Origin of the sequence: Microbacterium sp. LWH13-1.2 (genome assembly GCF_038397735.1) — a bacterium.
In the GTDB taxonomy this organism is placed as follows: Bacteria; Actinomycetota; Actinomycetes; order Actinomycetales; family Microbacteriaceae; genus Microbacterium.
Genome location: NZ_CP151635.1, coordinates 343,817 through 397,758 on the forward strand (window position 1 = coordinate 343,817; position 53,942 = coordinate 397,758).

Below are 53,942 nucleotides of genomic sequence, written 5' to 3' on the forward strand. Positions count from 1 at the left end.
CCCGCAGCGCACGACCGAGATGGCCGACGACGAGCACGAGCTCCGCGCCTTCATCGAGGCCAAGGCGCTGCGCTGAACCGACTCCGCGACGGCGACCACCGAGACCCCTTCTGCCGATCGCGGCAGAGGGGGTCTCGCGTTCACCGGATCAGGTTCCGGCCGGGTCGAGTCCTGATCATTCCGGGTCGCCGTGCAGCATCCACGGCACGCCGAAGCGGTCGACGAGCATCCCGAACGTGCCGCCCCACGGAGGGGTGTCGAGAGGCATCGTGATGGCCGCGCCGTCGGCCAGTGCATCCCAGACGGCTTGTGTGCGCTCCTGCGAGTTGCCGCTGAGCGACACCGAGAAGCCCTGCGGCGGTTCGAACGGGATTCCGTCCGGTGTGTCCGACGCCATGAGCACGAGCCCGTCGGCGGTCGTGAGCTGCGCGTGCATCACGAGGTCCTTCTGTTCGGGGTTCTGGACCATATCGGGGAACTCGCCGAAGACGTTGATGTCGAGGTCACCGCCGAGCACGCTCTGATAGAACTCCATCGCCTGCCGCGCCTCGGTGCGGAACGAGAGATACGGGTTGAGATTCGCCACGGTGCTGCCCCCAGTCATGTGATGCGGAGTCGACGTCGACCTCGCTGCACGCTCATTCTTCGCCGGGGGTCCGACATTCGCAACAGCGTGCCCGGAGGCTCAGGACGGAAGTGCCTTCACGGCAGCAGTCAGCACCTGGGGCACGGTCGGCACGCCTTCGGCACGGAACACCTCGGTGCCGGCCGCGTCGCGGATGATGACGGTCGGGGTGAAGCGGATGTCGAGCGCTTCGGCGGCGTCAGGCTCGCGCGCGACGTCGATCTCGGTGATCGTGGCATCGGGCAGGAATCGTGCGGCATCGGTCAGAACCGAACGGGTGCGCGAGCAGGCTCCGCAGAACGCGGATGTGACGAGCGTCAGTTCCATCGGGCTCCCTCTCACTCCTCAGGGTGCAACCGGCGGAGTGCTCGGGATGTTCCCCGTGCCTGTTCAGAAATCGGTGCGCTTCACCAACCCGCGATTCGTGCGGATGTGCTCGTAGTCCCACTGGATCAGGCGCGATTCGGCGAGCCAGCCGGCGAGGGCATGGGTGTCCACATCGGCGGCGTCGAGATACCTCGCCTCGGCCGCCTGGAACGTCCCGGACGGGGTGAGGCCGCCGCTCGCGAACGACTGGCCGCTCCAGAACATCAGGCGCACGGCATCCTTCAGCCGGTGGTATCCGACGATCGGATTGCCGTCGAGGAACCACACCGGATGCGCGTGCCACACCTTGCCCGCAGCCTCCGGGAGTCCGCGCTCGATCTCGGAGATGAGAAGGTCGCAGATCTCGCGGTCCTCCGGAGCGAGGCCGCGGTGATAGTCGTCGATCTCGGGTGCGCGGCTCATGGTGCGAGTATGGCCTGCGCGCAGGTCGGCGTCGAGAGTCAGTCGGTCTTCGCGGCGGCCCGCGGGTGGAGCAGTCCGGATGCGGCGCCGAGGGCGGCCCCGACGACGGTGTCCACGATGCGCTCGAAGGCGACGTCCATCGATCCGATGTCCCCGGTCGCTGCGCCGGTCAGCAGGAGCACCAGCGGGGTGATGAAGACGAGCGCCAGGGCGTAGTGACGCACCACGACGAGCTCGATCGTGAACTGCAGCGCGCCCAGCAGCAGCGCCAGCCACAGGCCGGACGGATGCAGCAGCGCGAGCAGCGCGTACACGCCGGCGCCGACGACGGTGCCGAGCATCCGGTGCAGTCCGCGCTGCACGGCGGCACGACGCGCGGCGGCGACACCGATCACGGCGACGGCCGATCTCACTATCCAGTACGTCCGCGTCGGATCGATCACCAGGCCCAGCAGCACTCCGATCACGGCGACGATGGCGACCCGCACGAGGAGCATGCGCGAATCGGACGTGAAGGCCGGGCCGGGAAGCAGCTCTCGCAGGGGTCGCGCCGTGATCGTGCGCGAACGTGGGAGGAGCAGGGGAGCCATCGCGACCAGATACGAGAACAGGCAACCCGCCGCGAGGGCTGCGATGTAGACGAGCGGCGCGATCGGCGAACTGGCGATGACGTGGGCGGAGAGCCCGAAGACCAGCACGAAGAACAGGGGCCCTGGAGGACCGAGGCGGAATCCGAACGACAGAGCCGCGCTGACGATCGCGACGACGACGACGCCGATGCTCACGAGCCAGGCGTTCGCCGAGACGATCACACCGAGGGCTGCGCTCACGATCAGGCCCGCGGCGACGAAGGGCAGGATCCTCGCCCGGTCGATGACCGGCGCGGTGCCGGCGAACAGGACGGTGAAGGCTCCGGATGCCGCGATGTAGCCGAGCGACGGTTCGCCGAGGAGGGTCATGACGGCGATCGGGACGGCGATTCCGAGAGCCGCCTGCGTCGCCAGGTGCCAGCGCGGACCGCGCTTGGGGGCCAGGGCGAACAGACTCATCCGTCAATTGTCTCGCGCCCCGAGAGCTCCCGAAGACAGGGAGGCCCGGCGATACGATGGCCGACGTGACCGCACCTCGCCCGGGAATCGCCGAACGCCTCGCGCAGATGATCCAGTTGCCGACAGTCTCGGCCGAGCTCGAGGAGCGTGGATCCGGGCCGTTCGAGGACTTCGTCACGCTGATCGCCGACCTCTATCCGTTGGTCCACGAGAGGCTGACGCTCGAGCGGCACACCGACTTCGGACTGCTCTTCCGCTGGGCGGGCACTGGACCTCTCTCCGAGGAGCCCGTTGTGCTGATGGCACACTACGACGTGGTGCCGGTCGACGAGAGCGATGCCTGGACGCATCCGCCGTTCGCCGGTGTCATCGCCGACGGCATCGTCTACGGACGCGGAGCCCTCGATGACAAGGGTCCGCTGATCGTCGTGCTCGAAGCCGTCGAGAACCTGCTCGCCGACGGTTTCGCGCCCGCCCGCGACATCTACCTCTCCTTCGGCGGAAACGAGGAGACCTACGGCCGGGCGGCGGAGGAGATCGCACGTGTGCTCCGCGAGCGCGGCATCGTCCCGTGGCTGGTCGTCGATGAGGGAGGCGCGGTGGTCGACACACCACTGCCGTTCGTGCCCGGACGCGCGGCCATGATCGGCGTGGGGGAGAAGGGCGTCATGACGCTCACCCTGTCGGCGCGCGGTGAGGGCGGTCATGCCTCGGCGCCCCCGGCGCTCACCGCCGTGCGCCGAGTGGCGCGGGCCGTCGACCGACTCGGCCCCACCACGTTCCGCCCTCGGCCCTCGAAGGCCATCGGACGGATGCTGTCTCAGCTCGGCGCTCAGACCCCCGGACCCGCTCGGCATCTTCTCCGTCTGCTCGGATCCGCGCCGTTCCTCATCGGCCGGCTCTTCGCGGCGCTCGGCGGTGAGCCGGCCGCACTCGTGCGCACGACGGTGGCGCCCACGATGCAGTCGGGTGGAACGGCCGCGAACGTTCTGCCTTCTCAGGCCTCCGCGACCGTGAACCTGCGAATCGCGCTGGGCGAGACGACGCAGCAGGCCGTCCTCCGGGTGCGTCGGCGCATCCGCGATCCGCTGGTGGTGGTGAAGGTCGAGGAGGCGAGCGAGCCGTCGCCCGAGTCGGCGACCGACAACGCCCAGTTCGCACTGCTGGCCGACGCTCTCTCGGTGTCTCACCCGGGCGTTCCGGCCGTGCCGTACGTGATGATGGCGGCGACGGATTCGCGTCATTTCCACCGGTTCGCGCCCGCCGTCTACCGCTTCGCACCGCTCGACATGTCCAACGCGCAGCGGGCGTCGATCCACGGCGTCGACGAGAACGTCGAGATCGCTGCGCTCGAGCGGGGGGAGCGGTTCCATCGCGCTCTCATCGAGCGGCTAGTGTGATCTCACCCCTTCGAGGGCGTCTCGACGCCCGACTCAGCCCCTTCACCGAGGAGTCGCGATGACGCGCAGTCGGACTCTGGGAACCCTCGCCACCGTCGTCGGTTTCCTGGCCTTCGTCGAATTCACCAGCGGCGTCCTGCAGGGCTACTACACGCCCATGCTCACCGACATAGCGCGGCACCTCGGCATCCACGACGCCGATGTCAATTGGCTCGAGGGAACACAGCTCATGCTCTCGGCGCTCGTCGTGCCGGCTTTCGCGAAGCTCGGCGACATGGTCGGCCACAAGCGGATGCTGTTGATCTCGACCGCGCTGACCGCCGCGGCGGCGCTCGTCCTGCCGTTCACCGACTCGTTCCCCGTGTTCCTGATCGGCTGGACGCTGATGGGGTTCTACGTCGTATGGCTGCCACTCGAGATCGCCCTGATCTGGTCGCGCTCCCGTCGCATGGAGGGGCGCTCGTCGATCACCGCCAAGGCCGCAGGGCTTCTCGTCGCGGCACTCGAGGGTGGCGCGATCATCGGTGCGCTCGTCGGCGGAGCGCTCATCGACGTGCTGCCTCTGACGGTCGTGCTCCTGATTCCCGCCGTCCTGATCGTCGTCTGCTTCTTCGTGATCCTGTTCGGGGTGAAGGAGTCGCCAGACCCGACCGGCGGCGTGTTCGACACGGTCGGTGTGGTGCTGATCTCGATGGCGCTCATCTGCTTCACCGGTGGACTGAGCCTGCTGCGTCTCGAGGGCGGGCTGGTCAACCCGTGGTCGTGGGCCGTCGTCGTCCTCGGTCTCCTGCTCGTGATCCCGTTCGTGCTCTGGGAGCTCCGCTGCGACGACCCGGTCATCGATGTGCGCATGTTCCGCTCCCCGGCGCTCGGCCCGGTGTTCCTGACCGCCGGCCTTTTCGGTGTGAGCGTCTTGGGTGCCCAGGCACCGCTGTCGACCTTCGCTCGCACCGACCCCGGCGTGTACGGCTACGGACTCGGAACCACCGGTTTCGCGACCTCCCTGATCATCGGCCTGTACCTGATCGCGATGATCGCCGGTGCCCTTCTGTTCCCCGTGATCGCACGGCTCCTCACCCCGCGGATCACGCTCATGGGCGCATCCCTGCTCGTGGGCATCGGGTTCCTGCTGTTCCTGCCGTTCCACGACTCGTACCTGCAGGTCGTGACGAACATGGTCGTCGTCGGACTCGGATCCGGGGCGCTCGTCGCTGCGCTTCCGGCGGCAGCGGCCTCCGCCGCTCCCGCCACGCAGACGGGTGTCGCGACGGGACTGACGAACTCGGTCAAGACCGTGGGTGGGGCGATCGCCTCGTGCATCTTCGGCATCGCGCTGCTGAACGGCGTGAGCGGCGCGGTCGAGGGCACCGCCGGATCGTTCGCCGGGTACATCACCGTCTGGGTGGTCTGCGGTGTCACCGCACTCGTGGCGGCCGCGATCCTCGTGTTCGTCCCGAAAGAGGCCTTCACCGATCGGACGGATGCCGAGGCGGTCGCCGCCCCCGTGGTCTGACGTCAGTCGCGGTCGAGGCCGAACGAGCGCTTGACCACGGCCTGCATGTCGCGGTCGAGCCCGTCGATGCGGGCGTTCACGGTGTCGAAGCGGGCGTTCATCTCGTTGCGGAGTCCGCCGATCTGGGCATTCATCTCCCCGCGGAGCCCGCCGATCTCGCCGCGGAGTCCGCCGATCTCGGCGCGGACGACACGGATGAACAGGGTCGATACGACCGTCAGCAACCCGAGCATGAGCGCAGTGAACGAACCGATCATCGTCCAGATCTGAGCGTCGTTCATGAGGTGCACCGTGTCATCCTGGCATCGTTCCAGACGCGCATCGAGATCGACGTCGCTGTATACCGTCATCCCGTGGCACGGGGATATTTCGCGTTATGCGCCTGGTGTGCAGAAGGCATCCGACAGGCGAACCATCAGGAGGCGCGAGGCAGGTTGTGCATGAACTCGACGCGGACGCCGCTCGCGTCCTCGACGAACGAGGCGTAGTAGTTCTCGCTGAACCGCTCGAAGATCCTGGGTTCGCGCACCACAGTCCACCCCGCGGCGACGGCGACCGCGTGCAGACGGTCGACCTCGTCGCGGGAGTCGACCGCGAACGCGAGGTGCTGCCATCCGACGCGTCCGTGCACGTGCGGGCCGGTGTCCTCGTCCCGCGGGGCGAAGATGATGATTTCGGTCTCGTCGCCGTGGTGCCAGGAGATCCCGCCCTCGGCCTCGCTCCCGAACTCGTACCCGAGCGCCGTCAGTACCGGGTCGAACTGCGCCCGCCCTTGCTCGAGGTCGCCGACGGTGATACCCAGGTGATCGACAAGTGCCATGCGCCGAGTCTCGCAGATCGACCCCCGACGGCTCAGAGGACTCGGTGCGTCGCCATGGTGCTCGTGCAGGACACCGGGTTCGTCCTGCTCGACGAGCCCCTCGACGACCTCGACATGGAGCACGCGGTGCAGATGGTCGAGGGCCCTCCGGCCCACTGATCGTGTACTGCTGAGGTCGCTCAGAGCTCGATGCCGTGGTCCTCGTCGTTGACGCCTTCGTTGCGGCCCCGGCGGGATTCGTAGCCGATGAACCAGCCCAGCCAGACGATGGCCGCCAGGAGGATGCCGAGCCAGACGTTCTGGAAGATCAGGCCGATCACGACCCCGAGGATGAGGAGCCCGGCGGTGACGGAGAAGCGGAGCGCGGTGCGGGACATGGGTTCAGCCTAGAGGCGATCCTCGTCCGACGCGCGGGTCAGCGACCGCGGTGGTCTTCGGGGGACAGCCGGGGTCCGCGGCGGGGTTCGCTCACCCGGCTCGCGAAGATCAGTCGGATCACCCGTTGGCGGTGCCCGGCCCACGGTTCGAGGAGCTCGAGCATCCCGTCGTCGTCGGTGCGATGGCCGGTGAGCGCGTAGCCGACCTCGTGGGCGAGGTGGTAGTCGCCGACGCTCACCGCATCCGGGTCGCCGAGCGCGCGGATGCGGGTCTCCGCCGACGTCCACGGGCCGATCCCGGGGAAGCTCGTCAGCACGCGGTCGCGATCATCGCCGGTGGAGGCCGCCAGGAGGGCGCGGGAGATGCTCTCTGCACGCTCGGCCACTCGCACGATCGTCTTCGACTGCGGCGGCTGCACGGCGACGCGGTGCCAGTCCCAGGAGGGTATGCGACGCCACTGCTCCGCAGTCGGAGCGGTGTACATCGGTCTCGGCGTCGGCCCTGGTGCGCGCTCGCCGAATTTCGTGACGAGCAGACGCCAGGCGCGGAACGCCTCGAGCCCGGTGACCTTCTGCTCGATGATGGCGCAGGCGAGAGCATCGAAGACGACACCTGTGCGGGCCAGGCGCAATCCGCGCGTGCGGCGGGCCACCTCGGCGATGAACGGATGAGGGGACGGGTCGAAACCCGAAGGATCGTCGTCGGCGCCGCAGAGCGACGGCACGGTGTCGAGCGCGGGATCCGCTCCGGTGCCCCACGCGGTCGCCCTGATCTCGTCGCCGTGCACTCGGAGGGCGAGTGTCGCAGGCCCCAGCGGTGTGCGCAGTGTGCGCCAGATCACCGGGCCGTCGAAGACCATGGTCGGGTCGCCGGGGCCACGGCGAAGCATACCCACCGTGGCGCGCAGATCGACAGGCACGGCCGGACGGTACACAGTCGTCCGCGGCGGGCTCTGCGGTGCTGCGTCAGCGGCTCCGGCATCCGCGGTCAGGGTCATGCGCCCACCATACGTGGCGGGCCTGACACTCGGATCAGAAGCGGTCGGGTGAAGGGGTTCCGTGGCCGTAGCGGATGACGACGTCGGCGTGACGGTCGAAGCGGTAGCCGATTCCGCGGACAGTGCGGACGATGTCCTCGTAGCGGCCGAGCTTGGCGCGCAGTCGTCGCACGTGCACGTCGATGGTGCGCTCACCCGGGGTCTCGTCGTCCTGTGACTGCCACAGTGCGGAGACGAGCTCGCTCCGCTCGATCGTGCGTCCCTCGCGGAGCACCAGGTACTGCAGCAGCTCGAACTCCTTGTAGGTGAAGGCAGCGGACTCACCATCGATCAGCACCCGCTTGCGCGAGATGTCGACGACGACGCCGCCCTCTTCGTCGGTGGTCTCCTCCTCGGCCGCGGCCTTGGTGCGAGCGATCGCGCCGGGCTCGTGCAGCGCCAGACGGACGACATCGAGGTCGCGGCCGCCCGATCCGTGCGGGGCGAGGGCGACGGTGGCGTGCGTCTCGGCGCCGGGCGCGAGCTCGGCGAGGGTGCGGCGCAGGGCGTCGACGAGTAGCGGGAGGCTGACCCCTGCTTCGGCCGCCTTGATCTCGTCGAGACCGACGTAGAGGGCGAAACCGCGGGGCGAGCGGACTGCGGGAAGATCTGCGTCGAGCGGACCGGTCGTGGGCGCCGACGGAGCGGTGCGGACAGCGGCGGAGGCGGCGGGACGCTCGAGAAGTGCGATGTTCGACATGATGATGAAGTCCTCAGGACGTGAGCCGGGAGACGGGCTCTGATGCGTTGCATGAATGACCGGGCGAGCCGGAAGAGCGAGCAAAGGGTGGATGCTCGAAGACCTGTACCTCGCAGATCGCGAGAAGTCAGGTCAGACGGAGTGGCTGTTCGTTCAGCGACACATTCGGCAACACATGCCAACGCGACCGGGCATCATCATCCCGGCAGTCCTGTTCGCCTCCTGGGCGGACAAAGGGCTTGCGTTGGTAGTCATGGGGGGATTATGTCGGAAGAAGTCCGTGCGTGTCAAAACGGCCGTCGGTGGGGGAGTCGGGCGTAACGTGGTCGGGTGACCACCTCGACCCTCGCATCCGGCTTCATCCTCACCGACGAGAAGGACGCATCGCGGTACACGCTGATGCGCGACGGGCAGCTGGTGAGCGTGCTCGACTACCGAGACGACGGACACACGATCGCCCTCACGAGAGCGTTCACCATCCCGACTTTCCGCGGGAAGGGCTATGCGGGCACGGTCGTCGAGGGTGCCGTCGCCGACATCGAATCGCGGGGCGATCGCAAGGTCGACGCCGTGTGCTGGTACGTCTCCGACTGGTTCTCCGCGCACCCCGAGCACGCCTCTCTGCTGCGGTCGCGTTGAGGCCGGGCCGTGTGACGCTCTGTTACACGTCACGTCCCGACAGGATGAAGGAATGAAACTCGCAGAGGCCCTCACCGCCCGCGCCGATCTGCAGCGTCGCATCGAGCAGCTTCGCGCGCGCATCACGGCGAATGCCAGGTATCAGGAGGGGGAGGAGCCGGCAGAGGACGCAGCGGCCCTCCTTGTCGAGGCCGATGCCGCACTCGCGCAGCTGCGCGATCTGATCCGGCGGATCAACGCGACCAACTCCCGGCTCGACCTGGGTGCGGACGGAACGATGACGGATGCGCTCGCCGCCCGCGACGTGCTCCGTCTGCAGCACTCGCTGCTGGCGGATGCCGCCGCCGCGGCATCCGGGGCGAACGACCAGTTCCTCCGACAGATGAGATCTGAGCTGCGGCAGATCTCCGCGCTCCCCGTGGCTGCCCTGCGCTCGCGCGCGGACGCCGTCGCGCAGGACCTGCGCGAACTCGACAATCGGATCCAGCAGGCGAACTGGCTGCACGACCTGAAGGAGTAGCGAGCGGAAGTCGGTAGTCACGACGAGGCGGGCACACCCCCAGCCGGAGGGGCAATTCCGGCACATGTCGGGCGGAGGGCAGCCCAGATTCGCATCGCGCAGCCCCGCACCCCGCACATGTGACCGCGCATCGCGCATGTCGCATCACCACGTGCCGATCATCGTGACGAGGGTGGGTCAGGGGACCTTCCGCACTCGCATGACCCCACGTCGGGTAATATGGATCCTCTGCTCAGCCCCGTCGGCTGAGGTGGTCAGACGCTCTGAGCGCGCTGGTCCGAGGCTCGAAACCTCCGGCATCGTCCCCGACACCGGAGGTTCTTCCATGTCATCGTCCTTGCGCGCCCGCCCCCAGACCAAGTGGTGGGCGCTCGCCGTCATCTCTCTCACCCAGCTGATCGTCGTCCTCGACGGCACCATCGTCAGCATCGCCCTCCCGCGAGCCCAGGCCGATCTCGGCCTCAGCGACGGCCAGCGCCAGTGGGTCGTCACCGCCTACGCCCTCGCGTTCGGCGCGCTGCTGCTGCTCGGCGGTCGCATCGCCGACTATCTCGGCCGCAAGCGCACCTTCATGATCGGCATGGTCGGGTTCGGCGCGGCATCCCTCTTCGGCGGACTTGCACAGCAGGGATGGGAGCTCGTCCTCGCGCGCGGTCTGCAGGGCGTCTTCGCGGCACTCCTCGCCCCGGCGGCGCTCGCTCTGCTGACCGTCACCTTCCCGTCCGGACGCGAGCGCAACAAGGCGTTCGCGGTCTTCGGAACGGTCGCCGGAACCGGAGCTGCGATCGGCCTCCTGCTGGGCGGATTCCTCACCGAGTTCACCGACTGGCGCTGGTGTCTGCTGGTCAACCTCTTCTTCGTCGTCGTCGGTCTCGTCGGCGGCGCGCTCTTCCTCACCGAGAGCCGCGCCGAGGGCGACAACCGGTACGACGTCTGGGGTGCGATCACCGTGACCCTGGGTCTCGGAGCTCTCGTCTACGGATTCAGCCTCGCGGAGAACGGCTGGGGCGACCCTCTGACGATCACGTTCCTCGCGCTCGGAGTGGTGCTGCTCGGCGTGTTCGTGTGGATCGAGAGTCGGGTCGCGCAGCCGCTGCTGCCGCTGCGTGTGGTGGCGGACCGCGTGCGCGGCGGTGCGTTCCTGATCCAGGGAGTCGCAGGAGCGATCATGATCGGCGCGACGCTCTATCTGACCTTCCACCTCCAGTTCGTGCTCGGCATGGGTGCGCTCCCGGCGGGGGCCGCGACGCTTCCGCTCCCGATCGCCACGATGATCATCGCCCCCATCGCGACGAAGCTCCTCACCGTGATCGGCCCGCGTCCGATGCTCATCGTGGGTCCGTTGATCGCTGCGGCCGGCCTCTTCCTGCTGTCGGGAATCACCCCGGACGGGGCGTACATCGTGCAGATCGCCCCGGCGCTCGTGCTCCTCGGAGTCGGAATGGGCTTCGTCTTCATCCCGCTGCAGAACCTCGCGCTGACGGGGGTCGCCCCGCACGATGCGGGCGTCGCATCGGCCGTCGCCAACTCCTCGATGCAGATCGGCGGGTCGATCGGCCTGTCGGTGTTCACCGCGGTGTACGCGGCATCCGTCGGCGGCCGCCCGCAGGCGGAGCTCTCTGACTGGCAGCTCACCGACGCGTACGGCTGGATCTTCATCGTCGCGTCGATCCTCATGGTCGCAGCCGCCGTGATCGCCGCCGTCATGGTGCGCGGCACGAAGGACGAGCTGATGCCGACGCATCCGGGAATGGCGGTCGGCGCCCATTGATGCGCGCGGCGTCCGTTCCCCGCCGGATCCGATGAGATCGACGGTCAGGAACGGACGCCGCGGCACGCCTCGGACCGAATGTCGGTGGCTCTTCGTACCGTGTGAGTATGCGAATCCTGCACACCTCCGACTGGCACATCGGCCGCACCTTCCATGGCAACTCGACCATGGACGCGCTGGCCGAGGTGCTCGGAGCGCTGACTGTGCAGGTTCGGGAGAACGCAGTCGACGTCGTCATCGTCGCGGGTGACGTCTTCGATTCCGCGACTCCGGCGGGCGCCGCATACACACTGCTCGGCGATGCTCTGGTCGCGCTGCATGAGACGGGCGCCCGGGTGATCGTCACGAGCGGCAACCACGACTCCGCCGCTCGCCTCGGATTCCAAGCACGTCTGCTGCGCGACGGAATCCACGTTCTTACCGATCCCCTCGCGATCGGCACCCCGGTGACGCTCAAGGATGCGGACGGTCCGGTGCAGTTCTACGGCATCCCGTACCTCGAGCCGGCGATCGTCCGTCAACACTGGAGCGGCGTCGACCTGCGCACGCAGGCGCAGACCCTCGCTCACGCGATGGATCTGGTCCGCGCGGGCATGGCCGAGCACCCCGGTCGGTCGGTCGCGATCGCCCACTGCTTCTCGGCCGGAGTCGACGCCACGATCGGACTCGAACGCGAGGTTCGCCAGGGCGGTCTCGACGTCGTGCCGCTCTCCGTCTTCGACGGTCCCGACTACGTCGCGCTCGGCCACATCCACGGGCGCCAGCAGATCAGCGAGCGCGTGCGCTATTCGGGTGCTCCGCTGCACTACAGCTTCGGCGAGCAGAACAAGCCTCGAGGGTCGTGGTTGGTCGAACTCGATGCGACAGGGCTCGCATCGGTCGACTGGCTCGAGCTGCCGGTGCCGCGCCGCCTCGTCACGCTGACCGGCACCCTCGACGAGATCCTGTCAGCCGAGAACGTCGCCGCGCACGCCGACGACTGGGTGTGCGCTGTGTACACCGATGCGCTCGCTCAGACCGAGCCCATGCGCAGGCTACGCGAGCGGTACCCGCACTGCGCGATGGTGCAGCACCAGCCCTCCGAGACGTCCGAGGTGCTCGAGCGCTCGTACGTCGAGAGACTGCGCGGTGCCGTCACCGACCCCGAGCGCATCGAGGCCTTCCTCGAGCACGTGCGTTCGGGCCATGGCCCGACGGAGCGTGAGGGCGAGCTGATCCGCGAAGTCCTCGACGACCGTGTCCGCGCCGAAGCGCTCATCTAGTCTCTTGACGACTCGATCCCGCCCCGCGATGACTCGATCTCATCCGGTGTCGCGTCAACTCGACCATGCTCCGACAGCGAAGAAGGGGCTCTGATGCAGCTGCACCGACTCGAGGTCGAAGGATTCGGCCCGTTCCGCGAGCGGCAGACCGTCGACTTCGACGCGTTCGCCGACGACGGGATCTTCCTGATCGCCGGGCGCACGGGTGCGGGCAAGTCGAGCATCCTCGACGCCGTCTGCTTCGGTCTCTACGGCGGGGTCCCGCGGTACGAGGGCGGTGAGAAGCGGCTGCGCAGCGATCACTGCGAGCCCGACGACGTCACCGAGGTCGTGGTCGAGTTCAGTACGCCGGCCGGTCGATACCGCGTCAGACGGTCGCCCGATTACGAGCGCCCCAAGAAGCGTGGCGGCGGTATGACGATACAGTCGGCGGCTGTCCAGCTCGACACGATGGTCGGCGGCGAATGGATCGGTCTCGCTGCGAAGGAACGCGAGGCGGCGCACGAGCTCGACGAGATCCTGCAGCTCAGTCGCGAGCAGTTCCTGCAGGTCATCCTGCTCGCGCAGAACCGATTCTCGGAGTTCCTGCTCGCGGGCAGCAGAGAGCGGCAGGCGCTGTTGAGGCGGCTGTTCGGCACCGAGCGATTCGAAGACGTGCAGGCGCGGTTCGACGAGCGACGCAGGGCGGCGGAGCAGTCGCTGGGAGCGCGACTCGCCACGGTGTCGGCTCGCCTCGACGAAGCGCAGAGGCTGGTCGACAGCGCCGACCTCGGCCACGACAGCGAGGCCCAGACAGGCGAGAGGAGTGAGGCCGAAGATCAGCCCCTCGCGGCGACCACCGACGAACGCCTCGAGGGTCTGCGCCGTGCGAAGGCTCGTGCCGATTACCAGGCCGAGCGTCGTGCAGCGGAGCGGGCCGAGGCGGAGAAGCAGTCGGATGCCGCAGATGCCGCGCTCACGATCGTGCGCGATGAACAGCGGGCGCAGATCGAGCGGGATCGGGCGCGAGCGGCGCTCGATCGTCTCGAGGCCGAAGAACCCCTGATCGTGGACGCGCGCAGGGAACTGCGCGATGCCAGGGCGGCAGAGCTGCTGCGAGCTCCGATCGCCACCGCGGCGACCGCGGCCTCGGCCCTCGACGTGGCGACCGACGCCGAGACGCGAGCACGCGCGGCGTGGGCGGCGCGCGACATCGTCGTGGACGACCTTGCAGACTGGGTCGCCGAGCGCACCAGGCAGACCGGGGCGTGGCAGCGAGCGGCAGAGCTGGAACGGACAGCCTCGACGCTCGATGCCGAGCTCGCAACGGCCTCCGATGCCGTGGCAACGGTCGCAGAGCGCATCGAGGCGGCAGAGGCCGATAGGCGTGAGCTCCCCGCCCAGCTCGACCAGCTCACCGTCGCGCGTGACGCGGCCAGGCAGCTCGCTGATCGCGTGCAGGACCTCGCCGCCGCTCGAGACGCAGCCTCCGTGCGGCACGCGGCGGCGCTCGAGGCAGTGCGCCTCGGGGCAGCCCACGCCGACGCTGCCCGCGCACTCGCGGAGGCGAGCACGGCACTCGCCGGTGCACAGACCGCCCTCGCACAGCTCAGGCAGCGGCGACTCGACGGATTCGCGGGCGAGCTGGCGCGGTCGTTGAACGATGGCGAGGCATGTCCGGTGTGCGGATCGCACGAGCATCCGGCTCCTGCTGTGCACGCTGACCCGGTCTCGGCGGATGACGTCGACGAGGCCGAAGCCGCCCGCGATGTCCTCGCGCGACGTGAGCGGGAAGCTGCAGAGTCGGCTTCTTCGCTTCGCGCCGACCTTGCCGCTGCGACAACCCGCGCCGACGGTCGAGATGTCGATGCGGCCGTCGCAGAGCTGACCGACGCGACCACCGCGCACGCGCAGAGCACGGAGGCGTCAGAGCGACAGGCGGCGATCGAACAGCAGCGTGACGCCCTGATCGAACGAATTCGGCGTCTCGACGGCGACCGCGAACGCGATGCAGCCGCGCTGGCCGCGGCGCGAGAAGAGCACGCGCTCGTGTCTCAGCGGATCGACGAGACACGAAAGACGATCGCCGAAGCGCGAGGGCCATACGGCTCTGTGTCCGACCGGCTCACGGCGGTTCTCGCCGAGGTGCAGGATGCTCAGGCGCTGATCGAGGCGGCCTCCGAACGAGCGCGCAGAAGCGAGGCGGCGGCAGCTGCGCAGACCGAGCTGGATGCGGCGCTCGAAGCATCCGAATTCGACGGAGTCGCGGCGGTCGAGCTGGCGCTCCGCTCTGCAGCCGCGCAGACGGCGCTCGAGATCCGCGTCACGGAGCACACGGTCCAGAAGGAGAAGGAGCGCGCGATCCTCCTGCCGCTCGAACTGCGCACGCTTCCGGAAGAGACGATCGATCTCGGCCCCGCGGAGCTGGCGTCGCTCACCGCCCGGCAGCGCTGGTCCGCCGCGGTCGATGAGGCAGGGCGTGCGACCGGTGTGGCCGAGCAACTGAGTGCGATCATCGAGGCCGCGGCCGCAGAGCATGCGCGCACCGCAGCCGAAGCGGCCGACTACGAGGTGCTCCGCAGCCTCGCCGACACCATCGCCGGGCGAGGGGCGAACACTCGCAAGATGACGCTCGAGACGTTCGTCCTGGCCGCCGAGCTCGAAGAGATCGTCGATGCGGCCAATCGCCGGCTCGGCGACATGTCGACGGGGCGCTACCAACTGCGCCACTCCGACGCACTCGCCGCCCGCGGAGCAGCATCGGGCCTGGGAATCGTCGTGTTCGACGCCTTCACCGGACAGACTCGCCCTGCGCAGTCGCTGTCAGGAGGAGAGACGTTCCTGAGCTCGCTCGCCCTCGCGCTCGGCCTCGCCGAGGTCGTCACTGCGCGCGCGGGCGGCATCCGCCTCGACACCCTGTTCATCGATGAGGGATTCGGATCCCTCGATGCAGACACCCTCGACGTGGCCATGCGCACGCTCGACGAGCTCAGACAGGGCGGGCGCACCGTGGGTGTGATCAGCCATGTAGAGGCGATGCAGGAGCAGATTCCTGCTCAGCTCCGCGTGCGCGCGACTCCGGAAGGGCCGAGCGTCATCGAAGCTCGCTGAGACTCCCGCCGTATGTTCGCCGCTCCGCCGACGACAGAGTGCGTGGGAATGACAGAGTGCGTTGGCACGACAGCGCCCCGGAGGCCGTTCTCAGACGCCGTACTCCCGACGGATCACGTCGCGCAGCTGCACGCTGCACCGTGCGATCGCCTCGCGGAAGTCGACGAGCGCGCCGTCCTCGGCCCGGTCCGAGATCGCGCGGAACGCGCGGATCGGCACTCCGAACTGCTGCGCGACCCAGATGTACGCGTAGGTCTCCATGTCGACCAGACCGGCACCCGAGGGGCGGATGACGGCGGTGATGCCGGCATCTCCGACGAAGCTGTCGCCGGTCGCGATCAGCACGCCCTCGCGGCCGGTGGACACGCGCGCGGGGAGCGACACGTGCTGCCCTGCGACGCCGTCGAGGTCGAACACATCGTGCTGCAGCGCGCTGCCGATCTCGTGCACGGTCGCGTCGAGGTCAGGGTCGATGCCGCCGGCGGTCCCGACGACCACCACCTCGGAGTACTCCTTGGCGTCGAGCGCGCGGGTGAGGGCGAACACCGCCTGCATCTTGCCCTCGCCGGTGACGAGCTGGTCGAATCCCTCGAGCTCGTCCGGGAACGCTGCGAGTTCGGATGCCATGGCTGCGACGAGAAGTTTCACCCCGCCATCCTGCCAGGTGGATCCATCGCCGCGAAGCCGAGCGCGTGCGACCGACGTCATCTCGATGTAACACTGGGGGAGGATACTGGCGTCGGGTAGACCGGAGGAAGACATGACACTGCAACAGCAGATCTCTGAAGCGCTCGGTGTGAAGCCCGAGATCGACCCAGAGGTCGAGGTGGAGCGCCGCGTGGGCTTCCTCGTCGACTACCTGCGCGTCACCGGTGCGAAGGGCTTCGTGCTCGGCATCTCGGGCGGCCAGGACTCGACCCTCGCCGGCCGTCTGGCGCAGCTCGCGGTCGAGCGCGTGCGCGCCGAAGGCGGAGAAGCGAAGTTCCTTGCGGTTCGCCTGCCGTATCGCGTGCAGAAGGACGCCGCCGACGCCGAAGCGGCGCTCGAGTTCATCGCACCGGACTCCTCGGTCGAGGTGAACATCCAGAACGGCGTCGACGGAGTCGAGGAGGACATCGAGTTCGCCGTCACGAGCGACATCAGCGATTTCAACCGCGGCAACATCAAGGCACGCGTGCGCATGGTGACGCAGTACGCGCTGGCGGGGCACGACGGTCTGCTCGTGATCGGCACCGACCATGCGGCTGAGGCCGTGACGGGCTTCTACACGAAGTTCGGCGACGGCGCCGCAGACATCCTTCCGCTGTCGGGTCTCAGCAAACGGCAGGGGCGGTCGCTGCTCCTGCTGCTCGGCGCGCCCGATCGGCTCGCCTACAAGGTGCCTACCGCCGACCTGCTCGACGGTCAGCCGGGGCGTGCCGACGAAGACGAGCTCGGCCTGACATACGAGCAGATCGACGACTTCCTCGAAGGGCGCGAGGTCGATCCCGACGTCGCGGGGCGCATCGAATCGCGCTACCTCGCCACACAGCACAAGCGGAACCTCCCGGTCACCCCCGGCGACACCTGGTGGCGCTGACACGAGCCCATCGTGATCCCGTGTCGGATGCCGCGGCTAGTGTCGAAGCATCCGAGAGAACGGGAGCAACGTGCGGATCGACACTCAGGCGCAGCGCGTCATCTGGAGCGCGAGCGACCTCAAGGCGGCCGCCGAATGCGAGTTCGCGTGGTGTCGGGCGATCGACGCCAAACTCGGCCGTGTGCCCGCTGTCGAAGAGCCTGAAGACGCGACCCTCGCGCGCGCCGCGCTGTTGGGCGACGTCCATGAGCAGAACGTCCTCCAGCACTACATCGATGATCTCGGCGACGATCGCGTGCACCGCGTCGAGAAGGTGTCGTCGGTCGATGCCGAGGCTCTCGCGGCAGCCGTCGACGAGACGGTGCAGGCACTCGGGTCCGACGCCGTGGTCGTGTTCCAGGCGGCGTTCGCGACCCCGGAGTTCGTCGGGTTCGCCGATTTCCTGAAGCGTGACGACGACGGGCGTTGGCGGGTGCAGGATTCCAAGCTCGCCCGGAAGGCCAGGGTCACGGCTCTCATGCAGCTCGCGGCATACGTCGATCAGCTCGACCGCCTCGGCATTCCGCGGTCCGATGAGGTCGACCTCCTCCTCGGCGACGGATCGACGAGCACCCATGCGGTCGATGACCTTCTCCCGCTTTTTCAGGTGAGGAGGGCCCGGTTGCGTGCGCTGATCGCCGACCGGAGGATCGGCGACCCGTCCTCCGACGCGGCGCTCGCGTGGGGCGACGACCGCGGCGACCTCGAGATCGTGGCGTGCGGTCGATGCGCGACCTGCGAAGAGCAGGTGATCGCGAATCGCGATCTGCTCATGGTCGCGCGCATGCGGCCGGTGCAGCGCGCGCGGCTGCGCATGGCAGGCATCGAGACGATCGACGCGCTGGCGGCGGCGACCGATGTTCCGGAAGGTATGAACACCGACACCTTCGAGACTCTGCGCGCGCAGGCTCAGCTGCAGCTGAGGGCGGATGCCGAGGGCGCACCGACCTATGAAGTGCACTACGCGGCGGCGATCCACACGCTGCCCGTGCCGAGCCACGGTGATATCTTCTTCGACTTCGAGGGTGACCCCCTCTACACCGAACCCGCACCGGACGGCCAGGCGCACTGGGGCATCGACTACCTCTTCGGTTGGGTCGACAACACCGACCAGTACACCGCGCTCTGGGCGCATGACTTCGCCGCTGAGCGCGAGGCGCTCGAGCGATTCCTCGACTTCGTGAAGGTGCGCCGCGCCGCGCATCCCGGCATGCACATCTATCACTACGCCCCGTACGAGACGGCACACCTCGTTGCTATGGCGGCGCGACACGGCGTGCGCGAGGGCGAGGTCGATCGGCTGCTGCGCGAGGGGGTATTCGTCGACCTCTATCCACTGGTGCTGCGCACCGTGCGTGTGGGATCGCGGTCGTACTCGATCAAGAAGCTCGAGCCTCTGTACATGGGCGACGACGTGCGCACGAGCGACGTCCAGAAGGGCGACGATTCCATCGTCCAATATGTCGCGGCGCGTGAGCTGGCCGCCGCGGGGGAGCAGGATGACGCCGAGGCGGTGTTCGCCGATCTCGCCGACTACAACCGCTATGACTGCGTGTCGACCAGGCGCCTGCGCAATTGGCTGATCGAGATCGCGAAGAAAGAGGGGGTGAATCCCGCGCCGCCCGACGAGGCCGATGAGGTGATCTACGAACCGTCTCCGCGGTCGGTGGCTCTGCTCGCCGACGCTGAGCGCGCGGTCGATGCGGGTGAAGACGGGCAGGTGCATCGCATCGCGGCCGCCGCGATCGACTATTTCCCCCGCGAGGCGAAGAGCTTCTGGGTGTCGCACTTCCAGCGACTCCGCGAGCCGGTCACCATGTGGGACGGCACGCGCGACGTGGTGAGGGTCGACCGCACTTCGTCGGCGGTCCGGCGTGAGTGGAGTGTCGCCGAGGGGCGTCGAGTGATGTCGCGTGACCTCGAGATCCGCGGAGAGGTCTCGCCGGGCACCACGCTCGGTGTCGGATCCCAGCCGTTCGCGCTCTACCCCGTTCCGGCGCCGTTCGACACCGAGGTGCCGTCTCGGGCCGTGCACGTGCCGCACACGGTCACGGTCGCCGAGGTGCTCGACGACGGATACCTGATCACGGAGACGGCGGTCCAGGGGCAGACGTGGGATGAGCTGCCGCTTGCTCTGACCCCGGCGGCGCCGCCGCGTGTCGTCTCGCTGCAGGGCGCGATCGACGAGTGGGCCGATACCGTGCACGCTGCCGCGCCGGGTTTCCCGCACGACGCGGCGACCGACATCCTGCGTCGCGTACCGCCGCGCACGATCTCGGGCGGCCCGCTGCCGGAGAAGGGCGACGACACGATCGACGCGATCGTGCGCGGGATCCTCGACCTCGACCGCAGCTATCTCGCCGTACAGGGCCCTCCGGGCACGGGCAAGACCTACACGGGCTCTCAGGTGATCGCGCGCCTTGTCAACGACCACGGCTTCACCATCGGCGTGGTGGCGCAGTCGCATGCGATCATCGAGAACCTGCTCGAGCGCGTGGTCGCCGACGGCGTCCCCGCGGCGCAGGTCGCGAAAGCGCCGAAGGAACCCTCGGCCGATCCGTCGTACACCGTGATCCCGAAGAACGGAATGGCATCGTTCCTGGGCGAGCACGCGCAGCACGGGGCGGTCGTCGGAGGCACGGCCTGGGACTTCAGCAACACGTCGCGCGTGGAGAGAGGGGGCCTCGACCTGCTCGTGGTCGACGAGGCGGGCCAGTTCTCCCTCGCCTCGACGATCGCGGTGGCCGCAGGTGCTCAGCGGCTGCTGCTGCTCGGCGACCCTCAGCAGCTTCCGCAGGTGAGCCAGGGAGCACACCCCGAGCCCGTCGACACCTCCGCGCTCGGGTGGGTCATGGGGGGCGATCCGGTCGTCAGACCCGACTACGGCTACTTCCTGGCGCGGTCCTGGCGGATGCACCCGCACGTCGCCGCCCCGGTATCGAAGCTCGCATACGCCGGCCAGCTGGCATCAGCCCCTGGCACCGAGCTGAGGTCGATCGAGGGGATCGACCCAGGCTTGCACATCGTCCCGCTCCGACACCGCGGCAACGCCACGCAGTCGCCCGAAGAGGCGGCAGAGGTCGTGGCGCTGGTGCGAGATCTCGTCGGTCGTCTTTTCACTGACAACGACACGGATTCCACGGTGCGGCCTCTCGCGCAGAGCGACATCATCGTGGTCGCGCCTTATAACGCGCAGCGGCAGCTCGTTCTCAACACACTCGCAGCGGCCGGCTTCCCGGATGTGCCCGTCGGCACCGTCGACAACTTCCAGGGCAAGGAGGCTGTGGTCTCGATCACGTCGCTCGCCGCATCCAGCGGGCGCGACGCTCCGCGTGGCCCGGAGTTCCTGCTGCTCCAGAATCGACTCAATGTGGCGATCTCGAGAGCCCAGGTCGCGGCGTACCTGGTCCACTCGCCGGCGCTGCTCGACGATCTTCCCCGCACGCCCGAAGGCGTGGCGCGTCTGAGCGCTTTCGCCCGACTGGTCGGCGCGGCGGGCTGACGCCCCGGCATGGGAGACATCACGATGCACACGACGGACGAGATCCTGCGAGCCTCCGCCGCATGGGTGTGGTTTCCTCGCGACAGCGAGCACGAGAAGACCGATCTGCAACTGGTGCGGTATCCGGCGCGATTCGGCGGCGGCGTGCGAGCATCGCAGGTCGACTCCGACTCCGATGCGGCGGCGGTGCTCGATCGCGCCCTCGACCGCACCAGAGCCTGGGGCGAGCGCGAGCTCCGGTTCTGGACCAACGAATCCGATCGCCCCGACCTCGAAGACGAGATCCGCCGCCGCGGAGCCGAGCGCATCGACACGGTCGCGGTGTTCGCCGCGAGATCGACGGCGCTGCCATCGCCGTTCCACCGCAGTCCGCAGCAGAGATCGTGCGCACGATCGACCAGGTGCGCGAGGTCGACGCGATCAACGTGCCCGTCTGGCGGCAGCAGCCACTCGACGAAGAAGGGCTCAGGACCGAACTCGACGACGTGGTCTCGGGGCTCGAGGCCGGAACCCACGTCCGAGTGCTCGCGCGCCTCGATGGCCGGGCAGTGAGCACCGGCGGCTGCACGATCGTCGACGGGTTCGCTCGTCTGTGGGGCGCCGCCACCCTCGAGGAGGCTCGCGGTCGGGGCGCCTATCGGGCGGTCCTTGCCGAGCGCCTGCGCGTGAGCGCATCACTCGGGGCGACCACCGCGCTCGTCAAGGGTCGCACAGCGACGTCCGCGCCGATCCTCGCGAGAGCCGGGTTCACGCACTACGGAGACGAACGCGCCTACCTGCTGAGGGTGTGAGCCTGGCTGAGGGGAGCGGTGGCCCGACGGGCGGGGTGGGCCGAGTGGCGGCGCGTGTCAGACCGTGCCGTACAGACGGTCGCCGGCGTCGCCGAGACCGGGAACGATGTAGCCCTTCTCGTTCAGGCGCTCATCGAGAGCTCCGAGAACGAGTGTGACGTCGCGGTCGCCGACGAGTGCCTCGATGGCGGCGACGCCTTCAGGCGTGCCCAGCAGGCAGATCGCCGTGACGTCTTTGGCGCCGCGGTCGAACAGGAACTGGATCGCGGCCGCCAGCGAGCCGCCGGTGGCCAGCATCGGGTCGATCGCGAAGCACTGGCGGTCGCTCAGGTCGTCGGGAAGACGCTCGGCGTAGGTCGTCGGCTCGAATGTCGTCTCGTCACGGACCATGCCGAGGAAACCGACCTCTGCGGTCGGCAGCAGCTTGACGAGGCCCTCGAGCATCCCGAGCCCTGCGCGGAGGATGGGTACGACGATCGGACGCGGCTCGGAGATCTTCACGCCCATCGTCGTCGTCACCGGAGTGGTGATCTCGATCGGGCTGACCTTCACGTTGCGCGTCGCCTCGTAGGCGAGGAGGGTCACGAGCTCCTCGGTCAGCTGGCGGAAGACGGGTGACGGTGTGCGGTGGTCGCGCAGGACCGACAGCTTGTGGGTGACGAGAGGGTGGTCGGCGACGTGGACACGCATGGATACAGGCTAATGCGCCGGACGCCCCCGCACGACATCGGATGCCGTGGGAGGCTCGATCGTCTGCCGTAGGCTCGACGCATGACCGCCGCCGACCAGATCGCGATGGGCCGCGCACTCGAGCTCGCGGCCGAAGCCGCGGCGGCGTCCGAGATCCCCGTCGGCGCCGTGGTGCTCGACGCTGAGGGTCGCATCGTCGCCGAGGGCCGCAACAACCGCGAGGCGACGCACGATCCGACCGGGCACGCCGAGATCGAGGCGCTGCGCGCAGCGGCAGCGTCCGTCGGTTCATGGAACCTCGACGGCCACACTCTCGTGGTGACGCTGGAACCCTGTGTCATGTGCGCGGGGGCGATCCTGCAGGCGCGGGTCGGGCGCGTGGTTTTCGGCGCCTGGGATGAGAAGGCGGGCGCGGCGGGGTCGATGTACGACGTTCTCCGCGACCGGCGTCTTCCCTACCGTGCGGAGGTCATCGGAGGGGTCGAGGCGGACGCCGCCACCGGTCTCCTGCGCGGCTTCTTCGAGCAGCGCCGCTGAATCGGCGGAGAGGCCCAACAGCGCGGCTGAGCCGATCGACCGCGTCAGTCAGATGACTTGAGCACGAAGACGTCAGTGGAGGGCTCGGGGTCGAGCGACGGTCGGTAGACGTCGGGTTCGATGTAGATGACCCGGGCAGTCGGAACGGCCTCGCGGATCCGGGCTTCGATCGCATCGATGTCGACCGCAGCCTCGCGCAGCGGCTTGTCGGCGTTGAGCGCGATCTTCGCCGCGACCATCAGCTCATCGGGCCCGAGATACAGCGTCTTCATGTGAATGATCTTCTCGATCTCGTCACCCGCGTTGATCGCATCGACGATTCGGTCGTGATCGGCGGGCGTGGCGCCCTCGCCCACGAGAAGGCTCTTGGTCTCGATTCCGAGCACGATGGCGATCAGCACCAGCAGGATGCCGATCATCAGCGTGCCGAGGGCGTCGAAGACCGGGTTCCCGGTGATCACGGTCAGACCGACCCCGAGCAGGGCGAACGTCAGTCCGGTGAGTGCTCCGACATCCTCCAGCAGCACGACCGGCAGCTCGGGCGCCTTCGCGCGCCGGACGAACGACACCCAGGACTGGTCCTTGTCACGGATCAGGTTGCTCTCCTTCACCGCGGTACGCAGAGAGAACGATTCGAGTCCGATGGCGACCACGAGCACGACGATCGGGAGCCACCACCAGGTCGCATCGAGCTCGTGCGGGTGGGTGAGCTTGTCGATCGCCTCGTAGATCGCGAAGAGGCCACCGACCGAGAACAGGATGATCGACACGACGAACGCGTAGACGTAGCGCTCGCGCCCGTATCCGAACGGGTGAGCCCGGTCGGCCTCTCGCTTCGCCTTCCGCCCGCCGAGCATGAGCAGCAGCTGGTTTCCTGAGTCGGCGACCGAGTGGATGGCCTCGGCGAGCATGGATGCCGACCCCGAGAGCGCCCATGCCGCGAACTTCGCCAGGGCGATGCCCAGATTCGCCAGGAATGCCGCGATGATCGCCTTGCTGCCGCCCGATGCACTCATGCGTCGAGTCTAGATCCGCTTGCCCGCTGTCGCCGGGTGCGCCCGCCGTAGGATGACGACATGGCTGACTCTCTTCCCGCTCTCGCTTTCCTCGGTGCCGGTTCGATGGGCGGTGCGATCCTCAGGGGAGTGGTCGCATCGGGAATCCGGATCGACGGCGGCATCATCGCCACGAACCGCACGACCGAGAAGGCGGCGGCGCTTGCAGAGCTCGACGGCGTGACGAGCATCGCGCTCTCCGAGACCGCCGATGGCAATGCCGAAGCGGCAGCGAAGGCACGCATCGTGCTGGTCGGCGTGAAGCCCGCGATGGTGCCCGATCTGCTGCGCGAGATCGCACCGCATCTCGCCGACGACGCGATCGTCGTGAGCCTCGCGGCAGGCGTCACCCTGCAGACCTTCGCCGACAACCTCGGCGCGGGCGTCCGCGTCATCCGATCGATGCCGAACACTCCGTCGACGGTCGGAAAGGGCGTCACCGGTCTGGCCAAGGGAGCAGCGGCTTCCGCCGACGACCTCGCGCTCGTGCACCGCCTCTTCGAGACCGTGGGTGCCGTCGTCGAGGTGCCCGAGTCGCAGATCGATGCCCTGTCGACCATCTCGGGTTCGGGTCCCGCCTACGTCTACCTGCTGATCGAGGAGCTGACGAAGGCTGCCGTCGGCATGGGCTTCAGCGAGACGGACGCGCGCACCATGGTGGAGCAGACGTTCATCGGGGCGACCGCGCTGCTCGATGCGTCGGGGGAGGAGCCGTCCGAGCTTCGCCGGCGCGTCACGAGTCCGAAGGGCACCACCGAGCGAGCGGTGGCCGTGCTGCAGGACGCGCACCTCGACCGCACCTTCGCTGATGCCGCGGCCGCGGCCCTCGCTCGGGCGAAGGAACTGGCAGCCGGCGCCTGACATGCAGCTGCGGTTCTCGGGTGCGATCTGGTTCTGGCGCGGTCCCGCGCCGTTCCATTTCGTCACCGTGCCGCCGACCGAGAGCGAGATGATCGGCGACGTGGCGAGCGTCGTCACCTACGGGTGGGGGATGATCCCGGCATCCGTGACGATCGGGAGCACCACGGTGACGACCGCCCTCTGGCCGAAGGACGGCGGGTACATCGTCCCGATCAAGAAGGTCCTTCAGGACCGCGAGGGCGTCACGATCGACGACGTCGTCGACCTGACGCTCGACATCGACGCCTGACGCGGGACCGTGCGAGTGTCGCTCAGCGGTCGAGAGCGGCGAAGCGCTCGATGTCGCTGTTGGTGCCCGAGACGATGATGAGGTCGTGGTTGGTGACGATCGTGTTCGCCTCGGCGTAGCGGAACGGCTTGCCTGGGCTCTTCACTCCGACGACCGTGACCTTGTACTTGCTGCGCACGCCCGACTCGTTCAGACCTACTCCGCGGATGAACTTCGGCGGGTACATCTTGGCCAGCACGAAGTCGTCATCGAAGCGGATGAAGTCGAGCATGCGGCCCGAGACGAGGTGCGCGACGCGCTCACCGGCTTCGCGCTCGGGGTAGATCACGTGGTTCGCGCCGACGCGGGCGAGGATCTTGCCGTGGGACTGCGAGACGGCCTTCGCCCAGATCTGCGGCACCTTGAGATCGACGAGGTTCGCGGTGATCAGCACCGACGCCTCGATGGAGGAACCGACGGCGACGACGGCGACCTGGAAGTCCTGAGCGCCGATCTGCCGCAGGGCGTCGATGTTCTTGGCGTCGGCCTGGACGGTGTGCGTGACGCGATCCGACCACTTCTGCACGAGCTCGAGGTTGTCGTCGATCGCGAGCACCTCGCGGTCGAGGCGGTCGAGTTCGCCCGCACAGGCGGCACCGAACCGGCCGAGACCGATGACGAGGACGGGCGCGTCGCCCCGGAGGACTTCAACCAACGATCGGCCTTTCCACGGGCAGTGAGTAGTACTGCGTTCGCGATGTCGCGGCGACCGCCGCGGCGAGAGTCACTGTACCAACGCGCCCCATGAAGATGGTGGTCGCGAGCACGTATGAACCGGCATCGGGGAGCTCGGCGGTGAGACCGGTCGAGAGACCGACGGTGGCGAAGGCCGAGATGACGTCGAAGAGGACGTGGCTGATGTCGGCCTTGGTGATCTGGGCGATGATGATCGTCGAGAGCGCGACGATGGTCGCGCCCCACGCCACGACGCTGAGGGCGACGCGCTGCACATCGCTCGGGATCCGCCGACCGAAGGCTTCGACCGACTGGCGACCCTTCGCCTCCGACCACACGGCGATGGCGAGCACGGCCAGGGTGGTCACCTTGATACCGCCGGCGGTCGACGCCGAGCCGCCGCCGACGAACATGAGCATGCTCGCCGCGAGCAGGGACGAGCCGTTCAGATCGTCCATCTCGATGACGTTGAAGCCGCCCGAGCGAGTCATCGCCGAGAGGAAGAACGCCTGGAAGGTGGTATCCGCGGCATCCATCGAGCCGAAGGTCTTCGGGTTGGCGTACTCGAGGATCAGGAACACCGCGGCGCCGAGCACGAACAGCAGCACCGTGGTGACGAGGGTGAGCTTGGTGTGCAGGGACCACTTCTTCACGTGCCAGACGTGCTTGGCCAGTGTGTAGATCACCGGGAATCCGATGCTGCCGAGGAACACTCCCACCATCAGCAGCGCGAGAACGAGGTAGTCGTCGGCGAATACGGCGACGCCGCCGGCATTCGGCGCGAACCCCGTGTTGGTGAACGCCATCGCGGCGAAGTAGGGCGCCTCCCAGAGCGCGGCGATCGGCTCGACTCCGGCCATCACGAGTGCGGGGTAGAGCAGGATCGCCAGCGCGCCCTCGATGATCAGGGCCGAGACCGCGACGGTCGTGAGCAGTTGCCCGACCTCGCCGAGGCGCACGGTCTGGCTCTCGTTGACCACGCCGCCATGCGCGCGAAGAGGGTTCGTATCTCCGGCAGCGAGGAGCTTGGCACGCAGCCCCAGTCGCTTCGAGATCAGCATGCCCATCAGCGAGGCGAGAGTGAGCACTCCGAGGGCGCCGATGTTCACGCCGATGAAGATCAGCACATGGCCGAAGGGTGACCAGTACGTCGCCATGTCGACGGTCGCGAGCCCTGTGACGCAGATGGTCGAGACCGCGGTGAACAGGGCGTCGGCGAGGGGCGTGACCTCGCGCGTCGCCGATGCGATGGGCAGCGAGAGCAGCACGGTGAAGACGAGGATCAGGAGCGCGAAGATCACGATCGCGAAGCGCGAGGGCGACGACGTGATGATGTGCTTGCCCCAGGACGCCGCGTTCTGCAGCCGCTGTCGAGGTGACGACGCCGAAACGATGCCCGACATCGAGTCCCCCTTCGCTTTCCCATCGCCACGCACAGCGGCTGCACGACGTCGATCGCCGAGCCTTCGTCATGGTACTCCGTGCCGGGGACGACTACCCTGATCACATGACGGACATCTTCGACGTGATCGCAGACGGTACGAGGCGAGACATCCTCCAGCTCCTCCTGCGTCGCACGACCGAAGGGGATGCCGGCACGAGCGTCAGCCAGATCGTCGCCGACCTGGGCATCAGCCAGCCCACCGTCTCGAAGCATCTGAAGGTCCTCCGTGAGGCCGAACTCGTCAGCGTGCGAGAAGACGGTCAGCGTCGCTTCTACAGCCTCGCCGTCGAGCCCCTCGGGGTCATCGACGATTGGCTCGTGCCGTTCCTGATGGACGCGTACGGTGACGACGCGCCCGACATCGACTACCCGGGACAGCCTCTGCCAGGCAGTGCCGCGCATGCTGCCGAGGTCGTCGGTCGTGCAGCCGCATCCGCGAAGCATGTCGTCGAGACCGCGCTCAAGCGTCTCGGCGCCTGACAGCGACTGCGGATACACGTCGCCCCTGACGATCGGGGGGCGTGTCGTCAGGGGCGAAGCCGCGGGCCCCAGCCCGCGTCGACTCGGGATGGTGCCATCGTGAGTCGGAGCGATCACTGTCTCAGAGCAATCTGAGCGGATCCGGCATACATCCTATGTCTCCGCTGGGACTCTGCGCCGGGGACGCCGCGCGCATCCCCACTGATCACACAGGCCACACGGGTTTACACGCGTCCCAGGTTCCCCATAGAGTGTGCACAATCGAGAAAGGGGTACGTGGGATGCCCGAGGTTCCTGATGTCCGGTTCCTTACGGTGGCTGAGGTCGCCGAGCTCATGCGCGTGTCGAAGATGACCGTCTATCGGATGGTGCACGCTGGGGAGCTGCCCGCCATCCGCTTCGGTCGCAGTTTCCGGGTTCCGGAGTCCGCGGTCGCCGACGCGTTGCAGCGGCCCATCGCCGACGTGGGCTGACCCCTCGGCGGCGGTCTCGCAGGAGCGTGCAGCAGGAGCTCCACGATTTGCTAGACTGATCCGAGGCATTTTTCCGTGCCCGTACCCGGGTGTCCGTCACCGACGACACCCAGCCACTGACTTAGTGAGGTTTCCGTGGGTTCTGTCATCAAGAAGCGCCGCAAGCGCATGGCGAAGAAGAAGCACCGCAAGCTGCTTCGCAAGACTCGCCACCAGCGTCGCAACAAGAAGTAAGCGACCAGACACGAGCGCCTGTCTCCGGACGGGCGCTTTGTGTCTCTACCCCCGGTTTCCCATTCGTCGCAGGAGCATGCCATGAAGTCGATCACCGTCACCGAGCTCGCCGAGCGCTCGAACACCCCGCTCATCGACGTCCGCGAGGTCGATGAGTTCGCCGCGGGTCACGTTCCCGGAGCCGTCAACATCCCGATGTCCGAGATCGGCAACCGGCTCGAAGAGCTCCCGTCTGAGTCGTTCGACGTGATCTGCCAGGCCGGTGGCCGTTCGGCTCGCGTCGTCGAGGCGCTCGAGTCCCGCGGCTACGACGCGACGAACGTCGAAGGCGGAACGGGCGAGTGGATCGCGCAGGGGCGCTCGGTAGAGGTGCCGTCGGCGTGACTACGCTGACCCTCATCGGCAAGCCCGACTGCCATCTGTGCGACGTCGCCTCCGAGATCATCGACGCGGTGGTCGCCGAGCTTCCGGATGCCGCGGCTGAGCGCATCGAGATCGTCGAGTCATCCATCCAGGACGACCCCGCTCTCTACGAGCTGTGGTGGGAGAAGATCCCCGTCGTGCTGATCGACGGCGACCTGCACGCGCACTGGCGGCTGTCCGCCGACCGGCTGCGTGAGGCTCTCGAAGAGGCCGTCCAGGAGGACGCGCTGGGAAAGGACTCGCGATGATCCGTCACGTCGTCACCTGGAAGCTGGCCGCAGAGAATGCCGGTGAGCGCGCCGAGCAGGCCGCAGAGGTCGCGCGTCGGCTCAACGCCCTCGACGGGGTCGTGCCCCAGCTGCGCTCCATCTCAGCGGGCGCGAACGCGGCCTATCCCGGCACCAACTGGGATGTCACCCTCGTCGCGGACTTCGACTCGATCGCCGCCCTCGAGGAGTACCAGGTGCATCCGGCGCATGAAGAAGTCGTCGCGTACGTGCGGTCGGTGGTCGCATCGCGTGCCGCCGTCGACTTCGAGGTCTGACCTGTAACACGGCTGTCATATTCGGTCACACTTGCAACACAAATGTGATCCGCTGGGGGCGGCTGGGGGCGTGTTCGGCCCGGTGGTGCATGTTTAGATGTTCTCCTACCCGTCCGTGGGAAACACACCCTCGTCCTTCAGGAGCTGACATGCAGCGTCGCAACATCATCGCCGGGATCGCGCTCGCCGCGACCGCCACCCTCGCCCTCGCAGGCTGTGCGACCGGGGCAGGTGCCGGATCGGGTGAGCCGGCGGCAGGCGACGAGTACGACCTCATCGAGGCCGGCACGCTGACGGTCTGCTCCGACATCCCCTACGCGCCGTTCGAGTTCGAGGGCGGCGACAACGGCACCGGTTACACCGGCTTCGACATCGACCTGCTCGACGCCATCGCGAAGGAGCTCGACCTCAAGCTCGCCGTGCAGGACGTCGGCTTCGACGCTCTGCAGTCGGGCACCACACTCGCCGCCGGCCAGTGCGACATCGGCGCCTCCGCGATGACGATCACCGACGAGCGCAAGGCGAACATCGACTTCTCCGAGCCGTACTACGAGTCGCTGCAGTCGCTGCTCGTCCGCACGGACTCCGGCATCGAGTCGATCGACGACCTGTCGGGCAAGAACGTCGGCGTGCAGCAGGGCACCACGGGCGAGTCGTACGCGACCGAGAACGCCGAGGGTGCTCAGCTCGTGCAGTACCCCTCCGACGGTGAGCTGTGGCCCGCCATGCAGGCAGGTCAGATCGACGCGATCCTGCAGGACCAGCCGGTGAACCTCGAGCACGAGAAGGCCGACAGCGCCTACAAGATCGTCGAGGAGTACGAGACGGGCGAGTCCTACGGCTTCGCGTATGCGAAGGGCGAGAAGGACGCGCTGCGCGAGGCGATCGACGGCGCGCTGCAGGATCTGCGCGACAGCGGCGACTACCAGACCATCTACGACACCTACTTCACCGCGAAGTAATCGGCGAGCCACGAAGAGCGGGGAGACCTTGACAATGGCGTTGAGGCGCACCACGAAGAGCAAGCTGTACCGGTACACCGTCTATGTGGTGCTGATCGCGGTCGCCGTCTGGTTGATCGTCAGCACCGACTGGGTACGCATCGCGCAGCTCTACTTCAATCCGGAGATCGCCGCGAAGATGCTCCCGGGCATCATCACGACGGCGCTCGTCAACACGCTGTGGTTCACGGCCGTCGCGTTCGCAGGAGGTCTGCTGCTCGGCGTCGTACTGGCGCTGCTGAAGCTGTCGAGCATCGGGCCCTTCCGATGGATCGCGACGGCGTGGATCGAGCTGTTTCGCGGGCTTCCCGCGATTCTCACGATCTTCGCCATCGCCTTCATCCTGCCGATCGGACTCGGCGTGCCGGGAACGAAGCTCGGCGGACCGGTGGTGCTCGGTCTGATCGGTCTGATCCTGGTGGCGTCGGCGTACATGGCCGAGACCATCAGAGCGGGCATCCAGGCGGTTCCGAAGGGGCAGACGGAGGCGGCTCGCTCGCTCGGCATGTCTCCCATGAAGACGACCTTCTGGATCGTGGTGCCGCAGGGCTTCCGCATCATCATCCCGCCGCTCACGAACGAGTTCGTGCTGCTGTTGAAAGACACATCGCTGCTCTTCGTCGCAGGATCCTTCATCTGGTCGAAGGAGCTGACGAACTTCGCCCGCGACGCGAGCACGCAGAACGCGAACGGCACGCCGCTGATCATGGCGGCGGCGCTGTATCTGATCGTGACGATCCCCCTCACGCGCTTCAGCGCGTACCTGGAACGAAGGATGTCGAGGCAGCGATGATCACCGATCTGATTGACGTCCACGCACCCGCGATCGATCTGCAGAGGCTCGTGAAGAGCTTCGGCGACAACGAGGTGCTCAAGGGCATCGACCTCACCGTCTCCGCCGGAGAGGTCGTCTGCATCATCGGGCCCTCCGGTTCCGGCAAGTCGACGCTGCTGCGGTCGGTGAACCTGCTCGAGGAGCCCACCGGCGGCAAGGTGCTCATCGAGGGCATCGACATCACCGATCCCGATGTCGACATCGACCGCGTGCGCACCCGTATCGGGATGGTGTTCCAGAGCTTCAACCTGTTCCCGCACCTCGATGTGATGGGCAACCTCATGATCGCGCAGCAGCGCGTGAAGAAGCGCTCCAAGGCGGAGGCCGAGCGGGTCGCGAAGGAGATGCTCGGCCGGGTCGGGCTCGCCGAGAAGGCGGACGCGTTCCCCGGTCATCTCTCGGGTGGTCAGCAGCAGCGCGTCGCGATCGCGCGGGCGCTGTGCATGAACCCCGACATGATGCTGTTCGACGAGCCGACGTCTGCGCTCGACCCCGAACTGGTCGGCGAGGTGCTGCAGGTGATGCGCTCGCTCGCCGACGAGGGCATGACGATGCTCGTCGTCACGCACGAGATGGGCTTCGCCCGCGAGGTCGGATCGCGTCTGATCTTCATGGACGGCGGGCACATCGTCGAAGAGGGCGACCCGCGCGAGGTGCTCGCCAACCCCCAGCATCCGCGGACGCAGGACTTCCTGGCCCGGGTGCTCTGAGTTCTCGGTCGGACGACCTGCTTCGTACGAAGACCCCCTCCCGCTGAGTCAGCAGGAGGGGGTCTCTTCGTGAAGTGTCGGGTGGGCCTCAGTCGAGCTCGACGACCGTGGCTCCCGGTGCGTTGGTCTTGATCGACTCGATGCCGTTCTTCGCAGCGGACCGCGTGGTGTAACTCTCGCTCGACGCGATCACCTCGCCGTTGCCGGCCTTCAGACGGAAACGGTGACCGCCGCCACTGTCGGTGTACAGCTCGAACTTGCCTGCCATGAGGCGTCCTTTCTCTGCCGAATCGAGGGAGAGATGCCCTCGGGCATCACGGTATCTCGGAGTACTGGCCCGGGGCTAGAGGGTGATTCAGCCCCGAGGATGCACGGCCACGGGCTCCGGCGCGACAGCGATCCGCACCCGGTCACCGAATGCCGGGTGGATGCCGGGGGAGTGCTGGAGCCGCACCAGCTCACCGGATTCCGTGCGGACGAGCGTGCGCCGCATGCTGCCCAGGAACGTGCTCTCCTGCACGAGCGCGTCGGTCGCGGAATCCGCCTCGGAGGCGAAGTGCACGTTCTCGGGGCGCAGGTACACGTCGACAGGGCCATCGGCCGGTGACTGCAGGGGCAGTCGCTGACCCCACACCACGACATGGTCGCCCTCGGCGACGCCCGAGACGACGCTCGAGAGGCCCACGAAGGCAGCCACACCCGCCGTCGACGGCGTCGTGTAGAGCTGCTCGGGCGTTCCGATCTGCTCGATCCGACCGGAGTTCATCACGGCGATCCGGTCGGAGACGGCGAGAGCTTCCTCCTGGTCGTGCGTGACGAACACCGTGGTGATGCCGAGTCGCAGCTGGATGCGGCGGATCTCATCACGCAGCTGCACGCGTACCTTCGCGTCGAGTGCCGAGAGCGGCTCGTCGAGCAGCAGCACCTTGGGCTCGGTCACCAGCGCGCGGGCGAGCGCCACGCGCTGCTGCTGTCCGCCCGAGAGCTGGTGCGGGAATCTGTCGGCGAAGTCGGAGAGCCCCACGAGCGCCAGGGCGTCGAGCGCGCGCTTCGCGGCCTCGTTCTTCCCGACGCCCCGCCGACGCAACCCGAACGCGGTGTTCTCCGCCACGCGGAGGTGCGGGAACAGCGAGTACGACTGGAAGACCATGCCGATGTCGCGCTTGTTCGTCGGCACCCGCGAGACGTCTCCGCCGTCGAGCAGCACCGCGCCGCTGTCGAGCCCTTCGAGACCTGCGAGCACCCGCAGGAGCGTGGTCTTGCCGCACCCTGAGGGGCCCAGGAGCGACACGAACTCGCCGGGCGCGATGTCGATGTCGACACCGTGCAGCACGGTGTTGCCGGAGTAGCTCTTCACGATGCCCTGCAGCTGCACGCGTGTGCCTTCGCCCGCCTCGGCGAGGAGCATGTTGTCGGCGGTCTGGGGGAGGGTCATGAGCGGGCCTTTCCGGTGCCGCGAGCGACGCGGCCGATGAGGAGGAGCAGCAGGAACACGAACAGCAGCGCCAGCAGGGTGAATATCGCCGGAGCGTAGGGATCCTGCTTCTGCACGACGACCATGGCCGTCTGGAACACCTGGCGGTTCAGGAGAGAAGCGATCGTGAACTCGCCGAGCACCACGGCGATCGAGATCAGCGAGGCCGCGAGCAGACCCTGGCGGAGGTTCGGGGCGAGTACCTTCAGCACCACCGTCGGCCAGCTGGCGCCGAGTGAGCGAGCGGCCTCCGCGAGGGTGCGCAGGTCGGCCGCGTCGATGGATGCCTGGATCGACCGGTATGCGAAGGGCAGCACGGTGATGCCGTAGGCGAAGGCCAGCGTCCAGGTGCCCGTGCCGAGGGCACGACCGATCTGCAGGTAGATCGGGGCGAGACCGACGACGAGCACGATCGCGGGGATCGAGATCGGCAGCAGCACGGCGAACTCGAAGAACGGCTTGAGCTTCGCGAAACGGAGGTTCACCAGGATCATGGTCGGTGCGAGCAGCAGGAGCACGATCGCGACAGTGACCACGGCGAGGATGAGCGAGTTGCCGAGACCCATCCAGATGGGCTTGATAGCGGCGGACTTCGCCGGGTCGAACAGCGCGAACCACCGCTCGAGGCCGAGGGATCCGTCGGTCTGGCGCAGCGTGTAGAGGAATGTCGAGGCCAGCGGGATGGCGAAGAAGGCGCCGACGGCGATGCCGATGATCCAGCGGGTCGCGAGAGAGGGGCCGAGACGGTTCATGACTGCCACCTCGCGGCTCGTCGCTGGATCATCGAGTACAGGGCCATGACGACTCCGACGATCACGATCATGCCGAGAGCGAGTGCTCCGGCCAGGTTCTCGCGGCCGAGTACGGTCTCGCTGGTGAGCGCTGCCCGGATCTGCAGTGGGACGATCTGCGCGCCCTGGCTCGCGAGGGCGGCAGCGGTGGCATACGACGAGAACGCGTTCGCGAACAACAGGAGCAGGCTTGCGAGGAACGAGGGTGCGAGCACCGGGATGCCGATGCGCAGCCAGAAGCTGGAGCGTGTGCCGCCGAGCGTGAGGTTCGCCTCGGCCCACTGCGGCTTGAGGGCGGCGAGGGCAGGCATGAACGTGATCACCATGAGAGGGATCTGGAAGTAGATGTACGGCAGGATGAGCCCTGGGAGTTCGTAGAGCCAGGTGCCGTTCGCGAAGATGTCGACGCCCAGATCGTCCTTGAGGAAGAGCGTGACCACTCCCTGGATGCCGATCGTCGCGATGAACGCGAACGCGAGCATCACTCCTCCGAACTGGGCGAGCACGCCGGCCGCGGCATCCACGGTCGAGCGCACCGCCCCATCCGGGTTCATGCCGAGCAGGGCATAGCACACGAGCGCGCCGACGATCGCCCCGACGACGGCGGTCAGCAGCGACAGTCCGGCGGAGTTCGCGAAGGTGTTGAGGACGACGGGATCGCCGAGAGCGGAGACGTTCGACCAGGTGAACGATCCGTCCTCCGTGAAGAAGCCGGACCCGACCGCGAGGATCGTCGGCACGGCGAGGAACAGCAGAACGTACGCGGCGAACGGCACCAGACCGAGCCACGCGATCGACGGCGCGGAGCGCTGGGCCCGCGACGATGTCGCGGGCCCAGCGCCGTGCGCTGCGGGGGAGACGGGGGCGGACGCCGTGGCATCCGCCCCCGTTGCGGTGGCAGTGGTCACTGGACCGCCGCTGCCCACTTCTCGCCGAGCAGCGTGCCGGCGTTCGTCGACTGCTCCTCGGTGGGGACGACCGTCTCGCCCGGAACTTCGGGAAGAGCCTCGGCCAGGTCGGCGTCGATCGTGCCCGCCTCGGTCATGGCTTCCATGCGAGCCGGACGAGCGCCGCCCTTGAGCCACAGGTTCTGCACCTCGTCGCTGTAGAGAAACTCCTGCCACAGGCGGGCGGCAGCCGGGTTCGGGGCATCCTTGTTGATGGCCTGGTTGTAGTAGCCGGCGTAGCCGGTGCCGTCGAGGACGACGACCTTCCAGTTCTCGTTGTCAGCGGAGTGCGCGGCGTTGAGGTAGTCCCAGTCGAAGACGACAGGGGTCTCGCCGCTCGCGACGGTCGCGGTGGTGACGTCGACCTTGAGCAGGTTGCCGGCCTTCTGAAGCTCCGAGAAGAAGTCGATACCCGGCTGGAAGTCATCGAGCGTGCCGTCGGACTGCACCGTGGCGAGGCCGACGGCGGCGAAGGCCGCACCGGCCTGCGTCGGGTCGCCGTTGATGGCGACGGCGCCCTTGTACGCGGCATCCTTCAGGTCATCGAGCGACTCGGGAGCGTCGAACTTCGACGAGTCGTAGCCGATCGACATGTATCCGCCGTAGTCGCCGACGAAGAGGCCGGTCGGCTCCTTGAGGGCATCGGGGATCTCGTCCCAGGTCTGCACCTGGTACGGCGCGAACACGTCTGTGTTCTGCAGCGCGACGGTGAGGCCGAGGTCGAACACGTCGGGTGCGGTGTCGAGGCCCTCGTTCGTCTTCGCAGCCTGGATCTCCTCGGCGCTCGAGACGTCGGGGGACGCCTCGTTGATGGTGATCTCCGGGTACTTCTCGGCGAACAGGTCGATGATCTCGCCATAGTTCGCCCAGTCACGCGGAAGGGCGATGACGTTGAGCTGACCCTCGGCCTTGGCGGCCTCTTCGAGCTCGGCGAACGAGCCGAAGTCCTCGACCGAGGTCGCGGCTGCGGCATCGACCGCGTCGCTGCCGGCGGCGGGGGTCTCTGCGCCCGTGGCGCAGGCGGTGAGGCCGAGCGCGGCGGTGGTGAAAAGGGCGATGCCGGCGCCGATGCGCGCGCGACGGTGGAAGTTCGTCATCAGGGTCCTCTCGGTGTCCGGCGTCGGGCGCCGGATTCGGGTTGCGAGAGGACACTATGAGCCGTGGGTTGCCGATCGCAGCGAGCCTGGTGAACGAGAGATGTCCGGGGCGTGGCGGTTCGGACTGCGGTGGCGTTCGCGATGCCGCGTGGTCTGACATCCTGGACGGATGGACATCGGCAGTGTGCTCGGGCTCGAGCAGCTCACCTGGGGCACGCTGATCCTCGTGGTCGTCGCGGCGTTCGCAGCCGGGTGGATCGACGCCGTGGTCGGCGGAGGAGGCCTGCTCCAGCTTCCTGCTCTGCTGCTGATCCCCGGCATCTCGCCGATCCAGGCGCTCGCGACGAACAAGCTCGCCTCCGTGTTCGGCACGGCGACGAGCAGCGTCACCTACTACCGGCGCGCGAAACCCGACATCCGTACCGCTCTGCCTATGGCCGCGATCGCACTCGTCGGATCATTCGGGGGAGCCGCCGTGGCCACGGTCCTCCCCGCCGCCGCCTTCAAACCGATCATCGTGGTCGCGCTGCTCGCCGTCGCGCTCTTCACGGCCTTCCGCCCGCAGATGGGAGCGGCGACGCGGCTGCGGTTCAGCGGACACAAGCACCACATCATGGCGGGGCTGTCAGGTCTCGTGATCGGCTTCTACGACGGTCTGATCGGCCCTGGCACCGGGACATTCCTGGTGATCTCGCTCGTCGCACTTCTGGGATATGACTTCCTGCAGGCGAGCGCGAAGGCCAAGATCGTCAACCTGGCCACGAACACCGGTGCCCTGCTGCTCTTCATCCCGCACGGCGCTGTGCTGTGGCTGCTGGGTGGCATCCTCGCGGTCGCCAACGTGGCGGGCAGCTACCTCGGTTCGCGCATGGCGATCTCGCGCGGAACGACCTTCATCCGCGTCGTATTCCTCATCGTGGTGGTCGCCCTCATCGCGAAGCTCGGCGTCGACGTGTGGAACGAGAACATCGCTCCGGCGTTCGCCTCGCTGCGCTGAGCAGACGAAGAGGCCCTCTCCCGCCTGAGCGGGAGAGGGCCTCTTCGTGCGAGGTCAGACCTCGTCGTCCTCGGGCTCGAAGTCGACGCCGGCCTCGGCGCGCTGCGCGGCCGTGATCGGCGCGGGCGCAGCCGTCAGCGGGTCGAAGCCGTTGCCCGACTTCGGGAACGCGATGACGTCGCGGATCGACTCGGTCTTCGAGAGATGCTGGAGCACGCGGTCCATACCGAGCGCGATTCCGCCGTGAGGCGGGGCACCGAACTTGAACGCGTCGAGCAGGAACCCGAACTGCTCCTGGGCGACCTCGTCGCTGATGCCCATGACCTCGAACACGCGCTTCTGCACGTCTTCGCGGTGGATGCGGATCGATCCGCCGCCGAGCTCAGAGCCGTTGCACACGATGTCGTAGGCGTAGGCGAGAGCCGAACCGGGGTCGGTGTCGAACGTGTCCTGGAACTCCGGCTTCGGGCCGGTGAACGCGTGGTGCACGGCGGTCCAGGCTCCGGCGCCGACGGCGACGTCACCGGATGCGACGGCATCGGCCGCAGGCTCGAACATCGGAGCATCGACGACCCACGTGAAGGCGAACTCGTCGGGGCTCAGCAGGCCGAGGCGACGTCCGATCTCGACCCGCGCGGCGCCGAGGAGCGCACGGCTCTCCTTCGTCGACCCTGCGGCGAAGAACACGCAGTCACCGGCGGAGGCGCCGACGAACTCGGCGAGGCCAGCCTGCTCGGCCTCGGAGAGGTTCTTGGCCGCGGGGCCGCCGAGTGAGCCGTCTTCGTTGAAGAGCACATACGCGAGGCCGCGGGCGCCGCGCTGCTTGGCCCAGTCCTGCCATGCGTCGAGCTGCTTGCGGGGCTGGCTCGCGCCGCCCGGCATGACGACGGCACCGACGTACTCGGCTTGGAACACACGGAACGGGGTGTCCTTGAAGTACTCGGTCGCCTCGACGAGCTCGAGTCCGAACCGCAGGTCGGGCTTGTCCGAGCCGTACTTGGCCATCGCCTCGGCGTAGGTCATGCGCGGCAGCGGGGTCTGCACCTCGACGCCGATGGTCTTCCACATCGCCTGGATGAGCGACTCCATCAGCGTGATGACGTCTTCCTGGTCGACGAAGCTCATCTCGATGTCGAGCTGCGTGAACTCCGGCTGGCGGTCGGCGCGGAAGTCCTCATCGCGATAGCAGCGGGCGATCTGGTAGTACTTCTCGACGCCGCCGACCATGAGCAGCTGCTTGAAGAGCTGCGGCGACTGCGGCAGCGCGTACCAGCTGCCGGGGTGCAGACGAGCGGGCACGACGAAGTCGCGGGCTCCTTCGGGCGTCGAGCGGGTGAGCGTCGGGGTCTCGACCTCTGTGAAGTCCTCGCCGTGCAGCACGTCGCGGACGGCCTTGTAGACGTTCGAGCGCAGACGCAGAGCGGATGCCGCGGCGGGGCGACGCAGGTCGAGGTAGCGGTACTTGAGGCGGGCCTCTTCGCCGACCGTCTCGGTGTCGGCGACAGCGGTCGACACCTGGAACGGCAGGGGAGCGGACTCGTTCAGCACCTCGACGTCGGTCGCGATGAGCTCGATCTCGCCGGTCGGCAGGTTCGGGTTCGCGTTGCCGTCCGGGCGACGCGAGACCTCGCCGGTGACCTTGAGGACGAACTCGTTGCGCAGCGGGTGCGCCACCTCTTCGTCGCGGATGACGACCTGGGCGATGCCCGATGCATCCCGAAGATCGATGAACGCGACTCCTCCGTGATCACGACGGCGATCGACCCAACCCGAGAGGGTGACGGTCTGACCGATATGCTCGGCTCGCAGTGAGCCTGCCGAGTGGGTGCGAAGCACGGAGGATTCCTCCTGATCTGGGAAATGATGAACCCGCCCATTCTACGGGGGCGGGTGTCGCCTCCTTCGCCCGCGGCATATCGCTCAGTAGGATCGCCACGACAGCCGCTCGACCAGCGAAAGGGTCATCATGGACTCCAACGGCATCTCGGATCTGTACACCCAGATCTTCTCCGGCACGACAGGCCTCATCACGCTCGCCTTCTACATCCTCGTCGTCATCGGCCTGTGGAAGGTGTTCACGAAGGCGGGATACCCCGGCATCCTCGCGATCATCCCCTTCGTCAACATCGTGTTCCTCGTGAAGATCGCCGGGATGTCGGGCTGGCTCGCGCTGCTCTACATCATCCCGATCGTGGGGTTCATCTTCGGGATCATCGTCGCGATCAAGCTCGGCGAACGCTTCGGAAAGGGCGGGTTCTTCTCGTTCTTCCTCCTGTTCGTCTTCCCCTACATCGGGTATCTGATCATCGGATTCGGCAAGTCCCGCTACCGCCAGGTCTGAGATGGTGGCGTCCCGACTGCACCTCGTCCGCCACGGTGAGGTGCACAACCCGAAGCGCGTGCTCTACGGCCGGCTCCCCGACTACCACCTGAGCAGAGCAGGTCGGAAGATGGCGCAGGCAGCCGCCGACCACGTCGCCTCGCTCGACAGGCCTGTGGCCGCGTTGTACTCCTCGCCGCTCGAGCGCGCGCAGGAGTCGGCCGAGCCTTTCGCCACCCGATTCGATCTGGTGCCCGAGATCGACATCCGCATCATCGAGCCGACGAACGTGTTCGAGGGCACGCAGATGCGGCGCTCGCTGATGAACCCGCTCAACTGGTGGCATCTGCGGCAGCCGGCTCTTCCCAGCTGGGGCGAGCCGTACACCTCGATCGCCGAGCGGATGCTGAGCGCGATGGGCGAGGCCTGGAAGGCGGCGGACGGCGGCGATGTCGTCATGGTGTCACACCAGGCGCCGATCTGGATCACCCATCTTCGGGTCGCGGGTCTGCCACTCCGACACGATCCGCGCACGCGGCGCTGCGCCCTGTCGAGCGTCACGTCGTTCGAGCTCGTCGGTGACGTGTGGCGCGAGGTCGCCTACGCCGAGCCTGCCGCGACCGGGGGTGCGGTCGACGTCGGAGCGGTCTGACCGCCATCACACAGTGGCTCCGGAGTCAGGGCGCCATCAGCGACTGGATGACCCCGACTGCAGCGAGCTGGCCGGCAGCGGCTGCCAGCAGCACCGAGGCCATGGGCCCTGGGAGCGATGCGCGGTGCGCGAGATCTCCCGCGGCGAAGATGCCGGGCAGCGAGGTGCGCCCGAAGTCGTCGATCTCGATCGATCCCGACGGCAGCATCTGCAGTCCGAGCTGGTCGGCGAAGGGCGCGCGGTGGCGCATGGAACCTGCTGCCACGAAGACGCCGGCGACGGTCTGCTCGCCGGACTCCGTCGTGACGCGCACGCCGTCGGCATCCGGGGCCACCGCGGTCACCGTCTCGGCGCTGACGCGGGCACCCAGCCCCTCGAGCATCCGCGCCTCCTCGGTCGAGAATCCCTGCTCGACGGGGAAGACGGTGATGTCCGAGACGATGCGTCCGAGGAGACCGATCAGGTGTTCGGCGCGGGGAGCGGGCCCGAGGATGCCGATGGATCGGGCGGCATGCTCGTGACCGTCGCAGAACGGACAGCTGAACGCCTTCGTGCCCCACAGCTCCTGCAGCCCCGGCACGGACGGGAGGTCGTCGGCGACTCCGGTGGCGAGGATCACGTGGCGCGCGTCGACCGCATCCCCGTCGGCGAGCAGGACGGTGAATCCGCCGTCGGCCGCAGTGACGGATTGCGCTCCGATATCGCGGATCTCGACGTCGGAGTACTCGGCGAGCTGCCCTCGCGCGGTGGCCCGGAACTCCGCCGGGGGAGTGCCGTCGTTCGCGACCACGTTGTGCATGTGCCGCACGGTGCCGTTGCGGTACTCGCCCGAGTCGAGGAGCAGGGTGCTCCTGTGCATCCGCCCGAGTGTCAGTGCCGCCTGCAGGCCGGCGGGGCCTGCGCCGATGACGATCGCGTCGTACATGTGGGGTCCTTCCGAGGGGTCGCGCTTGCGTTCGTCCCCAGTCTGTGACTTCATGTCAACATGAAGTCAAGCGTCGAGAATCCGTGGTCCGTCGGCGAGGTCGCCGCACGCTTCGATGTGCCGACGAATGTGTTGCGGCATTGGGAGACCGTGGGGCTGCTCGCACCTGCTCGTGATGCTGCAGGGCGCCGCCGCTACGGGCAGGACGACGTCGTGCGCATCGCGGTGATCCAGCGGAGCAAAGCGGCGGGCATGACGCTCGACCAGATCGCCGTGCTCCTCGACGACGGGGCCGCGGGGCGCCACGAGGTGCTGCAGCAGCATCTCGACGATCTCGACCGACGGATGGAGGACATGCGCCGATCGCGCGAGATGACCGAGCACGCGATGGGGTGCCGCTCGCACGACATCTCCACCTGCCCTCGTTTTCGCGCGAGCGTGGCCGACGTGCTGGCCCGCCTCTGACCGTCGCTGCGCACCCCTGGGGCGTCCGGCCCATGCATAGGAACCCCTGCGTAAACTGGGAATCGTGCCACTCGCCTCGACGGTTCGTCCGATCCGCAGCGGCCGCTCCTCCCGCATCCGGCCTTCCCGCCGCGCGGTCGGTGCCGCGCTCGCCGCGGTGCTTGCCATCGGTCTGAGCGCCTGCGCTCCCGACCCCGTGAACGACTCGTTCCTCAGCGGTGACAACCCGGGATACGTCGCCGCAGACGGAGCGATCGTCGAGATCCCCGTCGCCGATCGGGGAGAGCCCGTCACCGAGTTCGGCGGCGTCACCGAGAACGGTGAAAACTTCTCGAGCTCCGAGCTCGCAGGCAAGGTCACGGTCGTCAACTTCTGGTACGCCGGTTGCGCGCCGTGCCGCGTCGAGGCGGAAGACCTCGAGAGCGTGTGGCAGCAGCACGGAGGCGACGACGTCGCGTTCCTGGGCATCAACACCCGCGACCAGGCCGACACCGCCAAGGCCTTCTCCGCCGAGTTCGGCGTCACGTACCCGAGCCTGATCGACGTCGATACGGCCGAGGCGAAGCTCGCCTTCTCGTCCTCCGTGCCGATCCAGGCGACACCGACCACCCTCGTGCTCGACAAGCAGGGCAGGGTCGCCGCGCGCATCATCGGCCCGATCGACGGCACCTCGATCCTCTCGACGCTCGTCAAGGACGCGCTCGCGGAGGACTCGTGAGTCTCCCGGGAGCGGCGTGAACCCCGAAGCCATCATCGGATCGGGAGCCCTCTGGCTCGCGATCCCGGTCGCGATGCTCGCCGGCCTCGTCTCCTTCCTGTCGCCGTGCGTCCTGCCGCTGGTTCCGGGCTACCTCGGGTTCCTCGGGGGAGCGGTCGCTCCGCGTCGCGCGGCGAACACGGCAGACGGCACCGCCGTCTCGACGGTCGAGGCCCCTGCCCGCAGCCGACTCGTGCTCGGTGTGCTGCTCTTCATCCTGGGCTTCACCGTCGTCTTCATCCTCTACACGGTGCTCAGCGGCACGTTCGGAGTCTTCTTCATCCGCTGGGGTGATCTGATCACCCGCATCCTCGGCGCCTTCATCATCGTCATGGGCCTGGTCTTCCTGGGAGCCTTCGGGTTCGCGCAGCGCGAGATCCGCTTCCACGTCGACTCCAAGGCGGGCATCATCGGCGCACCGCTGCTGGGAGTCGCCCTCGGAATCGGATGGGCGCCGTGCATGGGGCCCACCCTCGGTGCGATCATCGCGCTCTCGTTCAACGCCGGCGACCCGGTGCGTGCCGGGTTCCTCGGCCTCGCCTATTCGCTCGGCCTCGGCATCCCGTTCCTGCTCGTCGCCCTCGGATTCGGGTGGGCCACGAAGACGATCGGTTTCCTCCGTCGCCACATCCGCGTCGTGAACATCATCGGCGGCGTGCTGCTGATCGTGCTCGGCGTGCTGATGGTGACCGGGCTCTGGACCGACATCATGTCGAGACTGACGGCGGTGATCAGCAGTGTCCCCCTCCCGTTCTGATCAGAAGAAGACGCATCGGAAGGATGACGTGAGCAGTACTACCGACAGGTCGAGCGATCCGCTGCGGCCGTCAGACCACGTCGACGGCGAGGAGTCGATCACCCAGCCCCGCCTCGGCTTCGTGGGCTGGCTGCGCTGGGGCTGGCGTCAGCTGACCTCCATGCGCACCGCGCTGATCCTGCTCCTCGTGCTCGCGATCGCGGCGATCCCCGGCTCGATCTTCCCCCAGCGGATGGCCGACCCCAACGGCGTCACGCAGTGGGAACGCGACAACCCCGATCTGTTCCCGATCCTCGACGGCCTGAAGCTGTTCGACGTCTACCTGTCGCCGTGGTTCTCGGCGATCTATCTGCTGCTGTTCGCCTCGCTCGTGGGATGCGTCATCCCGCGCATCAAGCACCACGCCAAGGCTCTGCAGGCTCGACCGCCGCGCACCCCCGCACGTCTGCAGCGGCTCGCCGACTTCCGTGCGGTCGAGCGCACGTCGACCGATTCTCAGGCCGAGGCGGCCGCGTCTATCGATATCGCGCAGAAGCAGCTCAAGGCCCTCGGGTATCGCGTCGAGCGTTATGACGACAAGCGATCGTCGTCGGTCTCGGCCGAGCGCGGCTACTGGCGCGAGACCGGCAACCTGCTCTTCCACCTCGCACTCGTCGGCGTGCTGATCACGGTCGGCGTCGGCGGCGGATTCGCCTACACGGGGCAGCGCGTGCTCGTCGAGGGCGAGACCTTCGCGAACACCCTGCTCGACTACGACTCGATGAACCGCGGACGCTTCGTGAGCGACGGAGCGCTCGCTCCGTACTCGATGCGCCTCGACAGCTTCGATGTCACCTACCAGCCGTTCGGCGAGCCGGGATCAGGGCAGGCGGGCGACTTCTCGGCCAACGTCACGGTGCAGGAGAACGGCGAGGAGCGCACCGGGTCGGTCAAGGTGAACGAGCCGCTCGGGGTCGCCGACGACAACGTCTTCCTGCTCGGCAACGGCTACGCACCGACCGTCACCGTGCGCAACGCCGACGGTGACGTGGTGTTCACGAACAGCACGCCGTTCCTGCCGCAGGACAACAACATGACCTCGTTGGGTGTCATCAAGATCCCCGACGGTCTCAGCGAACAGGTCGGCCTGGTCGGCTTCTTCTACCCGACCACGGCGGCGCTCGACACGGGCGCCTTCGTCTCGGGCTTCCCGGAGCTGACGAACCCGACCCTGACGCTCGATGTCTACACCGGCGACCTCGGCATCAACGAGGGCATCCCGCGATCGGTCTACGTGCTCGACACCACCGGCATGACGAAGGTCACGGGCCGAACGACCGACCTCGAGTCGATCGAGCTGACCCCGGGACAGACCGCCGACCTGCCCAACGGCATGGGCACCGTCACGTTCGAGGACGAGTCTCCGGCGGGGGCCACAGACGCCTCTCAGTCGGTCAAGCGCTTCGCGTCGCTGCAGATCCACCGCGATGCCTCAGGGCCCTGGGTGCTCGGCTTCGCGCTGCTCGCCCTCGGCGGCCTGATGCTCGCGCTGTTCATCCCTCGCCGCCGTGTGTGGGTCAAGGCGACGCCTGCCGACGGCGCCGTCTCGATCGAGTACGCCGGTCTCGCCCGTGGTGAGGACCCGACGCTCGCGTCGGCCGTCGACGACCTCGTGGCCGGTCACGCCCGGCTGCTCGACGCAGCGGGAGTCACTGCCGTGATCCCCGAGCCCGAGGACGCCGACCAGCCCGAGGATGCCGATGATTCCGCGGCTCTTTCCGAGGAGCCCGAGATCGAGCCGGACACGACCCCTGAGACCGAATCCGAGGGCGACCCCGACCGCCCCGCGTCCGACACCCGAAAGTAGACTGACACCATGTTCGATCTCGAAGTGATCTCGCCGATCCTGCTGTGGACGGCGATCGCGATCTATGCGGCGGCCTTCGTGGCTTTCGCCTTCGATCTCGCCCGCCGGTCGCAGTTGTCGGCCGACTCGGCGAGCGTGCGCGAGTTCGAACTCGTCGGTGCAGGCGCCGCGGCACGCGGGGGCAAGATCGCGAAGGGCGCGTCCGCGGCATCCGACTCCGACGCCGCCCCGCAGCGATTCGTGATGGCCCGGATCGGCACCTCGCTGACCGTCCTGGCCTTCGTCTTCCACCTCGCGGCGACGCTCACCCGCGGCTTCGCCGCAGGACGTGTGCCGTGGGCGAACCTCTACGAGTTCGCGATGATGGGCACGCTCCTGATCGTCGCGGTGTTCCTCGTCGTGCTGACACGCATCGACCTGCGCTTCCTCGGCACGTTCATCACGGGCCTCGTCGTGATCCTCCTCGGCCTCGCCGCCACGAACTTCTATGTCGACGTGTCGCCGCTGATGGACCCGCTCAAGAGCGTGTGGCTCGTGATCCACGTCTTCGTCGCGTCGCTGGGCACCGCGTTCTTCGCTCTCGCGTTCTCACTCTCGGTGATCCAGCTGATGCAGTCCCGCCGCGAGCGCCTGATCTCCGAGGGCGCCGAGAAGACCGGCCCCGGATTCCTGCGCACGTTCCCCGGGGCTGACCGCCTCGAGAGCATGGCCTACCGGTTCACGATCATCGGTTTCATCCTCTGGACGTTCACCCTCATCGCCGGATCCATCTGGGCCTACTACGCCTGGAGCCGCTTCTGGGGCTTCGACGTCAAGGAGACCTGGACGTTCGTCATCTGGGTGCTCTACGCCGGATACATCCACGCCCGTGCGACGCGCGGATGGCGCGGCAACCCCTCGGCGTGGCTCGCGATCGTCGGCTTCTCGGCCGTGCTCTTCAATTTCACGATCGTCAACGTGTTCTTCAAGGGTCTGCACGCCTACTCGGGCCTCAGCTAGGGCCCGCCCCGGGTCAGCGGAACGAACGCAGTCCGAACGGGATCACCTCGGAGTGCTCGACGCCGTCCTCGTACCAGACGAACTCCGCTTCGGAGATGGTTTCTGCGGGGCGCTTGCTGAGCGAGCGGCGCGACTTGTGCGACAGCTCTGTCCAGGCCGCGGTCGACAGGGTCTTCGCGTAGATCACGGACAGATGGAACGTCCACTCCGCCGTGCTGCGCTCATCGAGGCGACGGAAGTCGGTGGCTTCCAGCGCCGTGCTGAGATTCGCGTACGCAGACACCAGTGACGGCGTGCGCGTCAGCCGCAGGATCACGATCTGCCACGGCGTCGGGAACACATCGACGGCCTCGGCGACGACCTCGATCGGACGCTGTGCCACCGCCCATTCACGGATCAGCGAGAGTACCTCTTCGCGTCGCTCGGGTTCGTGGAAGGCGCGGAGCGTGACGTGCTCGGTGTGCGGGTGCGGGGCGTCCATCCGGCCGAGCGCGGACCTCTGCTCGGCGCGGTAGACGTCGGAGACGGCCCTCGTCGGGCGCAGCACGAGGTACTGCTGCCCTTCCAGCGAAGCGAGCTGGGTGGGCGAGGACATGAAGGGGCGGCGCATCTCCTGATCGTACGTGCGTCGAGGGACGGCTGAATACCGTCTCCGGCCTGGCGGGCACGGATTCGGACCGGATACGCGACTCGCCGCGCATCGAGGGCGATGCGCGGCGAGTCAGCGCGTGGCGTCCGAAACCGTGCTCGGGCTGAGGTCCGAAACTGTGGCCGGAGGGACGGTGGGAACGGACGTTCATGCGGTCGCGAGTGCCGCCTTGGCCGAGGTTGTGCGCCGCAGCGCCACAACGACGGTGGTCGCGATGAGCGACAGCACACCCCACACGACGAGCCCTGCGGCGGCGCCTCCGTTCGCGGCGATGAGGCCGGTGAACGCGGGGGCGGTCGGGAGAGCCGCGCCGAGGTCGGCGAGCCATCCGGGCACCGTCGAGATCAGACCCGTCGCGATGGCGAGGACGCCGACGAGAGCGCTGATCCAGCGGCCGATACCGCCGAACACCGCCACCAGCGCCTGGTTGACGGCGGCGAACACGATGCCCGCCAGCACGGCGATGCCGGCGAACGCCCACCAGGTGCCGGCGTCGTAGCTCGCCACGATCTGCACGATCAGCGACACCAGCAGACCCTGGGCCGCACCGATCGCGGCGGCGGGTGCGAAGGCGCGCAGAGCGAGTCCGGCCGACGACCGACGAGACGTCAGGGTGCGGGCGGTGTAGGCGCGCAGGACCATGAACGAGGCGAGAGCGCCGAACCACAGCACGACCGCGGCGAGCAGCGGGATGGCGGTGGGCCCGAAGATCGTCGCTCCGTCGGCGCCCTTCGACGCGACCGGGTCGGCGATCACGGACGCGATCGAGGTCGACTCCGAGTCGCTGAACGAGGGGAGTGAGTCGGCCGCCGTGCGCAGGCCGCCGGCGAGGTCACCGGTGCCGGTCGCGAGGGTGTCGAGTCCGGTCGAGAGCTCCGTGGCGCCGGTCGCGAGCTCGGTCGCTCCGCTGGAGAGCTGACCCGCTCCGCTCGACAGCGCGCGTGCACCGGCGGCGGACTCGTCGAGTCCCTGGGTTGCGAGCTGGTTCAGGCCGTCGGCGAGGGTGGTCGCGCCGGCTCCGGCCTGGCCCATCTGGGTGGCGATGGTGGACGGCAGAGCCGCGAGCTGCTGTACTCCGGCGTCCGTCTCCGTCGCGCCGGCCGACAGCGCGGCGATCTGGTCGCAGTACGCCTGAGCCGCCCCACTCGCCACGCACTCGCTCGAGAGCCTGTTCAGGCCCGCGGCGACGCCTGCGGAACCGGTTGCGACCCGTTGCGCGCCGGCCGCGCGGCTCTGCAACTCGGCGGCGCCCGAGGTGAGTCCCTGGCCGAGAGTCGTGGCTCCGCCCGCGGCCTCGCGCGTCTTCGAGGCGAGCGTGTCGAGACCGGATGCGAGCGATGACGCGCCTGTGCCCAGCTCGGCAGCTCCTGACGCCAATTGCGTGGCACCGCCGGGGATCGCCGCGGCACCGGTTGCGGCATCCCGCGCGCCGCTGGCGAGTTTCACGGCACCGTCTGCGGCCTCGCCGATCTGGTCGCCGATCGTGGTGAAGCCGACGAGGATGTTCTCGGTCGTCGCCTCGGACAGCAGCGTGCCCATGCTCGAGGCCGCGACGTTCGCGATCTGGCTGGTGATCAGGTCGTCAGCGACCAGGCCGTCGTCGGGCGTCGTGACCTGGATCGTGGCCTGCTCAGCTTCGCCGCCGCCGTCCGAGATCGCCTGGCCGGCGGAGGTCGCGGCTGCGGAGAACTCCTCGGGGATCGTGATGACCGCCTGGTACGAGCCGTCCGCGAGCCCCTCGGCCGCGTCATCCTCGTTCGAGATCACCCAGGTGAGGTTCGAGTCCAGTTCGTCGGAACCCTCGACGAGCCCCGACGCGAGCTGGCGACCGAGGGGCGTGAGCTGCCCGTCGATCTCGACCGGTTCGTCGAGGTTGACGATCGCCGCCGTCATCGAGTCCAGGCGCTCGGTCGGATTCTGCAGTGCGGCGACGAGGATGCCGCCGACTGCAGCCGGCAACAGAAGGATGCCGAGGACGGTCAGCCAGGTGATGGGTTTGCGCGAACGGGCGCGCTCGATGGGGAGGGTCATGCGTTCACCTCGGTCGATTCGGAGGATTCGTCCGCGCCGCGAGATGCGGGCGAGAGTGCGGTGGGTGCATCGATGTCGATCACGTCGGCGGGGCTGCGCCCGGCATCCGTGAGCACGTCGAGGGCGATCTCGGGGGCGAGTGCGGTGAGCAGCACCGCCGTCGAACTGCGGGCGTCGCGGAGTCGGGCAGCGAGCTGGTCGCGCTCGGGGCGGGAGAGCCGATCGACGCCGTCGATCATCACGAGAGCGGGACGTCCGCGCAGCGCCTCGGACAGGTCTGCCGACAGATCTCCGCTGTCCGCGGCCATCACCGCGCCGACGTGCGAGCGCACCCAGGCGGCCCGCCCGGGGAGCAGGTGCCCCGCGACTCGGAGGCGCCCGTCGTCGGGAGTCACGCGGCCGGCGACCGCCAGCGACAGGGCGCGGAGCGCGCCGGTCGAGGAACCGGTGAGCACGGCGGCGGCGCCGGGAGCGAGCCGGAGGTGGAGCCCGTCGATGCCGGCATCCGCGAGCACGAGGTCATCGGCGGCTACGACCGACCCGTCTCCCGGCCATGCGGCCAGATGCCGTTCGCGCTCGACCGCCTCGCCCTCGATGTCGACGCTCGGGAGGATCCTCTCGAGCCATGCGGGGATCTCCCATGCGCGCTCGCCGAGGATCGCCATGAGTGCGGGGATCAGCGTCATCCGCACGAGGAACGCATCGATCGCGATACCCGCGGCGAGACCCAGCGCGATCGGCTTGAGCGACGAGTCGCCCTCGGGGACGAAGGCCACGAACACGGCAAACATGATCAGCCCCGCCGCGGTGACGACCTTGGCCGAGCCCGTGAAGCCGGTGCGCACGGCACGCAGCGCGGCGGCACGACGGGTCGCCCGATCCGGGCTCCTGCCCTCGGGGTCGTGCACGAAGTCCTCGCGCATCCGCGAGACGAGGAAGACCTGGTAGTCCATCGCGAGTCCGAACAGCACGCCCATGAGGATGATCGGCATGAAGCTGATGATGGGGCCGACCTTCGCCACGTGCAGGGCGTCGGCGAACCAGCCCCACTCGAACACCGCACCCACGACGCCGAACCCGGCGACGATCGAGAGCAGGTAGCCGGCGGCGGCCGTGATCGGCACCCAGAGCGAGCGGAACACGATCGTCAGCAGGATCAGCGAGAGACCGATCACGAAGATGCCGAACGGCAGCAGAGCGTTGCCGAGCTGGTCGGAGATGTCGATGCCCACTGCAGTGAACCCGGTGACCTTGAGATCGATGCCGAACTCGTCGAGCCATTCGTCGTGATGGGAGCGGAGTTCGCGCACGAGATCCGCGGTCGCCGGGTCGTCGGCGGCCGTCTCGGGGATGATCTGCACGATGCCGGTGTCGGCGGTCTCGTTCGGGGTCGAGAGGGCGACCTCCTTGACCCCGTCGATCTTCGCGACCGCGTCGCCGAGGTCGTCCATCAGGGTCAGCGGATCCGTGGAGGTGACGATGGTGCCGGTGAGGATCAGGGGCCCGTTGAATCCGGGGCCGAACTCCTCGCCGACGAGGTCGTAGCTCTGCCGGGCTTCGGAATCCTTCGGGAGCACTCCGGCGTTGGGCAGGGCGAGGTTCAGGCTCAGTGCCGGCACCGCGACGATGCCGAGGCCGATCACCACGGCCAGCGACACGAGGATCGGACGCGTGGTCACCCCGGTCACCCACCGCTCGCTGAACCGGCGACGCGGCGCAGGAGCGGGCTTGCCCTCCTTCGCCTTCGGCGCCGTGCGCGGGCGCCCCGCGACGCGGCCCTTCATGAAGCCGAGCAGTGCGGGGGTGAGCGTCACGGCGATCGCCACGGCGACGGCGACGGCGGCGGATGCGGCGATGCCCATCGTCGTGAGGAAGGGGATGCCGGCGAAGCCGAGTCCGATCAGCGCGATCAGCACCGTGACGCCCGCGAAGACCACGGCGGAGCCTGCGGTTCCCACCGCACGGGCCGTCGATTCCTCGGGATCCACGCCTTCGCGGACCTGATCCTGGTGCCTCGCCATGATGAACAGCGCATAGTCGATCCCGACCGCGAGTCCGAGCATGAGGGCGAGCAGGGGAGTGGTCGATGAGACCGTGGCGAAGGCGGTGGCGGCGAAGATGCCGGCCATCGAGATGCCCACGCCCAGGATGGCGGTGAGGAGCGGGAGCCCCGCGACGACGAACGAGCGGAAGGTCACGATCAGCACCAGCAGGGCGATCAGGAGCCCGACGGCCTCGGTGAGGGTCACGCCGGGGATGGACGTCGCGAAGAGGTCGCCGCCGAGCGCGGTCTGGGAGCCGGCCGGGAGCCCGTCTGCGAGGTCGGCGACGACGGCTCGGAGGTCGTCCTGCGTCTCGTCCGAGACATCGCTCGCCTGGCCGTCGAACTGCAGGCGGATGATCCCGGCGGTCTCGTCGTCGTTGATCATGCCGCTGACCATCTCGTCGAACGGGGAGGTGGCCGACAGTACGGAGTCGTCGAGATCCGCGAGCTCGGCAACGGCATTCTCGATGTCATCCCGATACGGGTCGTCGGTGATCGGGTCGCCGTCGGCCGCCACCACGATGATCTGCGCGCTGGTTCCACTCACTGCCGGGAACGAGCGGTTGAGCTGCTCGAGGCCCGCCTGCGACTCGGTTCCGGGGATCGAGAAGGAGTTGTCGGTGCCCGCTCCGAGAACGAGTGCACCCGCACCGGCGATGCCGAGCGCGAGGAGCCAGGAGACGAGGACACGCCAGGGATGCCGGTAGGACCAGCGACCGAGCGAGGACAGGAGTGTGGACACGAAGCACCTCAGGGAATCCGGGTTGGATACACAGGTGTATCCGATACATAGATGTATCGTAAGGTGATCCGAGCCCCGGAGTCTGTGTACGGGGTGTGAGAATGAGAGGCAGGAGGATTCGATGACGACACCCGCCACCCGTAGTCGCGAGAACACGCGAGCCAGGCTTCTGGATGCCGCCGCGCAGGTCTTCGCCGAGGTCGGCCTCGACGGTGCATCCGTCGAAGCGGTCTGCGATCGCGCCGGATTCACGCGCGGCGCGTTCTACTCGAACTTCGAGTCGAAGGACGAGCTGTTCCTGATGCTCGCCGGAAGCGTCGCCGAGCAGCGCGTCAGCGCGGTGCGCGCCCGTGTCGAGGAGATCGCCGAGGACGGCGGCCTCTCCGAAGGGTGCGATCCGGTCGAACTGGTGCAGCAGATCATGGATGCAGGAGGCGACGACCGCCTCGGCGTGATGCTCATGAGCGAGATCCGCATCCGTGCGCTGCGGGACGCGCAGTTCGGTGCCGCCTATCTCGTGCAAGAGCGCGAGATGGTCTCGAGCATCGCCGTCATCATCACCGACATCGTCTCGGTGAGCTCACTCGAGCTGAAGATCCCGGCCGACGAAGCGGCGCGCATGCTCATGATCATCTGGGAGGGCATGACCGTTCGCGGGGCGATGGCCGGCCAGGACTCCGACCAGTTGCGCCACTCGGGCAGCGAGGAGCTCGGAAGGCTCGTGCAGCTGCTGCTCGCCGAATGACCCGGTGCGTGCTCCCGGCGCGCGGGTGAGGTCGATCAGCGCGCGTCGAGCACCGCGTAGCACCGCGCGAGGCGGTCGAGCCACCAGTCGCGACGGTCGTCTGTCGCTGCGAGGCGGGTGAGCGCCGCCGCATCCGGGGTGACGCGTGCTGCCGGGATCGAGCCGTCGACCGGACGGAGGTCGGCGACGTCGTCGAGGAAGAGCGACGCGGTGCCGAGCCCGCAGTCGTAGTCGAGGGTCGGGAGTGCCGCAGCGAGAGCCGCACCCTGAGAGAGACCGACCGCGGTGTCGAGTGCGCTGGAGACGACGACCGGCAGGCCTGCGGCTGTGATGATCTGCAGCGCGTGCGTGATGCCGCCGAGCGGCTGGGCCTTGATCACCAGCAGGTCGGCCGCCTTCTCGCGAGCGACCGCGAGCGGATCGGACGACTTGCGGATGCTCTCGTCGGCGGCGACAGGGATGCCCATGTACTTCACGCGGGTGCGCAGCTCGGCGAGCTCCGGCACCGAGGCGCACGGCTGCTCGACGTACTCCAGATCGAACTCGTTGAGGGCATGCACCGCGTGCTCGGCCTCGTCGACGTTCCACAGACCGTTGGCGTCGACACGGATGCGTCCCTCGGGACCCATGGCCTCGCGCACGGCTCGTACACGTGCGATGTCGTCGGCGAGCGTCTGTCCGGGCTCGGCCACCTTGACCTTGGCGGTGCGGCAGCCAGCGAATCGTGCCAGTACCTCCGCCACCTGTGAGGCGTCGATCGCAGGGATCGTGGCGTTGACCCCGATCCGTTCGCGCAGTGGCTCGGGTTGCGGCTTCCAGGCGAAGTCGATCGCGGCCGCGAGCCAGGTCGCGGCCTCCGCGTCCTCGTACTCGAGGAACGGCGAGAACTCCGCCCACCCCTGCGACCCTTCGAAGAGCAGGGCCTCTCTGGTGTCGACACCCCGGAATCGGGTGTGCATCGGCAGCGCGACGATCCGGGCCGAGCTGAGCAGGTCTGCGAGCGGTGGGAGCATGTGCTCATTCTGCTCCGTGACCACGCGCGGATCGCATCCGCCGTGCCGAAGCCGGTGAGTCAGGTCAGGCGCTTCTGCAGTTCGCCGAGTCGCTCGCTCGGCCGAAAGCCCAGCAGCGTGTTGACGGCGAGCATGTGCGCGTTCGACTCGGCGTTGTAGGTGTAGATCGCTTTCGCGTGAGGTGCCTCGCGGTGCAGCATCCGCAGATTGGCGACCTTCACGGCGAGGCCGAGACGATGTCCGCGATCGACCGCGCGCACGAGAGTTCCCCACTGGTACGCGTTGCCGTCATCGGTGGAGACGACCAGCTGGGAATATGCGGCCGCATCGTCATCCGGAGCGAGGGCGATGGTTCCGAACGAGAGGCGACGCTGTCGGTCGATCAGTTCCTCGCTCTCGCGGATGCTGTCGACATCGGGCTTCTGCGGCTCGATGTCGAGGTCGCCGGTCGGTGCCTCGGTCTCGAGCGTCGCGTCGAGGATCGTCCAGCGTTCCACGACGTCGTCGGGGATCCGGCCGACCCAGCTGCGGATTTCATAGGCTTCGATCGAGCCGGCGATGTCGGTCTCGACTCGATCGAGCAGCGCAGGATCGACGGGCAGATCGAGTCTGCTCTGCACGTCGCCGAGTGCGAGCTCGTATCCGTGCGCGCGGGCGAACTCGCGCCCCGGGGAACCGGCTCCCTCCGATCCGCGTTCATAGGGCCAGGACGTCGAACCGTGCGCGGTGGTCCGGCCGGATGCCACGGCTTCGCCTTCGAGGAACGCCAGCGTCGCCGATCCGACGCCGCGCCGTCGGTGGCGCGGAGGCACACTGATCGCCAGGTGCGCGACGTGCGTGTTGTCCTTGAGGGGCAGAGCCAGACTCGCGGAGCCGACCACCTCGTCGCCGTCGCGCA

General features: G+C 68.1%; 58 protein-coding genes and 1 pseudogene (2 of these 59 running past the window's edge). 33 read left to right on the plus strand and 26 right to left on the minus strand.

Annotation, left to right across the window (positions count from 1 at the left end):
* Positions 1 to 76: the end of a threonine synthase gene (thrC, locus tag MRBLWH13_RS01470; protein WP_341956579.1), read on the plus strand. It extends 1,328 nt beyond the left edge of the window; the window shows 76 of its 1,404 coding nt (coding positions 1,329–1,404); its start codon lies beyond the left edge, outside the window; its stop codon occupies positions 74 to 76.
* Positions 77 to 175: 99 nt separating this feature from the next.
* On the opposite strand, the gene MRBLWH13_RS01475 is transcribed toward thrC, so the two are convergent.
* The 4 genes from MRBLWH13_RS01475 to MRBLWH13_RS01490 all read right to left on the minus strand — a co-directional run bounded on the left by MRBLWH13_RS01475 (position 176) and on the right by MRBLWH13_RS01490 (position 2,463).
* Positions 176 to 604 (minus strand): VOC family protein, encoded by a 429-nt coding sequence (locus MRBLWH13_RS01475; RefSeq protein WP_341956580.1) that lies wholly within the window; start codon positions 602 to 604, stop codon positions 176 to 178.
* Between the two features lie 81 nt (positions 605 to 685).
* Positions 686 to 952 carry a thioredoxin family protein gene (locus tag MRBLWH13_RS01480; RefSeq protein ID WP_341956581.1) on the minus strand — a complete coding sequence of 89 codons (267 nt, stop codon included), beginning with the start codon at positions 950 to 952 and terminating at the stop codon, positions 686 to 688.
* Between the two features lie 63 nt (positions 953 to 1,015).
* The gene (locus tag MRBLWH13_RS01485; RefSeq protein ID WP_341956582.1) at positions 1,016 to 1,414 is read right to left on the minus strand and encodes a DUF1801 domain-containing protein; all 399 of its coding nucleotides are present in this window, start codon (positions 1,412 to 1,414) and stop codon (positions 1,016 to 1,018) included.
* Positions 1,415 to 1,452: 38 nt separating this feature from the next.
* Positions 1,453 to 2,463: an FUSC family protein gene (locus MRBLWH13_RS01490; protein WP_341956583.1), complete on the minus strand. Its 1,011-nt coding sequence runs from the start codon at positions 2,461 to 2,463 to the stop codon at positions 1,453 to 1,455.
* Positions 2,464 to 2,519: 56 nt separating this feature from the next.
* Here MRBLWH13_RS01490 and MRBLWH13_RS01495 point away from each other — a divergent pair, with 56 nt between their 5' ends.
* Both MRBLWH13_RS01495 and MRBLWH13_RS01500 read left to right on the plus strand, forming a co-directional pair.
* Entirely contained in the window at positions 2,520 to 3,863 is a 1,344-nt protein-coding gene (locus tag MRBLWH13_RS01495) for a M20/M25/M40 family metallo-hydrolase (protein WP_341956584.1), read from the plus strand.
* Positions 3,864 to 3,921: 58 nt separating this feature from the next.
* On the plus strand, positions 3,922 to 5,376 hold the full coding sequence (locus tag MRBLWH13_RS01500; RefSeq protein WP_341956585.1) for an MFS transporter: 1,455 nt from the start codon (positions 3,922 to 3,924) through the stop codon (positions 5,374 to 5,376).
* Positions 5,377 to 5,378: 2 nt separating this feature from the next.
* Here the strand turns inward: MRBLWH13_RS01500 and MRBLWH13_RS01505 are convergent, their stop codons facing one another.
* Together MRBLWH13_RS01505 and MRBLWH13_RS01510 are read right to left on the minus strand one after the other, a co-directional pair.
* Positions 5,379 to 5,657 carry a hypothetical protein gene (locus MRBLWH13_RS01505; protein WP_341956586.1) on the minus strand — a complete coding sequence of 93 codons (279 nt, stop codon included), beginning with the start codon at positions 5,655 to 5,657 and terminating at the stop codon, positions 5,379 to 5,381.
* A gap of 134 nt (positions 5,658 to 5,791) precedes the next feature.
* Complete coding sequence (locus tag MRBLWH13_RS01510) at positions 5,792 to 6,196, minus strand: VOC family protein (RefSeq protein ID WP_341956587.1); 405 nt, start codon at positions 6,194 to 6,196, stop codon at positions 5,792 to 5,794.
* 33 nt (positions 6,197 to 6,229) lie between these two features.
* Here MRBLWH13_RS01510 and MRBLWH13_RS01515 point away from each other — a divergent pair.
* Positions 6,230 to 6,337 (plus strand): annotated as a pseudogene (locus tag MRBLWH13_RS01515) (iron ABC transporter ATP-binding protein); the annotation flags it as partial.
* Between the two features lie 38 nt (positions 6,338 to 6,375).
* On the opposite strand, the gene MRBLWH13_RS01520 reads toward MRBLWH13_RS01515, so the two are convergent.
* Genes MRBLWH13_RS01520 through MRBLWH13_RS01530 form a run of 3 tightly spaced genes read right to left on the minus strand, consistent with a single transcriptional unit; the run spans position 6,376 to position 8,310 of the window.
* Entirely contained in the window at positions 6,376 to 6,573 is a 198-nt protein-coding gene (locus MRBLWH13_RS01520) for a hypothetical protein (protein ID WP_056309485.1), read from the minus strand.
* Positions 6,574 to 6,611: 38 nt separating this feature from the next.
* Positions 6,612 to 7,571, minus strand: a complete 960-nt coding sequence (locus MRBLWH13_RS01525) for a DNA-3-methyladenine glycosylase 2 family protein (RefSeq protein ID WP_341956588.1) — start codon at positions 7,569 to 7,571, stop codon at positions 6,612 to 6,614.
* Positions 7,572 to 7,605: 34 nt separating this feature from the next.
* Complete coding sequence (locus tag MRBLWH13_RS01530) at positions 7,606 to 8,310, minus strand: winged helix-turn-helix domain-containing protein (RefSeq protein WP_341956589.1); 705 nt, start codon at positions 8,308 to 8,310, stop codon at positions 7,606 to 7,608.
* Positions 8,311 to 8,709: 399 nt separating this feature from the next.
* Between MRBLWH13_RS01530 and MRBLWH13_RS01535 the strand changes: the two genes are divergently transcribed.
* From MRBLWH13_RS01535 to MRBLWH13_RS01555, 5 genes are all read left to right on the plus strand, one after another.
* On the plus strand, positions 8,710 to 8,949 hold the full coding sequence (locus tag MRBLWH13_RS01535; RefSeq protein WP_311244996.1) for a GNAT family N-acetyltransferase: 240 nt from the start codon (positions 8,710 to 8,712) through the stop codon (positions 8,947 to 8,949).
* A 52-nt stretch (positions 8,950 to 9,001) separates the two neighbouring features.
* Positions 9,002 to 9,469: a DIP1984 family protein gene (locus MRBLWH13_RS01540; protein ID WP_341956590.1), complete on the plus strand. Its 468-nt coding sequence runs from the start codon at positions 9,002 to 9,004 to the stop codon at positions 9,467 to 9,469.
* Between the two features lie 325 nt (positions 9,470 to 9,794).
* Positions 9,795 to 11,240, plus strand: a complete 1,446-nt coding sequence (locus MRBLWH13_RS01545) for an MFS transporter (protein WP_341956591.1) — start codon at positions 9,795 to 9,797, stop codon at positions 11,238 to 11,240.
* Between the two features lie 107 nt (positions 11,241 to 11,347).
* Positions 11,348 to 12,502 (plus strand): exonuclease SbcCD subunit D, encoded by a 1,155-nt coding sequence (locus tag MRBLWH13_RS01550; RefSeq protein WP_341956592.1) that lies wholly within the window; start codon positions 11,348 to 11,350, stop codon positions 12,500 to 12,502.
* A gap of 93 nt (positions 12,503 to 12,595) precedes the next feature.
* Positions 12,596 to 15,592 (plus strand): SMC family ATPase, encoded by a 2,997-nt coding sequence (locus tag MRBLWH13_RS01555; RefSeq protein WP_341956593.1) that lies wholly within the window; start codon positions 12,596 to 12,598, stop codon positions 15,590 to 15,592.
* A 90-nt stretch (positions 15,593 to 15,682) separates the two neighbouring features.
* Here the strand turns inward: MRBLWH13_RS01555 and MRBLWH13_RS01560 are convergent, their stop codons facing one another.
* Positions 15,683 to 16,240, minus strand: a complete 558-nt coding sequence (locus MRBLWH13_RS01560; protein ID WP_341956594.1) for a nucleoside phosphorylase — start codon at positions 16,238 to 16,240, stop codon at positions 15,683 to 15,685.
* 112 nt (positions 16,241 to 16,352) lie between these two features.
* Between MRBLWH13_RS01560 and nadE the strand changes: the two genes are divergently transcribed.
* The 3 genes from nadE to MRBLWH13_RS01575 all read left to right on the plus strand — a co-directional run bounded on the left by nadE (position 16,353) and on the right by MRBLWH13_RS01575 (position 21,503).
* Complete coding sequence (nadE, locus tag MRBLWH13_RS01565) at positions 16,353 to 17,171, plus strand: ammonia-dependent NAD(+) synthetase (protein WP_341956595.1); 819 nt, start codon at positions 16,353 to 16,355, stop codon at positions 17,169 to 17,171.
* 70 nt (positions 17,172 to 17,241) lie between these two features.
* Entirely contained in the window at positions 17,242 to 20,712 is a 3,471-nt protein-coding gene (locus MRBLWH13_RS01570; RefSeq protein WP_341956596.1) for a TM0106 family RecB-like putative nuclease, read from the plus strand.
* A gap of 383 nt (positions 20,713 to 21,095) precedes the next feature.
* Positions 21,096 to 21,503 carry a hypothetical protein gene (locus tag MRBLWH13_RS01575; RefSeq protein WP_341956597.1) on the plus strand — a complete coding sequence of 136 codons (408 nt, stop codon included), beginning with the start codon at positions 21,096 to 21,098 and terminating at the stop codon, positions 21,501 to 21,503.
* Positions 21,504 to 21,560: 57 nt separating this feature from the next.
* On the opposite strand, the gene upp is transcribed toward MRBLWH13_RS01575, so the two are convergent.
* Positions 21,561 to 22,193, minus strand: coding sequence for a uracil phosphoribosyltransferase (upp, locus tag MRBLWH13_RS01580; protein WP_056515754.1), 633 nt, complete (start codon positions 22,191 to 22,193; stop codon positions 21,561 to 21,563).
* Positions 22,194 to 22,274: 81 nt separating this feature from the next.
* Here upp and tadA point away from each other — a divergent pair, with 81 nt between their 5' ends.
* On the plus strand, positions 22,275 to 22,730 hold the full coding sequence (tadA, locus tag MRBLWH13_RS01585; RefSeq protein ID WP_341956598.1) for a tRNA adenosine(34) deaminase TadA: 456 nt from the start codon (positions 22,275 to 22,277) through the stop codon (positions 22,728 to 22,730).
* Between the two features lie 44 nt (positions 22,731 to 22,774).
* On the opposite strand, the gene MRBLWH13_RS01590 is transcribed toward tadA, so the two are convergent.
* A complete protein-coding gene (locus MRBLWH13_RS01590) occupies positions 22,775 to 23,746 on the minus strand; it encodes a cation diffusion facilitator family transporter (protein WP_341956599.1) in 972 nt (323 codons plus the stop codon).
* A 60-nt stretch (positions 23,747 to 23,806) separates the two neighbouring features.
* Here MRBLWH13_RS01590 and proC point away from each other — a divergent pair, with 60 nt between their 5' ends.
* Both proC and MRBLWH13_RS01600 read left to right on the plus strand, forming a co-directional pair.
* A complete protein-coding gene (gene proC, locus MRBLWH13_RS01595) occupies positions 23,807 to 24,646 on the plus strand; it encodes a pyrroline-5-carboxylate reductase (RefSeq protein WP_341956600.1) in 840 nt (279 codons plus the stop codon).
* 1 nt (position 24,647) lies between these two features.
* The gene (locus tag MRBLWH13_RS01600; RefSeq protein ID WP_341956601.1) at positions 24,648 to 24,935 is read left to right on the plus strand and encodes a DUF1905 domain-containing protein; all 288 of its coding nucleotides are present in this window, start codon (positions 24,648 to 24,650) and stop codon (positions 24,933 to 24,935) included.
* A 22-nt stretch (positions 24,936 to 24,957) separates the two neighbouring features.
* Here the strand turns inward: MRBLWH13_RS01600 and MRBLWH13_RS01605 are convergent, their stop codons facing one another.
* Both MRBLWH13_RS01605 and MRBLWH13_RS01610 read right to left on the minus strand, forming a co-directional pair.
* On the minus strand, positions 24,958 to 25,629 hold the full coding sequence (locus MRBLWH13_RS01605) for a TrkA family potassium uptake protein (RefSeq protein ID WP_047520565.1): 672 nt from the start codon (positions 25,627 to 25,629) through the stop codon (positions 24,958 to 24,960).
* Positions 25,622 to 27,052 (minus strand): potassium transporter TrkG, encoded by a 1,431-nt coding sequence (locus tag MRBLWH13_RS01610; protein WP_341956602.1) that lies wholly within the window; start codon positions 27,050 to 27,052, stop codon positions 25,622 to 25,624. Before MRBLWH13_RS01610 ends, MRBLWH13_RS01605 begins: the two co-directional genes overlap by 8 nt.
* Positions 27,053 to 27,156: 104 nt before the next feature.
* Between MRBLWH13_RS01610 and MRBLWH13_RS01615 the strand changes: the two genes are divergently transcribed.
* From MRBLWH13_RS01615 to MRBLWH13_RS01655, 9 genes are all read left to right on the plus strand, one after another.
* Positions 27,157 to 27,573: a metalloregulator ArsR/SmtB family transcription factor gene (locus tag MRBLWH13_RS01615; protein ID WP_341956603.1), complete on the plus strand. Its 417-nt coding sequence runs from the start codon at positions 27,157 to 27,159 to the stop codon at positions 27,571 to 27,573.
* Positions 27,574 to 27,854: 281 nt separating this feature from the next.
* Positions 27,855 to 28,046, plus strand: coding sequence for a helix-turn-helix domain-containing protein (locus MRBLWH13_RS01620; protein WP_042538977.1), 192 nt, complete (start codon positions 27,855 to 27,857; stop codon positions 28,044 to 28,046).
* A gap of 135 nt (positions 28,047 to 28,181) precedes the next feature.
* On the plus strand, positions 28,182 to 28,280 hold the full coding sequence (locus MRBLWH13_RS01625; protein ID WP_003792170.1) for an AURKAIP1/COX24 domain-containing protein: 99 nt from the start codon (positions 28,182 to 28,184) through the stop codon (positions 28,278 to 28,280).
* A gap of 81 nt (positions 28,281 to 28,361) precedes the next feature.
* Complete coding sequence (locus MRBLWH13_RS01630; RefSeq protein WP_056309450.1) at positions 28,362 to 28,664, plus strand: rhodanese-like domain-containing protein; 303 nt, start codon at positions 28,362 to 28,364, stop codon at positions 28,662 to 28,664.
* On the plus strand, positions 28,661 to 28,951 hold the full coding sequence (locus MRBLWH13_RS01635; RefSeq protein ID WP_341956604.1) for a glutaredoxin family protein: 291 nt from the start codon (positions 28,661 to 28,663) through the stop codon (positions 28,949 to 28,951). Before MRBLWH13_RS01630 ends, MRBLWH13_RS01635 begins: the two co-directional genes overlap by 4 nt.
* Complete coding sequence (locus MRBLWH13_RS01640; RefSeq protein ID WP_341956605.1) at positions 28,948 to 29,247, plus strand: Dabb family protein; 300 nt, start codon at positions 28,948 to 28,950, stop codon at positions 29,245 to 29,247. Before MRBLWH13_RS01635 ends, MRBLWH13_RS01640 begins: the two co-directional genes overlap by 4 nt.
* Before the next feature lie 149 nt (positions 29,248 to 29,396).
* Positions 29,397 to 30,209 carry a transporter substrate-binding domain-containing protein gene (locus MRBLWH13_RS01645; RefSeq protein WP_341956606.1) on the plus strand — a complete coding sequence of 271 codons (813 nt, stop codon included), beginning with the start codon at positions 29,397 to 29,399 and terminating at the stop codon, positions 30,207 to 30,209.
* A gap of 34 nt (positions 30,210 to 30,243) precedes the next feature.
* Entirely contained in the window at positions 30,244 to 31,041 is a 798-nt protein-coding gene (locus MRBLWH13_RS01650) for an amino acid ABC transporter permease (RefSeq protein WP_341956607.1), read from the plus strand.
* Positions 31,038 to 31,793 (plus strand): amino acid ABC transporter ATP-binding protein, encoded by a 756-nt coding sequence (locus tag MRBLWH13_RS01655; protein ID WP_341956608.1) that lies wholly within the window; start codon positions 31,038 to 31,040, stop codon positions 31,791 to 31,793. The genes MRBLWH13_RS01650 and MRBLWH13_RS01655 overlap by 4 nt, the downstream gene beginning before the upstream one ends.
* An 88-nt stretch (positions 31,794 to 31,881) precedes the next feature.
* On the opposite strand, the gene MRBLWH13_RS01660 is transcribed toward MRBLWH13_RS01655, so the two are convergent.
* From MRBLWH13_RS01660 to MRBLWH13_RS01680, 5 genes are all read right to left on the minus strand, one after another.
* The gene (locus MRBLWH13_RS01660) at positions 31,882 to 32,061 is read right to left on the minus strand and encodes a YegP family protein (RefSeq protein ID WP_341956609.1); all 180 of its coding nucleotides are present in this window, start codon (positions 32,059 to 32,061) and stop codon (positions 31,882 to 31,884) included.
* Between the two features lie 87 nt (positions 32,062 to 32,148).
* The gene (locus MRBLWH13_RS01665; protein WP_341956610.1) at positions 32,149 to 33,228 is read right to left on the minus strand and encodes an ABC transporter ATP-binding protein; all 1,080 of its coding nucleotides are present in this window, start codon (positions 33,226 to 33,228) and stop codon (positions 32,149 to 32,151) included.
* Positions 33,225 to 34,019: an ABC transporter permease subunit gene (locus MRBLWH13_RS01670; RefSeq protein ID WP_311244920.1), complete on the minus strand. Its 795-nt coding sequence runs from the start codon at positions 34,017 to 34,019 to the stop codon at positions 33,225 to 33,227. Before MRBLWH13_RS01670 ends, MRBLWH13_RS01665 begins: the two co-directional genes overlap by 4 nt.
* The gene (locus tag MRBLWH13_RS01675; RefSeq protein WP_341956611.1) at positions 34,016 to 34,984 is read right to left on the minus strand and encodes an ABC transporter permease; all 969 of its coding nucleotides are present in this window, start codon (positions 34,982 to 34,984) and stop codon (positions 34,016 to 34,018) included. Before MRBLWH13_RS01675 ends, MRBLWH13_RS01670 begins: the two co-directional genes overlap by 4 nt.
* Positions 34,963 to 36,102: an extracellular solute-binding protein gene (locus tag MRBLWH13_RS01680; protein ID WP_341956612.1), complete on the minus strand. Its 1,140-nt coding sequence runs from the start codon at positions 36,100 to 36,102 to the stop codon at positions 34,963 to 34,965. The genes MRBLWH13_RS01675 and MRBLWH13_RS01680 overlap by 22 nt, the downstream gene beginning before the upstream one ends.
* A 169-nt stretch (positions 36,103 to 36,271) precedes the next feature.
* On the opposite strand from MRBLWH13_RS01680, the gene MRBLWH13_RS01685 reads away from it, so the two are divergent.
* The gene (locus MRBLWH13_RS01685) at positions 36,272 to 37,099 is read left to right on the plus strand and encodes a TSUP family transporter (RefSeq protein WP_341956613.1); all 828 of its coding nucleotides are present in this window, start codon (positions 36,272 to 36,274) and stop codon (positions 37,097 to 37,099) included.
* A 54-nt stretch (positions 37,100 to 37,153) separates the two neighbouring features.
* Here MRBLWH13_RS01685 and aspS read toward each other — a convergent pair whose 3' ends face one another.
* The gene (aspS, locus tag MRBLWH13_RS01690) at positions 37,154 to 38,935 is read right to left on the minus strand and encodes an aspartate--tRNA ligase (protein WP_341956614.1); all 1,782 of its coding nucleotides are present in this window, start codon (positions 38,933 to 38,935) and stop codon (positions 37,154 to 37,156) included.
* A 130-nt stretch (positions 38,936 to 39,065) separates the two neighbouring features.
* Between aspS and MRBLWH13_RS01695 the strand changes: the two genes are divergently transcribed.
* Together MRBLWH13_RS01695 and MRBLWH13_RS01700 are read left to right on the plus strand one after the other, a co-directional pair.
* Positions 39,066 to 39,440 (plus strand): DUF5684 domain-containing protein, encoded by a 375-nt coding sequence (locus MRBLWH13_RS01695; RefSeq protein ID WP_341956615.1) that lies wholly within the window; start codon positions 39,066 to 39,068, stop codon positions 39,438 to 39,440.
* A gap of 1 nt (position 39,441) precedes the next feature.
* The gene (locus MRBLWH13_RS01700; RefSeq protein ID WP_341956616.1) at positions 39,442 to 40,071 is read left to right on the plus strand and encodes a histidine phosphatase family protein; all 630 of its coding nucleotides are present in this window, start codon (positions 39,442 to 39,444) and stop codon (positions 40,069 to 40,071) included.
* Between the two features lie 25 nt (positions 40,072 to 40,096).
* On the opposite strand, the gene MRBLWH13_RS01705 is transcribed toward MRBLWH13_RS01700, so the two are convergent.
* Positions 40,097 to 41,050 (minus strand): NAD(P)/FAD-dependent oxidoreductase, encoded by a 954-nt coding sequence (locus MRBLWH13_RS01705; RefSeq protein ID WP_341956617.1) that lies wholly within the window; start codon positions 41,048 to 41,050, stop codon positions 40,097 to 40,099.
* A 6-nt stretch (positions 41,051 to 41,056) separates the two neighbouring features.
* Here MRBLWH13_RS01705 and MRBLWH13_RS01710 point away from each other — a divergent pair, with 6 nt between their 5' ends.
* The 5 genes from MRBLWH13_RS01710 (at position 41,057) to ccsB (ending at position 45,820) form a co-directional block, all read left to right on the plus strand.
* A complete protein-coding gene (locus tag MRBLWH13_RS01710) occupies positions 41,057 to 41,461 on the plus strand; it encodes a MerR family transcriptional regulator (protein ID WP_341956618.1) in 405 nt (134 codons plus the stop codon).
* A gap of 64 nt (positions 41,462 to 41,525) precedes the next feature.
* On the plus strand, positions 41,526 to 42,179 hold the full coding sequence (locus MRBLWH13_RS01715) for a TlpA disulfide reductase family protein (protein WP_341956619.1): 654 nt from the start codon (positions 41,526 to 41,528) through the stop codon (positions 42,177 to 42,179).
* Positions 42,180 to 42,195: 16 nt separating this feature from the next.
* On the plus strand, positions 42,196 to 42,975 hold the full coding sequence (locus MRBLWH13_RS01720) for a cytochrome c biogenesis CcdA family protein (protein WP_341956620.1): 780 nt from the start codon (positions 42,196 to 42,198) through the stop codon (positions 42,973 to 42,975).
* 28 nt (positions 42,976 to 43,003) lie between these two features.
* Positions 43,004 to 44,821, plus strand: a complete 1,818-nt coding sequence (locus MRBLWH13_RS01725; protein WP_341956621.1) for a cytochrome c biogenesis protein ResB — start codon at positions 43,004 to 43,006, stop codon at positions 44,819 to 44,821.
* Positions 44,822 to 44,830: 9 nt separating this feature from the next.
* Entirely contained in the window at positions 44,831 to 45,820 is a 990-nt protein-coding gene (gene ccsB / locus MRBLWH13_RS01730; protein WP_341956622.1) for a c-type cytochrome biogenesis protein CcsB, read from the plus strand.
* Between the two features lie 13 nt (positions 45,821 to 45,833).
* Here ccsB and MRBLWH13_RS01735 read toward each other — a convergent pair whose 3' ends face one another.
* From MRBLWH13_RS01735 to MRBLWH13_RS01745, 3 genes are all read right to left on the minus strand, one after another.
* Positions 45,834 to 46,430, minus strand: a complete 597-nt coding sequence (locus tag MRBLWH13_RS01735; protein ID WP_341956623.1) for a 2'-5' RNA ligase family protein — start codon at positions 46,428 to 46,430, stop codon at positions 45,834 to 45,836.
* Positions 46,431 to 46,616: 186 nt separating this feature from the next.
* Positions 46,617 to 48,500 carry a YhgE/Pip family protein gene (locus tag MRBLWH13_RS01740; protein ID WP_341956624.1) on the minus strand — a complete coding sequence of 628 codons (1,884 nt, stop codon included), beginning with the start codon at positions 48,498 to 48,500 and terminating at the stop codon, positions 46,617 to 46,619.
* Positions 48,497 to 51,286, minus strand: coding sequence for an efflux RND transporter permease subunit (locus tag MRBLWH13_RS01745; RefSeq protein WP_341956625.1), 2,790 nt, complete (start codon positions 51,284 to 51,286; stop codon positions 48,497 to 48,499). Before MRBLWH13_RS01745 ends, MRBLWH13_RS01740 begins: the two co-directional genes overlap by 4 nt.
* A 121-nt stretch (positions 51,287 to 51,407) precedes the next feature.
* Here MRBLWH13_RS01745 and MRBLWH13_RS01750 point away from each other — a divergent pair, with 121 nt between their 5' ends.
* Positions 51,408 to 52,031: a helix-turn-helix domain-containing protein gene (locus MRBLWH13_RS01750; RefSeq protein WP_341956626.1), complete on the plus strand. Its 624-nt coding sequence runs from the start codon at positions 51,408 to 51,410 to the stop codon at positions 52,029 to 52,031.
* Positions 52,032 to 52,066: 35 nt separating this feature from the next.
* Here the strand turns inward: MRBLWH13_RS01750 and MRBLWH13_RS01755 are convergent, their stop codons facing one another.
* Together MRBLWH13_RS01755 and MRBLWH13_RS01760 are read right to left on the minus strand one after the other, a co-directional pair.
* The gene (locus tag MRBLWH13_RS01755; protein WP_341956627.1) at positions 52,067 to 53,044 is read right to left on the minus strand and encodes an o-succinylbenzoate synthase; all 978 of its coding nucleotides are present in this window, start codon (positions 53,042 to 53,044) and stop codon (positions 52,067 to 52,069) included.
* Between the two features lie 59 nt (positions 53,045 to 53,103).
* Positions 53,104 to 53,942: the 3' portion of a GNAT family N-acetyltransferase gene (locus tag MRBLWH13_RS01760; RefSeq protein ID WP_341956628.1), read on the minus strand. It continues 181 nt past the right edge of the window; 839 of the gene's 1,020 nt are visible here — the last part of the coding sequence; its start codon lies beyond the right edge, outside the window; its stop codon occupies positions 53,104 to 53,106.

Bases quoted from the DNA above. Each gene is read 5' to 3' on its own strand.
- MRBLWH13_RS01610 (WP_341956602.1), bottom strand. From the start codon at position 27,052: ATGTCGGGCATCGTTTCGGCGTCGTCACCTCGACAGCGGCTGCAGAAC.
- MRBLWH13_RS01600 (WP_341956601.1), top strand. From the start codon at position 24,648: ATGCAGCTGCGGTTCTCGGGTGCGATCTGGTTCTGGCGCGGTCCCGCG.
- MRBLWH13_RS01500 (WP_341956585.1), top strand. From the start codon at position 3,922: ATGACGCGCAGTCGGACTCTGGGAACCCTCGCCACCGTCGTCGGTTTC.
- MRBLWH13_RS01705 (WP_341956617.1), bottom strand. From the start codon at position 41,050: ATGAAGTCACAGACTGGGGACGAACGCAAGCGCGACCCCTCGGAAGGA.
- MRBLWH13_RS01525 (WP_341956588.1), bottom strand. From the start codon at position 7,571: ATGACCCTGACCGCGGATGCCGGAGCCGCTGACGCAGCACCGCAGAGC.
- MRBLWH13_RS01665 (WP_341956610.1), bottom strand. From the start codon at position 33,228: ATGACCCTCCCCCAGACCGCCGACAACATGCTCCTCGCCGAGGCGGGC.
- MRBLWH13_RS01490 (WP_341956583.1), bottom strand. From the start codon at position 2,463: ATGAGTCTGTTCGCCCTGGCCCCCAAGCGCGGTCCGCGCTGGCACCTG.
- MRBLWH13_RS01590 (WP_341956599.1), bottom strand. From the start codon at position 23,746: ATGAGTGCATCGGGCGGCAGCAAGGCGATCATCGCGGCATTCCTGGCG.
- MRBLWH13_RS01620 (WP_042538977.1), top strand. From the start codon at position 27,855: ATGCCCGAGGTTCCTGATGTCCGGTTCCTTACGGTGGCTGAGGTCGCC.
- MRBLWH13_RS01680 (WP_341956612.1), bottom strand. From the start codon at position 36,102: ATGACGAACTTCCACCGTCGCGCGCGCATCGGCGCCGGCATCGCCCTT.
- MRBLWH13_RS01735 (WP_341956623.1), bottom strand. From the start codon at position 46,430: ATGCGCCGCCCCTTCATGTCCTCGCCCACCCAGCTCGCTTCGCTGGAA.
- MRBLWH13_RS01685 (WP_341956613.1), top strand. From the start codon at position 36,272: ATGGACATCGGCAGTGTGCTCGGGCTCGAGCAGCTCACCTGGGGCACG.
- MRBLWH13_RS01510 (WP_341956587.1), bottom strand. From the start codon at position 6,196: ATGGCACTTGTCGATCACCTGGGTATCACCGTCGGCGACCTCGAGCAA.
- upp (WP_056515754.1), bottom strand. From the start codon at position 22,193: ATGCGTGTCCACGTCGCCGACCACCCTCTCGTCACCCACAAGCTGTCG.
- MRBLWH13_RS01530 (WP_341956589.1), bottom strand. From the start codon at position 8,310: ATGTCGAACATCGCACTTCTCGAGCGTCCCGCCGCCTCCGCCGCTGTC.
- MRBLWH13_RS01550 (WP_341956592.1), top strand. From the start codon at position 11,348: ATGCGAATCCTGCACACCTCCGACTGGCACATCGGCCGCACCTTCCAT.
- MRBLWH13_RS01700 (WP_341956616.1), top strand. From the start codon at position 39,442: ATGGTGGCGTCCCGACTGCACCTCGTCCGCCACGGTGAGGTGCACAAC.
- MRBLWH13_RS01640 (WP_341956605.1), top strand. From the start codon at position 28,948: ATGATCCGTCACGTCGTCACCTGGAAGCTGGCCGCAGAGAATGCCGGT.
- MRBLWH13_RS01505 (WP_341956586.1), bottom strand. From the start codon at position 5,657: ATGAACGACGCTCAGATCTGGACGATGATCGGTTCGTTCACTGCGCTC.
- MRBLWH13_RS01755 (WP_341956627.1), bottom strand. From the start codon at position 53,044: ATGCTCCCACCGCTCGCAGACCTGCTCAGCTCGGCCCGGATCGTCGCG.
- MRBLWH13_RS01520 (WP_056309485.1), bottom strand. From the start codon at position 6,573: ATGTCCCGCACCGCGCTCCGCTTCTCCGTCACCGCCGGGCTCCTCATC.
- MRBLWH13_RS01670 (WP_311244920.1), bottom strand. From the start codon at position 34,019: ATGAACCGTCTCGGCCCCTCTCTCGCGACCCGCTGGATCATCGGCATC.
- tadA (WP_341956598.1), top strand. From the start codon at position 22,275: ATGACCGCCGCCGACCAGATCGCGATGGGCCGCGCACTCGAGCTCGCG.
- nadE (WP_341956595.1), top strand. From the start codon at position 16,353: ATGACACTGCAACAGCAGATCTCTGAAGCGCTCGGTGTGAAGCCCGAG.
- MRBLWH13_RS01630 (WP_056309450.1), top strand. From the start codon at position 28,362: ATGAAGTCGATCACCGTCACCGAGCTCGCCGAGCGCTCGAACACCCCG.
- MRBLWH13_RS01475 (WP_341956580.1), bottom strand. From the start codon at position 604: ATGACTGGGGGCAGCACCGTGGCGAATCTCAACCCGTATCTCTCGTTC.
- MRBLWH13_RS01615 (WP_341956603.1), top strand. From the start codon at position 27,157: ATGACGGACATCTTCGACGTGATCGCAGACGGTACGAGGCGAGACATC.
- MRBLWH13_RS01655 (WP_341956608.1), top strand. From the start codon at position 31,038: ATGATCACCGATCTGATTGACGTCCACGCACCCGCGATCGATCTGCAG.
- MRBLWH13_RS01750 (WP_341956626.1), top strand. From the start codon at position 51,408: ATGACGACACCCGCCACCCGTAGTCGCGAGAACACGCGAGCCAGGCTT.
- MRBLWH13_RS01480 (WP_341956581.1), bottom strand. From the start codon at position 952: ATGGAACTGACGCTCGTCACATCCGCGTTCTGCGGAGCCTGCTCGCGC.
- MRBLWH13_RS01645 (WP_341956606.1), top strand. From the start codon at position 29,397: ATGCAGCGTCGCAACATCATCGCCGGGATCGCGCTCGCCGCGACCGCC.
- MRBLWH13_RS01545 (WP_341956591.1), top strand. From the start codon at position 9,795: ATGTCATCGTCCTTGCGCGCCCGCCCCCAGACCAAGTGGTGGGCGCTC.
- MRBLWH13_RS01710 (WP_341956618.1), top strand. From the start codon at position 41,057: ATGAAGTCAAGCGTCGAGAATCCGTGGTCCGTCGGCGAGGTCGCCGCA.
- MRBLWH13_RS01740 (WP_341956624.1), bottom strand. From the start codon at position 48,500: ATGACCCTCCCCATCGAGCGCGCCCGTTCGCGCAAACCCATCACCTGG.
- MRBLWH13_RS01495 (WP_341956584.1), top strand. From the start codon at position 2,520: ATGGCCGACGTGACCGCACCTCGCCCGGGAATCGCCGAACGCCTCGCG.
- MRBLWH13_RS01555 (WP_341956593.1), top strand. From the start codon at position 12,596: ATGCAGCTGCACCGACTCGAGGTCGAAGGATTCGGCCCGTTCCGCGAG.
- MRBLWH13_RS01540 (WP_341956590.1), top strand. From the start codon at position 9,002: ATGAAACTCGCAGAGGCCCTCACCGCCCGCGCCGATCTGCAGCGTCGC.
- MRBLWH13_RS01485 (WP_341956582.1), bottom strand. From the start codon at position 1,414: ATGAGCCGCGCACCCGAGATCGACGACTATCACCGCGGCCTCGCTCCG.
- MRBLWH13_RS01650 (WP_341956607.1), top strand. From the start codon at position 30,244: ATGGCGTTGAGGCGCACCACGAAGAGCAAGCTGTACCGGTACACCGTC.
- proC (WP_341956600.1), top strand. From the start codon at position 23,807: ATGGCTGACTCTCTTCCCGCTCTCGCTTTCCTCGGTGCCGGTTCGATG.
- MRBLWH13_RS01660 (WP_341956609.1), bottom strand. From the start codon at position 32,061: ATGGCAGGCAAGTTCGAGCTGTACACCGACAGTGGCGGCGGTCACCGT.
- MRBLWH13_RS01535 (WP_311244996.1), top strand. From the start codon at position 8,710: ATGCGCGACGGGCAGCTGGTGAGCGTGCTCGACTACCGAGACGACGGA.
- ccsB (WP_341956622.1), top strand. From the start codon at position 44,831: ATGTTCGATCTCGAAGTGATCTCGCCGATCCTGCTGTGGACGGCGATC.
- MRBLWH13_RS01695 (WP_341956615.1), top strand. From the start codon at position 39,066: ATGGACTCCAACGGCATCTCGGATCTGTACACCCAGATCTTCTCCGGC.